Raw genomic sequence first — 43974 nt, forward strand, 5'->3', positions numbered from 1 at the left:
GGAAACGATGCGGCTGACCGTACGCGGCAGGCTGACCGTCAGGGTGGTCCGGCCGGTGACGACGTCCCAGACGCTTAGGCGGCGGTCGGCACAGCTCGTCGCGACCACCAGGCCTGAGTCGAGCATTGCCGGGAGGACCGCCCGCACGGGGCCGGGGTGCACCAGCGCGGGGCCGGAAGGCTCGCCGGTGGTGAGGTCGGTGCAGGTGACAGTATCGGCGGCGGCGCTGATCACCATGGTGGCGGTGATGTGCAGGGCAGTGACGGCGCCACGCCGGGCCGGCCCGCGGCGCTCGGCGAAGCGGCCCGGCGGGGTGAGCTCAGTGAGGTCGGCGCCGTCGAACCAGCGGATGCCGCCGTCGTAGGTGCCGGCCAGCAGGATAACGCGGCCGTGGAGGTCGCCGAGCGCGAGCGCGGCGAGCTCGTCCGGTCCGGCCACTTCGCGCCAGGACGGGCGGCGCCAGCGCGTTCGGGTCCCATACCGCGAGGGTGCCGTCCGCGCCGGCGGCGGCGACCCGATCGCCGGCGGTCGCGGCCAGGACCGGTTCGAGCGCAGGCGGGTGGGTCAGGGCGCGCAGTTCGCCGGTGGTGGGGTCGGCGGACACCGGCCGGCGGTCGAGCACGCAGAGGACGGGGGCCCGACCCGCAGCCGAATAGTCCTGTCCGCCGGCCGCATCGAACATCCGGAACCCGCCCTCGCGGTCGACGGTCGCGATCACCGGGCCGCCGTTGACGTCGACGGCGGCGACGTCGATGAAGTGCAGACGGGGCCGGGCGTCCTCCTCCAGGGTGTCGGCGAGCTCGAAGAGGTTGGTGCGATCGGCGCTGCTGCCGGCCTCCGTGGCGAACGCGAGCGTGCCGCACGCGGCGATGCGGTCGACCTCGAGCTTGAAGTCGGTCTGAATGGTCGCCGGAACCGTGCCGGCGCGCAGGTCGGCAATACGCAGCCAATGAGCCACGCCGACCAGGGCCAGCGTGCCGCCGGCGATGAAGGTCAGGACGTCAGACGGCCGCGGGCGACCCGGGAACTGTGCGAGCGGCTCCGCCGTCGCCGGATCCCAGAGCGTCAGCAGCCCCTTTTCGGCCACGGTCATGGCCCGGCGCCGACCGTCCACGGTGGTCCAGCCGGCACTGCGCAGGACGCCGGGCACGTTGCCCGGCCGGTGCGCCGCAGGCCGTCGAGGTCGTGGAAGCATAGCGTCGAGCTGCTTTCTCCCGCGCCGAAGCTGAGCAGGAGCGGCGGCCCGTCGGTGCTGATCGCGATGCCGGGTACCCGTCATGGGCGGCGGTACTGGCCAAACGGCGGCCGTCGCGCAGGTCCCACTGCAGCGGGTACCCGACCTGCGTGCCGGCTACCGCGACCCCGGCACCGACGGTGACGCGGCGCAGGCCGCCGGCCGGGCGGGGGATGTCGCCGGGGTCGGTGGCCAGCAGGTTGCGGTGCTGATGGTGCGCCACCAGGTGCGGATGGCGTCGGGGCCGCCGCCTTTGGTCAGTGATCCGTCGGTGGCTCGGTTGGGCGCGCCGAGTATTTGCCGCTGGATGTCGGTGAGGCGGGTGTCGGTGAGCAGGCTGGTGTCGGTGTCGTCGACGGGTGCCAGCCAGCGGTAGCCGTATTGGAGCATCAGGGCGATGCGTGGTTGTCCGGAGGTGTTGAGGCTGGTGGGGTGCCAGGTGCGGTTTTCGAACAGTATGACGTCGTGCTGCCAGGTGTCCGGGGGTGATCGCGGCGGGTGGGTCGATGTGTCCGGCTGGGGATGGTGATGGACTCGGGGGCGAGGTGGCTGCCGGGCAGGAGCATGGTGGTGCCGGTTGCGCTCGCAGCGTGACGCGCCTGTAGCCCGCGGGCGCGGCCTGTCTACCTTTAGTAGATGCGCTTCCGCGTGCTCGGCCCGCTCGAGGTCCGCACCGCCGACGGGGATCGGCTGGATGTGGGCAGCGCGAAGCTGCGTACCCTGCTGACCCTGCTGCTCGCCGACGCCGGCCGGGTGGTGCCGATCTACCGGATCCTCGACACGCTTTGGGGGGACGCCCCGCCCACTTCGGCGACCGGCACTGTCCAGTCGTATGTGTCGAACCTGCGCCGCCTGCTCGACCCGGGCCGGGCTGCAGGGGGCGTGTCGTCGATCGTCAACCGGGCCCCGGGGTACCTCATCGCCGCTGACCCGGCAGAGGTCGATCTGCTGCGGCTCCCCGTCCTCGTCGAGGAGGGCGGCCGGCGCCTCGACGAGGACGAGCCGGCCCAGGCGGAGGGGCTGCTGAGTGAGGCCGTAGCCCTGTGGCGCGGCGAGCCGCTGGCGGACCTCCCCGACGATGTCACCGTCACGGCGGAACGGGCCCGCCTCGCCGAGCTGCACTTGCTGGCACGGGAACGGCAGGCCGTGGCCCGGATCAGGCTCGGCCGCGCCGATGAGGCCGTCGCCGATCTGGAGCAGCTCGTCACCGCGTACCCGCTGCGGGAACGGCTGTGGGCCCGGCTTGTGGAGGCGCTGTACCGCAGCGGGCGGCAGGCCGACGCGCTCGACAGCTTCCGGCTCTGCGCCCGCACGCTGCGTGACGAACTCGGCATCGATCCCGGACCGGAGCTGCGCGCTCTCGAACAGGCCGTGCTGCGCCAGGATGTCGCACTCGTCGCGGTACCACCGCATCGGAAGCCCGAAAGGCCCGCGGCGGCGACGCCGGATGAGCCCGACGGGCGTGCCCTGGTCGGGCGGCGCGGCGAACGGGCGCGGCTGCGCGCGGCGCTCGGCGACGTGACCCGCGGCAACGGTGCGGTGGTGGTCCTGGAGGGAGAGGCCGGCATCGGCAAGACGCGGCTCGCCGAGGCGGCGGCGGCACTCGCCGGCGCCCAGGGGTGGCGGACCGTGTGGAGCCGGTGCGCCGACGACGCCGGGGTGCCGGCGCTGTGGCCGTGGAGCCAGGTCCTCGACCGGCTCGGCGGCGGGGTCCTCACCGCACCCGTCGACAGCGACCCGGACCAGTCGGCGTTCGCCCTGTTCCAGGATCTGCGGCGGCGGCTCGCCGAGTCCGCGGCGCAGGCACCACTGCTCGTCGTCCTCGACGACGTGCAGGCCGCGGACGCGACCTCCCTGCACCTGCTCGCCCTGCTCGGCCGGCATCTCGACGACATGCGCGTCCTGGTCGTCGCGACGGTCCGGACCATCGGTGAGGAGCTCGCGCCGGTGGTCGTCGAGTGCCTCACCGCGCTGGCCCGGGCACCGCGGGCGCAACGGCTGCAGCTCGGCGGCCTCGGCGAGGGCGATGTGGCGGACCTCATCGCCGCGCGCTTCGGCGACGGGCCGGACAGCGGCGCCGGCCTGCCGCACGACACGCTGGTCAAGGAGGTCCACGCGCGTACGGACGGCAACCCGTTCTTCGTCGTGGAGCTCGTCGAGTTGTTGCGCAGCGAACGGCAACTCGACGTGGCGGGGGTGCCGCTGCCGCCGTCGGTTCGCGACGTGCTGCAGCGACGGCTGGCCCGGCTGCCGGAGGCGACGGTCGAGCTGCTGCGGCTGGCCGCGGTGGTCGGCCGGGACGTCGACCTGCCGCTGCTGGAGGCGTCCGCCGAGATGGGCGCCGAGCAGGTGATCACCCTTCTGGAGCCGGCGGTGGCGAGCCGGGTACTGCTGGAGGACGACGTGACCTGGCAGTGGCGCTTCAGTCACGCCCTGGTCCGGGAGACGCTGGTCGCCGGGCTCAGCAGGGTCCAGGCCGCCCGGCTGCACGCCGTCGTCGCCGGCGTCCTGGAGAACCGGGCCGGCGGACGGCCGGTCGACGTCGAGCGGCTCGCGCACCACTCGTTCCACGCCGTGCCGGTGCTCGGTACCGCACCCGCCCGGCGGTACACGGCAGCGGCGGCGGCAGCGGCCCGGAGTCGCCTGGCGCACAGCGAGGCGGCGGCCCACACCCGCCGGGCGTTGTCGCTGCTCGGCGCCGGCGCGGCCGGTGACCGCCACGACCTGCTCGTCGCGCTCGCCGAGGACCTGCTGCGCAGCGGCCGGCTGCAGGAGGCTCATGACGTGGTGGCCGAGGCGCTCGCGATCGCCCGGCAGCTCGATGACCACGACCGCCTCGCCGAGGCCGCGAGCGTCTGGGGCGGTGTGACGTTGTGGAACTGGCGGCCGTACGGCTACGTCGATGAAGGGCTGGTCGGGCTGCTCGAGACGCTCGTGGGCCGGGCCGGCGAGGCGGACCCGACGCTGCTGGCCCGGCTGCTCGGCGCGCTGGGGGTCGAGCTGGCCTACAGCGACCGCCGCGGGGAGGGCGTCGAGTACGCAATCCGCGCGGTCGAGCTCTCCCGCCGGATCGGCGACCCCGCGCTGCTCGGCCGGACGCTGAACAACTACGGGCTGGTCGCCTGGGGCCTGCCGGACCGGGTTACCCGGCGGATGGCGGCCGCCGACGAGGCGATCGCGCTCAGCGGCCGGGAACTGCCGCTGCGGACGGAGTTCTTCGCCCGGCTGCACCGCGGGCCGCTGCGGTTGCACCTCGGTGACGCCGCGGGGTTCGCCGCCGACCTGGCCGCCGCCACCCGGCTGGGCGCGCGGCTCACCGGTCCGGAGGTTCGTCCGCACCTGCTGTATCAGGAGACCGGCCGGGCCATGCTCACCGGTGCCTGGGACGAGGCGGAGCAGCTCGCCGCGCAGGCGCACGACCACTACCGGGCCACGAGCATGTGGGGCGCACAGTGCTGCCGGGCACTGCACGAGTTCACGTTCCGCCGCCGGGACGGCCGGCTCGCGGACGTACTGGACCTGCTTGTCGACGGCGGCGACCTCGACGTGCCGCTGCTGCAGGCGGTCGCCGTGCTCGCCGTCGCCGAGGCCGGCGACCGGGACGAGGCCCGCCGGCTGCGTCGCCGGTGGCCGGAGGTGACGCCGCAGGACTGGACCACCGATTCGTTCCTCGCCGTGCGCGGCTGGCTGGCGCTGGCGCTCGACGGCGACCTCGCCGCGGCTTACCGGGAGCTGCTGCCGTACCGGGGCCGGCAGATCGTCGTCGGCACCGCCACGTCCTGCTGGGGTTCCTACGACGCTGTGCTCGCCCGTCTCGCCGCGGCGCAGGGTGATCCCGCCGCCGCGGCCGCACATTGGTCGGACGCTGCTCGCGCTGGCGAGCAGGTCGGCTCCGGATGGCAGGTCGAGCTGGCCCGGCAGGCCGGCGGCACGGGTACGACGGCCGGCGGCGGCCCGCGACCGGTGTGACGGCCGCGGGCGCGCTGGGCATGCCTGCCGGCGGCGTCCAAGCGCGGTCCAACCGGCGCTCAAGTGTCGCACCGGCGGTGCTGGAGCGCCCGCGGTCAGGGTGTGCGTGTCAACACGGCGACCTCCCGAAAGGCACACCATGTCCGCGACAGCCGCCTCATCCGCGTCCGCCCTGACGCCCCGGTTCGACCAGCTACGCCGCCGCCTGACCGGCGCGGTCGCCCTGCCCGGCGACCCGCGCTACGCGCAGCTGAGCACGCCGTGGAACGTCGCCGTCTCCGCTACCCCGGCCGCGGTGGTGGAGGCACGCAATGCGCAGGATGTGATCGAGGCCGTCCGGTTCGCTGCCGAGGCCGGTCTGCCGGTCGCGGTCCAGGCCACCGGCCACGGCATCGCCGACGCCCTCGACGGCGCGTTGCTGGTCCACACGGGTCGGCTCGACGAATGCGTCGTACACCCCGACGGCTGGGCCCGCGTCGGGGCCGGGGTTCGTTGGCAGCAGGTCCTCGACGCCGCGGCGCCGCACGGTCTGGCACCGCTGTGCGGCTCCGCACCGAATGTCGGCGTTGTCGGGTACACCACGGGAGGCGGCATCGGGCCCGTTGTGCGCACCTACGGCGCCGCCTCCGACCGGGTCCGCGCGTTCGAGGTGGTCACCGGCGACGGCACCCTGCACCGCGTCACCGCCGAGCAGGAGCCGGACCTCTTCTGGGGCCTGCGTGGCGGCAAGGGTGCGCTCGGTATCGTCACCGCGCTGGAGTTCGATCTCGTGCCGCTGCGGGAGGTCTACGGCGGGGCGCTGTACTTCGCTGCTGACGACACCGCGGCCGTCCTGCACGCGTGGCGGCAGTGGTGCGTAGGACTGCCGGAACAGGCCACCACGTCGATCGCGCTGCTGCAGCTACCGCCGATGCCGGGCGTGCCGGAGCCGCTCGCCGGCCGGTACACCGTCGCCGTCCGGTTCGTGTGGACCGGCGCCGCCGACGAGGGCGCGGCCCGGCTCGCGCCGATGCGGGCCGTCGCAGAGCCGGTGCTCGACGGGGTCGGCGTCATCCCGTACCCGGCGATCGGCATGGTGCACGCCGATCCGGTGAACCCGATGCCCTCGTACGAGGCGACCGACCTGCTGCGCGAGCTGCCGGCTGAGGCGGTCGACGCGCTGCTCGCCGTGGCCGGGCCGCAGGCCGGCTCCCCGCAGGTGATCGTCGAGCTGCGCCAACTCGGCGGCGCGTTCGCCCGGGAGCCCCACCACCCGAGCGCACTCAGCCACCGCGACGCCGCCTACACGCTGCTCACGATCGGGGTGCCGGCGCCGCCGGTCCGGGACGCGCTCGTGGCGCACGGCGACGCGGTCCGGGCCGCGCTCGCGCCGTGGGCGACCGGCGGTGCCCTGCCGAACCTGTCCGCGGGCACCGGTGCCGAGCGCCTGGCCCGCTCGTACGACCCGGCGACGCTGGCCCGGTTGTCCGAACTGGCCCGCCGGTACGACCCGTTCGGCGTCCTGCGGGCCGGTCAGGTTCCGGTCCGCTGACCGCCCGGAACCGTCCGGCGCGACACCTGCGCCGGACGGTTCCGCACCGCCGGGCATAACGGGTTTCCTGCTCACCTCGCAGGACTCGGCGGCGGTCGTCGACGGCAACTCGACGCAGACGGTCATCTGGAATGTCGCCGCCACGAATGACGGCGACCTGGTCGGCGCGGTGTGGACCGCGGGCTGGGCTGGTGGTGACGCGGTGGTTGCGGGCCGCGCCGCAGCCAGCACATAGCCCAGGCCGCGGGCCTGCAGGTCCCGGCGCAGCTTCAGTCGCCGCCGTAGAGAGGTCAGTCGATCTACCGCGTCCAGTCTTGGTTTAGTTGATCTTGTCTGGGCGGGATTCGGGCAGAGGTCCCGCCACGAGCCATCACGAGGTGGTTACACGCTCGCCGTCTCGGCGGCTTCCGCCCTGCGACTGGTTCGCACCGCCGGAGCGGTGAGGGCGGCGACGATGCAGAAGGCGAGCGGGAGCATGAGGGTGATGTTGAGCGGCGCGATATGTGTGAGGGCGCCGATGATGGCGGGCCCGGCGAGCATGCCCAGGTAGCCGAGGCCGGCGACGCGGGAGACGTTGGTGGCGGCGGCCGCGGGGTCGGTATGCCCGGCGGCGCTGAACAGCTGCGGGATAGTGCCGGCCAATCCGGCGCCGAAGAGGGTCCATCCGGCGAGTGCGACGGGGATCGACGGCGAGCAGACGACCAGGGCCATGGCGAGCGCGGCGAGTGCGGAGCCCCAGCGCAGTACGGCGGCAGGGCCGACGCGGGCGGCGATGCGGTCGATGAGCAGCCGGCCGGCGGTCATGGCGGTGGAGAAGGCGCCGTAGGCGAGGGCGGCGGTGGACGGGTCGGCGTCCAGGACGTCGCGCATCGCCAGGGCGCTCCAGTCGGCGGCCGCGCCCTCGCCGAGCATGAGCATCAGGGCGAGCGCGGCAAGGAGCCAGATCCGCAGCGGGGTCGAGCGGCGGCCGGGCTTGGTGGCGGGCCGTGCAACGGTCGTGGGCGCGGCGCGGGGCAGCAGACCGGTGGCGGAGGTCAGGGACAGGATCGCCCCGGCGGCCGCGACCGCCGTCATGGTCGTGCCGGCGCTCCAGCCCCAGCTGAGCGTGCGGGCTGCGAGCAGGGCGGCGAGGACCCCGCCGATGGAGAACATGGCGTGGAAGGCCGACATGACGGGTCGCCGGTAGGCGGCCTCGACCTGGACGGCGTGGGCGTTCATGCCCACGTCCAGGCAGCCGTGCGCGAGCCCGAGCACGAACAGCGCCACACCCAGTGTCCGGGCGTCGGCCGCCAGCGCGGGCAGGACGAGCGCGGCGCTGAGGAAGACGCCGCCGGCCGGCACCACCCGGCGGGCGCCGAACCGGTCCGCGAGGGGGCCCATCACCTGCATGCCGAGGAAGGCGCCGCCGCCGAGCAGGAGCAACAGCCACCCGAGCGTCGCATGGCTGATCCCGGCCCGATGCTCCACGGTCGGGATGTGCACGACCCAGAGCCCCTGCACGATGCCGCACAGGAGGAAGTAGGCGAAGGTGGCAGCCCGGGCCGCCCGTACAGTAACGAACATGCCTGTAAACGTAGCGAACAGAAATCATGTTCGGAACGTTGCATCCGCCGACCCGGTGGTGTTCAATAGCGGCATGACGATCAGCGACCGCCACCGGCGGATCCTCGATGCCGTCCAGCAGGCCGGCCAGGTCGGCGTCACGCGGCTGGCGGAGCTGACCGGCACGTCCGAGATGACCGTGCGCCGGGACCTGGAGCAGCTGGCCGACCAGGGGATGCTGGAGCGCTACCGCGGCGGTGCCCGCAGCCTCGTCTTGCGTGGCGAGGAGCCGCCGTTCGCCGTGCGCTCCCACGAGGGCCAGGACGCCAAGCGCCGCATCGCCGAGGCGGTCGCCGGCCTGATCGCCGACGGCGAGGCCGTCGTCCTCGACAGCGGCACCACCTGCCTGGAGGTCGCCCGCCTGCTCGCGCCGCGCCGGCTCACGGTCATGCCGCTGTCCATGCACGCGGCCAACGCCCTGGCCGGCGCCCCGCAGCTGCGGCTGCTGCTGCCCGGCGGCGAGCCCCGCCCCGACGAGCTCGCGCTGACCGGCTCCCTCGCCGAGGCGTCCCTGGCCGCGCTGCGCTTCGACACCGCGATCCTCGGCTGCTGCGGGCTGACCGCGGCCGGGATGACCGCCTACGACCTCGCCGACGCCGCGATCAAACGCGCGATCATCGCCGCCGCCCACCGCGTCATCGTGGCCGCGGAACCGGCCAAGTTCTCCCGCACGGCGCTGGCGTTCGTGGCGCCCGTGTCCGCGTTCAGCATGGTGGTCACCACCGACGACGCGGACGACGAGCACACCGACGCCCTCACCGCCGCCGGCACCATCGTCCACAAGGTGTGACCGACATGCCCGACGTCATCCTGTTCGATCTGTTCGGGGTCATCGCCCGACACCAGTCCCCGTCGGCGAAACGCACCGACCTCGTCGCCTTCTCCTGCCGCATCGGCCGGGCGAAACCGGACGCGGAGGCGTACCGCTGGTGCTGCCACGAACTCGGTCTGGCCCCCGACCGTGGGCTGCTCATCGACGACCGCGCCGAGAACGTACACGCCGCTGAACGCCTCGGGTCGCACACCCACCTGTTCACCGGCCCGGCGGAGACGGCCCAGGTGGTCGGCGCCACCTGGCCGCAGCCCGAGTCCGACGGCCGGCGAGCATGAGCCGATCCCGGCCGAGCCTGGGCACCCTGCTCAAGCACGTGCATCGCAGCGGTCCGATGTCCCGGGCTGCTCTGGCCCGCCACATGGGCGTCAACCGCAGCACGATCATGGCGCTGACTAGGGAACTTGCCGCCGCGGGCCTACTCGAGCACCAGCCTGCGGCCGCCCGCTCAGGGGCTGGGCGCCCATCGCTGCTCGTCCGCCCGCGACCGGAGCGTGCCCACGTCCTGGCCTTCGACATCGGAACAGACCGGCCGGTAGCCGCCCGAGTCGGCCTCGGCGGGCAACTCCTGGACCGCCGCGAAGCCGACACGCCCACGCACCCCTCCAGCCGGGACATGCGTGACGTCCTTGCGGAACTCAGCCAGCAGATACAGCAGTCAGCCACACCGGGCTCCGCGTGCGTAGGAGCGGGAGCCGCGCTCGGCGCAGAACCCACGACCATTGGGGCCGACCTGCAACGCCTGCTGGGACGACCGGTCGCTGTCGGTCGCCGGGCCCAGCTGGCCGCCGTCGCCGAGCGAGAACGAGGCGCCGGGGCCGGCTTCCGCGACGTCGTCTACCTGCAGGGCGGCGACCGCGTGGACGGCGGCATCGTTGTTGACGGCGCGAACCTCGGACGCCACGACGGACAGACGCCCGCCATCGGTCATATGCTGGTCGACCCACAGCACGGACGACCATGCTCGTGCGGCTCACTCGGTTGCCTCGACACCAAACTCGGACGAGACGCCCTGCTGGCGGCCGCGGGACGTGACCCCGAGGTCGGCCATCGCGACGCTGTCCTGGCGATGGTGCGCGACGCTGCGGCAGGCGACGAAACGGCGGCGGAAGCTCTCGCCATCGCCGGCGACTGGCTCGGCATCGCCATCGCCAATCTGATCACCCTCGTCCGCCCGCAGGTCGTCATCCTCGACGGCACGCTGCGCTACCTATACGCCGGCGCCGCAGAACAGGTACATGCGAGGATCGCCCATCACAGCACGCCTGACACCCGACGGCAGACAGACCTGCGGCCCGGGATCCTCGGCCAGAACGCGGCCCTGCTGGGAGCCGCAGAGCTCGGCTTCGCCGCCTTCCTCGACGACCCGTTGCACATCACCGCCGCCAGCGCCTGAACTCAACGGCATCGAGGACTACGACTGGCCCGCGGCCGAGGGGGCGTTCGAGGTCGTCGCGCCCACGCTGCCACCCAGCCAGCCGAACATGCGACGGCGAGAGGAGGCCGGCGGCGTGCTCGCCGCCGCCGGCCTCGAGGTGCTCGACGACTTACCGTACGACGCCTTCTGCCACCGCGTGGACCAGCCCATCCAGCGCGACATCCTGGTCGCAAGCAGGCCGGGCCGCACGGCGTGAAGCAGGCGCTACCGGTTGAACTGGAACCAGTTGAGGTTGACGAAGTCGGTGCCTGCCGTGCCGGTGAATGTGAGGTACAGGGTGTGGACGCCGGTGGCTGTGCCGGTCAGGTTGGTGGTGGTGCTGGTCCAGGTCTGCCAGCCGCCGGTGGAGGTGACGGGGACGCTGGCGATGATCGGGCCGGTGGTGGAGTCCAGGCGGTACTGGATGGTGCCGCTGGATGCGCCGGAGGCCAGCCGGGTCGTGACGGTGGCCGGGGAGGCCGTGCCGAAGTCGACGTTGGTGTAGGCGAGCCAGTCGCCGGGTGTGATGTAGCCGACGTTCTGGCCGCCGCCGGTGTCGGTGGTGGTCTCGGTCTGGGTGCCGGACTGGCTGGTGAAGCTCTCCGCCTGCCGGATGCTGTACGCGTTGGGCAGCGTGCCGCCGGCGTTGAACTGTAGCCAGTTGAGGTTGACGAAGTCGGTGCCCGCGGTGCCGGTGAATGTGAGGTACAGGGTGTGGACGCCGGTGGCTGTGCCGGTCAGGTTGGTGGTGGTGCTGGTCCAGGTCTGCCAGCCGCCGGTGGAGGTGACGGGGACGCTGGCGATGATCGGGCCGGTGGTGGAGTCCAGGCGGTACTGGATGGTGCCGCTAGATGCGCCGGAGGCCAGCCGCGTCGTGACCGAGGCCGGCGAGGCCGTGCCGAAGTCGACGTTGGTGTAGGCGAGCCAGTCGCCGGGTGCGATGTAGCCGACGTCCTGGCCGCCGCCGGTGTCAGTGGTGGTCTCGGTCTGGGTGCCGGACTGGCTGGTGAAGCTCTCCGCCTGGATCTGGGTGTACGCGCTGCGCGTCGTCTGCTGCGTGCCCCACGGGACCTGCGGCGAGCTGTAGTAGTTGATCCCCATCATCGTCCACCGTGGACCCTGCGCGCCGAGCCGCACCTTGAACGTGTCCCAGTTGCGTGCCGACTGCGGCGACCACGCCAGCTCGGCGAGCGCCGGCAGCCGCGGGAACGCCATGAACTCGATGTCGGCCAGCTTGGTGAGCGTCTCGGTCCACAGTGGAGCCTCGACGCCGAGGATCGCGCTGGCCGGCACGCCGGAGAGGTAGGCACCCGGGTCCCAGTTGTAGGCGGTCTGCACCTCGATCAGGCCGGCCCACGTCTGGCCGAGCGGGGTCGAGTTGGTGTACTTCATGTCGAGGTACGCCTTGTTCGCCGGCGACAGCAGGATCTTGTCGCCCTTGCTCACCGCTGCGCTCAGGTCCGCGTCCGATGTGGACGTTCCCCAGTACTGCGCGACACGGTTCGTCGTGTGGTCGGCCTTCCCGATCTGGTGCCAGCCGATGACGGTCTTGCCGGCCGCGCCGACGAAGGGCTGCACGCGGTTCATGAACGTGGTGTAGTCCGCCGCGGGCGTGCTCGACGCCTCGTCACCGCCGATGTGCAGATACGGCCCGGGGGTGATGGCGGCGAGCTCGTTGAGCACCTGCTGCACGAACGTGTACGTGACCTCCTTGCTCACGCACAGCGAGCTGAAGCCGACGTTGGTGCCGGTGTAGAGCGGCGGGGCGGTGTTGTTGCAGTTGAGCTGGGCGTAGGAGGCGAGCGCGGCGTTGACGTGGCCGGGCATGTCGATCTCGGGCACGATGGTGATCTGCCGCGACGCCGCGTAGGACACCAGGTCGGAGTACTGTGCCTTGGTGTAGTAGCCGCCCGCGCCGCCGCCCACCTGGGTGCTGCCGCCCACGGCCGCCAGCTGCGGCCAGGCGTCGATCACGATGCGCCAGCCCTGGTCGTCGGAGAGGTGCAGGTGCAAGATATTGACCTTGTACTGCGCGATCTCGTCGATGTACCGCTTCACCACGTCGGGGGCGAAGAAGTGCCGCGACACGTCGAGCATCGCGCCGCGGTACCCGTATCGCGGGTAGTCGACGATCCGGCCGCCGGTGACCGTCCATGGTCCACTCTGGACGGTCTGTGCCTCGACCGTCGCCGGCAGCAGCTGCCGCAGCGTCTGCACCCCGTGGAACAGCCCGGCCGCGGTCTGCGCGCGGAGCGTGACGGCGGCGGCGGTCACGTCGAGCTGGTAGCCCTCGGTGCCCACGCTCGGGTCGGCGCCGGACAGCAGCAGCGCGATGCCGCTCGTCGGCGTGCCGGTCGTGGTGGAGACCGGCAGCGCGTAGCCGGTCGACGGGCGGAGGATGCCGGCGAGGTAGTTGCCGACGTCGACGGCGCCGGCCGCGGCCTGGATCGCGGCGTCCGACGGAAGTGTGTAGGTCACGCCGGCCACGGGCTGCGCCGACACTGGCGCGGGTACGACGTCGGAGAGGCTCACCGCGGCGCTGGCCGGGGAGGCCGCCAGCAGGCAGACGGCGCCGGTGGCAGCGGTCGCGACGGCCACGGCGGAAGCGAGCAGCAGGTTGCGCGGGGAACGGTGCACGGCATCCTCCAGCGAAACTGTTAAGTTTCCTGCTAATTTGACGGCACGCTATGTCCCGCGCAGGAAAGTGTCAAGGGAATCCCTCCCACCGAGTTCCTCCCAGCTGCGCTGGGGACACAACAGGGCGCCTCGCGGCCACCGCTCATGCCGCCGATAGCGCACGACTTGCCAGCCAGGAAAGCGCCCTACCCGTCCTGCAAGCGTTCTTCGCCGACCTCTTCCGGACCTACCAGGCGACCTGACCGCCACCGCATCCAGTGACAACGAGAGTCCCAGCACCGCTGAACGCCGGCGATTGGCACCTGATCGCCGGTGGCGCCGCCCGGGGCCGTGGCGACGGGGTCTCGGGCAGCGCGCAGTTCGACACGATCAGCTCGATCACCTCGGCCGGCGGCGCGCTCTACAGCATCGAAGCGGCTCCACCGGGCATGGCATCTGATGGTGTTCCCCCGGCGACGGCGCAGCCACGGTTCGCACGGGTCATCGAGGCTCGATCGTCGCCGGCGCCGGCTGATGGCCGTACGCGACGACGATCGAGCGCTGCCGCAGCGGCAAGGATTGCCGACCCGCCGGTCAGGTGGTGAGCTCGTCGAAGGAGCGCACCACCTCGCCGAGTAGCGGGGACGGGATCGCCGTGGCCGCCGTCGGGGGCAGCGGGCGGCCGTCGCGGCGGGCCACGTGGAAGACGTGGCGCTCGCCGGGCAGCAGCGTGACGAGCGCGTCGTCGACCACCAGGCCCGCTGGGGCCGTGCCGAGGGCGGCGGCCAGGCGGTCGGCGAAGACACACACGTCGCGCAGGATCGTGGCCGCCGTGACGCCCACGTGCAGGCGGCCGTCCAGCACCGCCAGGTCGACGCGGCGCTGGGGTGGCGGGGGCGTGCGGTCGCGGTCCGGGCGGTACACCCAGGTCGCCCGCGACCGGTCCGCGTCCACGACGAGGAGCTCGGCCGCCGGGTCCTCCGGGCGGCCGACCTGCGGGCCGACCGCGAGGCGGGTCACCGCGCCGGGCGGGCACTCGGGCCGCAGGCGGGCCCGGGCCAGCTCGCGGCCGTCGGGGCCGACCCGGCGGACGAGCACGTCGGGGCGCCACGCGGTGACGCCGTCGTTGACGAGGACGAGCACGAGGCCGTCCGGGCCGGTCGGGTCGTGGGTCGGGCCGGGGGCCGCCGGCTGGATCGTGGCCAGCCGCGGGGCGAACGCGCGGCGCAGGGCGTGCCACAGCGGCTTCTCGATGCCCGCGACATCCACCGCCGACCAGCTGATCGCCGGCCAGCAGTCGTTGAGCTGCCACACGACGACGCCGCCGCAGCGCTCGCGGGAGCGCAGCCACTCGACGCCGGCGGCGACCGCGCGGGCCTGGACGACCTGGGTGGCGAAGTGCCAGTCGGGGCCGTCGGCCGGGGTGGGGACGTGCGGCTGCAGGCCGCGGGTGAGCTTGTGCATGCCGTCGATGGCGCGCAGGTGGTGGCGGGTCAGCGGGGAGGCGGGTCCGGGGGTCTCGCCGTCCAGCACCCGCTGCAGCGTCGTCCACGCGGCCGGGCCGCACCAGCCCATCTCGGCGACGAACGACGGGTCGTGGTCGCGGTAGTGCACGTAGTCGGCCTCGTTCCAGGCGTCCCACAGGTGGCTCGGGCCGTGGGTGTCGGCCACCGGGTCGCGCTCGATGGAGCCCGACCACGGAGAGTTCGGCACGTACGGGCGGGTCGGGTCGAGCCGGGCCAGCACCTTCGGCAGGACGTCGAGATAGAACCCGGCGCCCCAGGCGCGCTCGCCGATCTGGTCGGTCCAGCCCCAGTGCCGGCGGCCCAGCACGGTCTCGTTGCCGCCGCACCACAGCACCAGGCTCGGGTGGGCCGACATGCGGGCCACGGCCTGCTCGGCCTCGGCGGTGACGAGCGCGGTCATCTCCTCGTCCTCGCAGTAGGCGGCGCAGGCGAAGAGGAAGTCGTGCCACACCATGATGCCGCGCTCGTCGCACGCGTCCAGGAAGGCCTCGGTGACGAAGTGGCCGCCGCCCCAGACGCGCAGCAGGTTGGCGTTGCCGGCCAGGGCCTGGTCGATGCGTGCCGCGACCCGCTCAGGCGTCGCGCGGCTGGACAGGGTGTCGTCGGGGATCCAGTTGTACCCCCGCACGCGCACCGGCCGCCCGTTGACCACGATCGCCCAGCGGGTGCCGAGCGCGTCCGGCGACTCGTCGAGCTCGACGCTGCGCAGGCCGATGCTGGCGCTCGCGGCGTCGAGGACCGTGCCGTCATGCTCCAGCTCCACCTGCAGCCCGTACCGCGGCTGCCCGCCCAGCCCGACCGGCCACCACAGCTGCGGCTCGGCGACGAGCAGTGTGATCGCCGCCTCGCCGTCCTCGATCAGGCTCGTGCCGCCGGCCGCTGGCACGCCCGCGGGGTCGAGCAGCTCGGCGCGGACGCGGGCGCCGGGCGGGGCGTCGACGCGCACGTGCGCGGTGACCCGGGCGGTGCCGTGGGTGTCCAGGCGCACGAGGGGCCGGACGTGTTCGATGCGGCCGGTGTACGTCTCGAGGCGGATGTCCCGCCAGATCCCGGCGGTCACGAAGTGCGGGCCCCAGTCCCAGCCGAAGTTCGCGGCGGCCTTGCGCACGTGGGCGTACGGCTCGTCGTAAGGGCTCGGCAGCGGGCCGTGGGCGCGCTCGTGCTCGTGGGCGGCGTCCCAGGCCGAGGCGAAGCGGACCTCGATCACGTTGCCGCCGGGGCGCAGGGCGTCGTCGACCTTCCAGCGGTACACCAGGTGCTGGTCCCGGCCCGTCCCGACCAGCCGCCCGTTGACGTACACCTCGGCGAACGTGTCGAGCCCGTCGCAGACGAGGTCGGTGCGTGCGCCGGGCGCCGGCGACCAGTGGACGTGGCGGCGGTACGTCCAGCGGGAGCGGCCCACCCACAGCTGCCCCTCCTCGCCCCAGCCGGCGTCGGGGTCGGCGATGAGGCCGGCGGCCAGCAGCGCGGTGTGCACCTCGCCGGGCACCTGCGCGGGGACGACCGCGTCGCGCACCGCGTCCGGGACGCCGGCCGGCCCGCCGGACCAGGTGAGCTCCCAGGCGCCGCCGAGGTCGTGGCGGGTAAGCCCGGCCGTGGAGGCCTGCGTGGTCAGTGTCATCCCTTGACCGCCCCTGCGGTGAGTGCCTCCTGCATGCGGCGGCTCGACAGCGAGTACGCGACGTAGACAGGAAGCAGCGTGAGCACGGTTCCGGCGGTGAGCACGCCGAAGTTGGTGGCATCGGAGACGAGCGTCGGGAGGGCGACCTGGACGGTGCGCACGTCCGGCCCGGTACCGGTGATGGTGAGCGAGAACAGGTACTCGTTCCAGAAGGTCAGCAGCTGCAGGATCGTCACGCTCACCAGGCCCGGCATCGCGATCGGGATGAACACGCTGAACAGCAGCCGCCGGTGCCCGGCGCCGTCCAGCGCGGCCGACTCGATGAGCGCCCGCGGTACCGTGCGCATGAACTGGGTCAGCAGCAGCACCGACAGCGGCAGCGCGCTGGCCGGCAGGAACAGCATCTGGAACTCGCGGGTGTAGAACAGGTCCATCCGGATCGCCAGGATCACCGTGGGGATCAGCGCGGCGAACGGCGGGACGAGGAAGCCGGCCGAGAAGGCGCCGGTGATGACCCGGGCGAGCCGGTTGTCGCAGCGGGCCAGGGCGTAGGCCGCCGGCACGGCGAGCACGAGCGTCAGCACGATCGCGACGGCCGAGATGAGCAGCGAGTTCAGCAGCGCCTGGCCGAGACCCGCGGTGCGCCAGGCGGTGGCGAAGTTGCCCCACAGCCAGTGCGCCGGCGGCGCGAACGGCCGCGTGAAGATCTCGACGTTGGTCTTGAGGGAGCTGACGGCGAGGTAGTACAGCGGCAGCGCGAGCAGCAGCGCGTACAGCCACGACAGGACGGTCGCGAGCGACCCTCGCTGTTTGTGTGCGGTCATCGGGTGTTCTCCATTGAGCTGCGCAGCAGCGCTCGGACGAGGAGCATGCCGGCGACGCCGAGGACGAGCAGCACCACGCCGACCACCTGGCTGTAGCCGAGGTCGCGCTGGGCGAACGCCTTGGCGTACACCAGGTAGGACAGGGTCGTCGAGGACGTGCCGGGGCCGCCCTTGGTCAGCAGCAGGATGAGGGCGGCGGAGGTGAACAGCGTCCAGAGGTACTGCAGCATCGTCAGCGTCCGCACGTAGTCCTTGACCATCGGGAACGCGATCTGCCAGATGATGCGCAGGCGCCCGGCGCCGTCGATGCGGGCCGCCTCGACCACGTCGGCGGGCAGGCTGGCCAGCCGGGCGGCGAACAGCACCGCGGTCCAGCCGACGCCGCGCCACAGGTCGATGGCGATGAGGCTGGGCAGGGCGGTGGCCGGGTCGGCGAGCCAGGGCGTGACCAGCGAGTCGAGGCCGATCGCGCGCAGCGCGCCGTTGACGCCGCCGTCCGGGGACAGCACGCCGTAGAAGATCATGCCGGTGACGGAGATCGAGATGAGGCCGGGGGAGAAGTACAGGATCGACAGGATGCGGTATCCGCGCGGCTTGGTGCTGAGGTGGTACCCCAGCATGAACGCGAGGGGGATCATGACCGGGATGACGACGGCGACCTGCACCGCGCTGTTGCGCAGGGCGTCGTAGAACGCCGGGTCGTCCAGCACGCGCCCGATGTTCTCGGTGCCGACGTACGACGGCTCGTACAGCAGTCCCTTCCACCGCAGCGTGGCGATGACGAACATCGCGGCGAGCGGGCCGACGCAGAACACGGCGAACCACACCAGGGACGGGACGGTGAGCCACAGGACGCGTTGGTTCCGCCGTTTCCTGGGCGCGGCGGCGTGCAGCGCGGTGGCGCGCGGCAGGACGCTGGTCGATGACATCGTTGCAGTTCCTTATGCCGTCGGCCGGGGGCCGTTGGTGCGGCCCCCGGCCGTGCCTGGTCAGCCCTTGGTTGCGGTGTCGAGGCCGGCGCAGACCTGCTGCGGCGTCGACTTGCCGTAGGCCCCGGTGAGGACCTGGATGATTCGGTCGGAGGCGGAGCCGATCCACACGTCCGGCAGCACCGCGTAGTCGACGCTGTTGTCGAGCCCGAGCGACTGCGACAGCAGCGGGTTGGTCGCGTAGGAGCCGAAGTCGCCGGTGGTCGGCGGCAGGATGCCCGAGTCCTTGACGAAGTCGCCCACCGCGGTGTCGGCGTAGAACTTCGTGACCAGCTTCTTGACGTTGTCGATGTGGCCCGCCTCGGCGCCCTTCTTGGTGATCATGAAGCCGACGCCGGTGAACCCGCGGTACGCCGTGGGCTTCTTGAACGTCGCGCCGCTGGGCACCGGGAATCCGCCGAGCGTCGTCTTCTTGTCGATGCCGGTGCCGGCGGCCGTCGACTCGGTGTAGGCCCACGAGCCGGCCGGCATGATGGCCGCCTTGCCGCCGTAGTACGCCGCGTACATCCCGTCGGCGATGAGCCCGGCCGCGTTGTCGACGAAGACGCCGCCGTCGCGCAGCTGGGTGAACAGCTTGATGCCGTCCATGACGCTCGGCGTCGAGCAGTAGCCGCCCGACTGCATGACCTTCTTCATGGTCGCGGCGTCGGTGTACGACTGGGCGATCTGGTAGAAGAGCTTCTGCCCGGTCCAGTCGTTGCCGCCGACGGTGAGCGGCCCGATGCCTTTCGCGCGCAGCTTCTGCGCGGCGGCGACGAGCTCGTCGGTGGTCGCCGGGATCTGGTCGACACCGGCCTGCTTGAGCAGGTCGGTGTTGTACCACAGCGGCCAGCTGAAGCCCGAGAACGGCAGGCCCTGCAGCTTGCCGCCGGCCGCCCCGCCGACGCGCCACTCGTCCAACGCGGCGGGCTTGATCTTGCCCTCGAGCCCCCAGTCCTTGACGTACTGGTCGGCGGGCACGGTGACGCCGGCGTCGAGCCACCCGAGCGTCTTGTCGAACAGGTTGACGATGACGACGTCGGGTGACTTGCCTGCGGCGACGGCGTTCTCGACCTGGTCGTCGATGGTCTCCAGCCCTTCGGTGAGGTTCACCTTGATGCCGGTCTCGGCGGTGAACGCGTCGAAGACCCGCTTCTGCGCGGCGTTGGCGGAGTTGCCCGACGACCAGCGGGTGACGACGTCGATGGAGGTCGGGGCGGCGGCGGGGTCGTCAGAGCCGCAGGCGACGAGTGCGGGTCCGAGCCCTAACGCGGCGACGGCGAGCGCCGCCGCCGCGCGCACGGCCCGTGGCCTGGTGCGGTGGTCCATGGGGGAGTCCTTTTCGTCTCGGGCAGGCGAATGCAGACGGCGCGCGTCGGGGTCGACGTCCGGCGCCGGAGGGGTGTTCGCCACACAGCGTCCCCGCCGTTCGGCTCGAAGTCAATAACAAAGATTTTTAATCTATGAAAGATGCGAGTAGGGCGGGAGGCACTCGGCCACACTGGGGTTCATGCAGTACGTCGCCCGGGTGCCGGCCCCGCCGCTCGATCTCTTCATCGACGACGTCTACTGCCTCACCGGGGTGCCGCGGCACCGCCGGATGAACGTCCCGCCGATGCCTTCCGCGCACCTGTTCCTCAACCTGAGCGGGCCCGTCCGGCTGTGGGACTGCGACCCGTCGGCGCCGCCGGCCGTGCTGAGCGACGGGTGGTTCATGGGCGTCTGGACCCGGCGCTTCCTCTTCGAGTACCCGACGCCGGTGCGGCTCGTCGGGGTGCATTTCAAGCCGTGGGGCATCTCGCCGTTCGCCAACCTGCCGGCGACCGAACTGCGCGACCGGTGGGTGCCGGTCGACGACGTCTGGCGACGATCGCTGGACCGGCTGCGCAACCAGGTCGGCGACCTCGCCTCGCCCGCCGAGGCGCTGCGGGTCCTGGAGGGGGAGCTGCGTTCGCGGCTGGCCGGGGCGCCGTCGCCCGGGCTGGGCCTGGTCCAGCACGCGGGGGAGCGCCTGGAGACGTGCCACGGTGCCGTCCCGATCGGTGCGCTGGCCGACGCCGCCGGGGTGAGCGGCAACCACCTGGCCGCGCAGTTCAAGTCCCACGTCGGGGTGACCCCGAAGCTGGTGGCGCGGATCTACCGCTTCGCGCAGCTGATCGTGTCGGTGGACGCGCGGGGCCCGGTCGACTGGTCGGGGCTCGCGCACGCGGCCGGCTACTTCGACCAGGCCCACTTCAGCCGGGAGTTCAAGGACTTCACCGGCCACACCCCGACGCAGTACCTGGCCCTGCGGCGCCGGTTTCCGCCGTCGCCCGGGTTCCCGCCGGACAGCGGCCCGATGCCCGCCGATTGATTTTTTACAAGCCTGTCCGCCCCGCGGCGAGCAGGATCGAGGTCGTGAGCATAGTCATCATGCACAACGTGGTGTCGGTGGACGGCTTCATCGCCGACAGCAACGACGGCGTCGGGCCGCTGCACGACTGGTACTGGAACGGCGACACACCGGTCACGCCGGGCGTCGACCCGCAGTTCGACCATTCCGGCGCCGGCAGCCTCTTCAAGGTCTCGCGGGCATCGGCGCCGTACGTCAAGGCGACCTGGGACCGCCTGGGCACGATCGTCATGGGCCGGCACCTGTTCGACCTGGTGAACGGCTGGGAGGGGCGTCCGCCCGCGGGCGAGCACGTGGTCGTGGTGTCGCACCGGCCCAAGCCCGACGGCTGGCACCCCGAGGCGTCGTACCACTTCGTCGACGACGTGAGGGCGGCGATCGACAGGGCCAGAGAGCTCGCCGGGGAGCGTGACGTCGCGGTGAACGCCGGTGACGTGGGCGGCCAGATCCTCGCCGCCGGGCTCGTGGACGAGGTGGCGATGGACGTGGTGCCGGTGGTGTTCGGGTCCGGCAAACGCTACTTCGGCCGCATCGAGGGGCAGCACCTCCTGGAGGATCCCCACGTGGTCATCCAGGGCGAAGGGGTGCTGCACCTGAGATTCAAGGTGCGCCGGTAGCCGGCCGCCGGTCAGCGGCTGGAGCCGCGCACGATGAGCCTCGCCGGGGCCGCCCGCACGATGCCGGCCGGCGCGCCGGACAGGGCGTCGGCCAGCCGGTAGCCGACCAGCTCGCCCAGCTCCTGCACGTCGTGGCTGACAGCGCTCAGCGGCGGGACCGCGAGCTGGCACAGCGCCGAGTCGTCCCACGCCACCAGCGACAGGTCGGCCGGCACGGCCAGGCCCAGGCGGCCGGCCTCGTGCAGCGCGCCGAGCGCCATCACGTCGTTGTCGAACACCAGGGCGGTCGGGCGCTGCTCGAGGGCGGCCAGGGCGGCCACCGCGCGCACCCCGGCCGCCTCCGAGTAGTCGCCGTCGAACGAGGTGGTGCGCACCCCGTGCTCGGCGGCTGCCCGCTCGAACGTGCGGCGGCGGATGATGGTGTGCGCCATCGGCGCCGGGCCGGCGACGTGGCCCAGGTGCGTGTGCCCGGCCGCGACCAGCTCGCCGACCACGTCGCGCATGGCGACCTCGTCCTGCGTCCAGACCGTGGGCAGGCCGTCGGCGGTCTCCGGGTCGCCGATGACGACGCAGGGCAGGCCCAGCTCCTTCACGAGGGCGACGCGCTCGTCCCCGGGCAGCAGGTCGATGAGGATGACGCCCTGCACCTGGCCGTACTGCGCCCAGGCCCGCATCCGCTCCACCGCCTGCGCCACCGTTGCCACGACCTGCAGCAGCACCGGCACGCCGAGCGGGACCAGCACCCGCTCGATGCCGGCGATGAACTCGTGGAAGAACGGCTCGGCGCCGAGGACCTCCGCGTCGCGCACGAGGGCGAGCCCCACCGGCGTGCCCTGCTGCGGGGTCGCTGCCGCGGCCAATGGGTCCTCCTCGTGGTTTAGCCTTCGTCCCCGTAACGTAGTCGTGCGACAGCGTACGGCGAGACGAAAGGGCGGTGGGCGTGGCGCGACGGGAGTCAGCGGCCGCGGGGCCCGGCAGCCGTGCGCTCATCGTGGACCTCATCCGCTCCTCCGGGCCGATCAGCCGGGTGGAGCTCGTCAACGCGACGGGTCTCACGCAGCCGACGATCTCCAACATCGTGCGCCGGCTCATCGACGACGGCGTGGTGCGCGAGACCGGCGACACGGTGGCCACCCGCGGCAAGCCGCGCTCGATGCTGGTCATCAACTCCCGCGCGGCGTACGGCGTCGGCATCCACGTCGGCGCCGACACCCTTACCTGCGTGGTCACCGACACCCGCGGCGGCACCGTCGGCCGCCAGCTCGTCGCCGGCCCGGCCGACGGGCGCCCGGAGAGCATGGCCGCGCACCTCGCCGCGCTGTACCACGACATCACCCGCGGCCTGGGCCTGCCGCCGCAGAGCGTGGCGGGCATGGCGGTCGTCGGCCCGGGCCCGGTCGACGTGGCCCGGGGCCGCTTCCTGGCGCTGCCGGAGGCGCCTCCCGACCCGCAACGGCGCGCGGCCGGCCTCGACCTGGCCCACGCCCTGACCGGCCGCCTCGGCGTCCCCGTCCTCGTCGACAGCGACGCCGCCGCGGCCGCCGTCGGCGAGTTCTGGGGCCGGCAGGTCTCGCGCGAGCGCACCTTCGGCTGCCTGTACATGAACTCGGGCATCGGCTCCGGCGTCGTCCTCGACGGCGCCCTGCACCGCGGCGCCAGCTCCAACGCCGGCAAGCTCGGCCACATCGCGGTCGTCCGCGACGGCGAGCGCTGCCGCTGCGGCAATCGCGGCTGCCTGGAGCAGTACGCCGCCCCGCGGGTCCTGGTCGCTCGTGCCCGGGCCACCGGCGGCCTCGCCGACCGCCTCGGCATCCGCCCCGACGACCCGGACGCCCGCGCCTTCGACGTGCTGGCCCGCGCCGCCCTCTACGGCGACGAGGCCGCCCGCGCGCTGGTCGACGAGTCCGCGGCCCTGCTGGCCGAGGCCGCCCTGGCCCTGGCCAACCTGTGGGACATCGACACGCTCGTGCTGGCCGGCCCGGGCTTCGCGGTGGCCGGCTCGATCTACGTCACCGAGATCCGCCGCCGCCTGGCCGAGCGCGCCTTCGCCCGCGAGGTCCACGACGTGCGCGTCGACCTGTCGAGCAACCCGCGGGACTCGGCCGCGATCGGCGGCGCCGCCCTGGTCCTGCAGGCCTCGGTCGCCCCCGGCCACGGCCCCGACGTCGCCGCTCGCGTGTAGGTGGTTGGCGTTCACGGTCGATCACGTCTCGTGATCGAAGGAAGTACGGCCGCGCTGGCCGCCGAACGGCGTCCGCCGAAGGTCAAGTCGATCGCCGCGCCGGGCCCGAAAACCTGTTAACAGCAACCACCTGGGGCGCGGCGCGCCGGCCGCCGGGTCGGCGCGGGGCGTGACGCCGCTCCGTCAGACAACCGGCAGAGGCTGACCTGGCCACGCCGGCACCGAGCGCGCGGGCCGGCTGGTCCGGCGTAGGGCGTGCCGCCCGAGCAGACGCAGAAGGCCGCCGCCGACGCCGTTGCCCGGGTCCTTGGCCGACGCGTCGTCTGCAGCGGGCTACGTACCGCCGTGGGACGAGTGCATCGGCGAGATCCAGCGCTGTTGCACCGGTAAGAAGCTCATCGCCGCAGCGGAGGCCGGCCACCGCGGCCGCGGCGCCGGGGATCACCAGGGCTCTGGCGCGATCGGCGGGAGGCGGGTAGCGTGCCGTTGATCGGCCGCCCGCCACGCGGTTGACGACGGTCTCGGATCATCATAGATTAATAATGTAACTTTTCCGGCGCACCCAGGGGCCATTCGGCAGCCCCGGTGTCCCGCCAATTCCGCCGCGGCTGCCCGCCACCCCCGCCTGAGGCCTCGCCAGGCGGCGGGCGCCGCCGTGCCCGCTTCGACCGTGACCGGCGTTCACGGTGAGAATCCGCCCCCCGAAGGAGCCCCATGCCACACAGCAGAACCCGGCGGGCCGCCCGCCTCGCCGCCGGGATCGCCGCGCTCGGCGTCGCTGCCGCGGTCGTCTGGGTCGCCGTGCCCTCGATCGCCGCACAGTCCGCCGCCGCGGCGCCCCGCGTCATCCACGTGGCCAAGAACGGCAACGACGCCAACCTGGGCACGCAGGCCGCCCCCTACCTGACCATCAACAAGGCCGCGCAGGACGCGCAGCCGGGCGACAAGGTCGTCGTGCACGCCGGGCTCTACCGCGAGACGGTCAAGCCGGCCCGTGGCGGCACCGACGAGGCCCACCGCATCACCTACACCAACGCCGGCGACGGCGAGGTCGTCGTCAAGGGCTCCGAGCAGATCAGCAACTGGGTGCGCGGCAGCGGCAACGTCTGGAGCGTCACGCTGCCCAACTCGTACTTCGGCGACTACAACCCGTATGCGACCGGCCAGCCGATGGGCGGCGGGAGCGACACGTTCCCCGGGTACACCGCCGGCGACGTGTACCTCAGTGAGCAGGCGTACCTCGAGAAGCCCGCGCAGGCCGACGTGCAGAACTCGGCCGGCACGTGGTTCACGCAGGTCTCCGGGCCCAACACCACGATCTGGGCCAACTTCGGCGGCGCCGACCCCAACGCCAAGCTCGCCGAGATCAACGTGCGCCGGCAGGTCTTCGCGCCGGACGTGTGGGGGCTGGGGTACATCACCGTCGACGGCTTCACCGTGAAGCACGCCGCCGGCACCTACTCCGACTTCCCGAGCAGCCCGTCGCGGCGGCAGGCCGGCGCGATCAGCGTCAACGGCGGCCTGCGCTGGATCATCCAGAACAACATCGTCGTCAACGCCCGCACGATCGGCATCGACATCGGGCTGGGCTGCGACGAGTGGGCCGGCAACCGGCCCGGCACGACCCGGACGAACTTCCACGACACGAGCAAGTACGGCTCGCACATCGTGCGCAACAACTACATCGCGAAGTCCGGGCAGTCCGGCATCGCCGGGGTCTTCTCGTGGAACTCCCAGATTCTCTACAACATGATCGAGGACACCAACTACCGCAACGAGTTCAGCGGCGCGGAGACGGCCCCGATCAAGGTGCACTACATGAACCAGGGCCTCATCAAGGGCAACTACGTCAAGAACTCCCGCGGCGGCAACTCCGCCGGCATCTGGACCGACTGGGGCAACCAGAACGTCCGCATCACCGGCAACATCGTCATGAACGCGCCGTGGGGCTACTACGCCGAGGCGGTGTTCGGCCCGATCCTGGTCGACAACAACGTCTTCATCGGCAACAGCGACATCCGCACGCTGGACGCCACCGGCATCGTCTTCGCCAACAACCTGTTCATCGACAACGGCCGCATCAACATCGACGGGTCCGGGCGCGACGCCTACTACTTCCAGCCCGGCACGATGAACGAGACGACCTCGAACACGTCGCCGATGAAGGACTTCTGGTACAACAACCTCGTCCAGGGCTCGACGCTGCCCGACACCACGACGAACAAGACGCAGGTGAAGGAGGGCAACGTCACCGGGCAGCTGTCCAACGTGCGCTACACGGCGTCCAACACGGCGATGTCGCTGAGCTTCGACCTCAACACCGCCGGCATCACCGGCCTCACCCCGGTCACCCGGGCCCGGGTCGGCACCATCCCGAAGGCCGGCGAGAGCATCGCCGCCGACGTCACCACCGACTTCTTCGGCAACGCGATCGCGTCCACCAACACGATGGCCGGCCCGTTCGCCTCCGCCCACAGCGGCGCCAACACGTTCGCGCTGTGGCCGCCGGCCGGGCAGACCGTGCCGAAGCCGCCGGCCCCGCCGTCGGACGTGCCGGTGAACCTGGCCCGCGGCGCCGGCGCCCGGGCCGTCGCGTCCTACCAGGACGGCACGCTGACCGCCGCCAACGCCATCGACGGCAACCCGTCCTCACGCTGGTCCAGCGACCACAGCAACGACCCCAACGCGTGGATCTACGTCGACCTCGGCGCCAGCTACGCGGTGTCAACGGTGAACCTCGTCTGGGAGGCCGCGTACGCGAAGGGGTACAAGATCCAGACCTCCGACAATGCGACACAGTGGACGGACGTCTACTCCACAACCACCGGCGCCGGCGGCACGGACACCGTCACCGTCGGGCGAAACGCGCGCTACGTGCGCATGCAGGGCGTCACCCCGGCGACGCAGTGGGGCTACTCGCTGTGGGAGTTCGAGGTGTACGGCACCCCGATCGGCGGCGGGACCGGCCCGTCGGTCTACGGCGACGCCAACTACACCGGCCCGTCGGCGACGTTCGGCGTCGGCAGCTACGACCTGGCCCAGCTCCGGGCGGCCGGCATCGCCAACGACAGCATCTCCTCGATCCGCGTCCCGGCCGGCTACCAGGTGATCGCGTACGCCGACGCCGGCTTCTCCGGCACCGCGTGGACGTTCACCGCCGACACGCCCAACCTGCTCAACACCGGCAACAATGACGCCATCTCCTCGCTGCGGGTGGCGACCCGGTGAAGAAGGGAACCGCCATGCGCAGAGCCATCAAGTGCGCCGTCGGCATCGCGGCGGTGCTGATCGCCGGGGCCGCGGTGCGGCTGCCGTCGGCGGCCGCCGACACGCCGGTCAACCTCGCCCGGGGCGCCGGTGCCCGGGCCGTCGCGTCCTACCAGGACGGCACGCTGACCGCCGCCAACGCCATCGACGGCAGCACCTCCACCCGCTGGTCCAGCGACCACAGCAACGACAACAACGCCTGGATCTACGTCGACCTGGGCGCCGCCTACGCGGTGTCGACGGTGGACCTCGTCTGGGAGGCCGCGTACGCGAAGGGGTACAAGATCCAGGTCTCCGACAATGCAACACAGTGGACGGACGTCTACTCGACCACCACCGGCGACGGCGGTTCCGACACCGTCACCGTCGGGCGCAGCACCCGCTATGTGCGGATGCAGGGCGTCACCCCGAACACGCAGTGGGGTTACTCGCTGTGGGAGTTCGAGGTGTACGGCACGGGCTCGACCGGCGGCGGCAGCGGCTCGCCGACGGTGGCGCCGTCGAGCACCTACCCGCAGACGTACGCGGACTGGGCCAACGGCCTGCTGGCCGGCAACGGCAAGCAGGGCATCATCGTCTTCGGCAACCCGCGCAACGAGACCGTGGTCTTCAACGACAAGCGGTTCTTCATGGCGCGCACGGAGGCGCGCCCGCACCGCACCTTCAACACCGTCAGCGCCGACAACATCAACAAGATCCGCGACCAGCTGATCGCCGGGCAGTATCAGCAGGCCAACCAGCTCGCCGCGGACGTTCAGGGGTACCAGGGCGGCGGCGAGGGCAGCAAGCACCCGGGCTTCAAGATGACCATGCAGATGCCCGACGCCGGCACCGTGCGCAACTACTCCCGTTCCACGGACTATGCCTCGGGCGTGGTGTCGGTGAACTGGACGGACGACAAGGGCAGCTGGCAGCGCGACTCGTTCGTGTCCCGCACGGACGGGGTCACGGTGCAGAACATGGCGGCCCCGAGTGGCCAGCGGCTGAACGTCACGCTGGGCCTGTCGATCGATACGGGCATGAACCTGACGAACAAGGGCGTGACGTACACCAACAACACCACCACCGACTACCTCAACCTGCGGGCGAAGTACCCCAGCGGCTCCTACAACGCCGGCTACGAGGGCGTCACCCGCATCGTCACAGACGGCACGAAGACGCTGTCCGGCGGCAACGTCACCGTCGCCAACGCGACCTACGTGACGCTGCTGTCGCTCACCCAGCGGTACAACGGGACGTACAACGGCGGCGTCACCGCGGAGACGGAGTGGAACCGGCAGCTGCTGCAGCAGCGGCTGTCCGGCATCAACGACAGCTACCAGACGCTGCTGAACCGCCACACGAGCAAGCACCGGGAGATCTTCGGCCGGATGTCCATCGACCTCGGGGCGAGCGCGGCCGACCGGGCCAAGCCCACCGAGCAGCTGCTGGCGGAGCAGAAGAACTCCTCGACGCCGATCCCGGCGCTGTACGAGCGGATGTTCTACGCCGGCCGCTACCACCTGCTGGCCTCGTCCAACGAGACCGCGGCACCGGACCTGCTGGGCAACTGGACCGGCGACAGCAACGTCGGGTGGGACGGCTACTACCACCTCGACGCCAACCTCAACCTGCAGATCTCCAGCGGCAACGTCGGCAACATGCCGGAGGCCATGGCCGGGTACTTCTACCTCAACCAGCAGTGGCAGAACGACTTCCGGACCAACGCGCGCAAACTGCTCGGCACGCGGGGCATGCTCACCGGCGGCAACACGCCGAACGAGGAAGGGCTCATCTCGAACATCAACTTCGACTACCCGTACCAGTACGTCACGGGCGGCGAGTCGTGGCTGCTGTACCCGTTCTGGGAGTACTACGAGGTGACCGGCGACAAGACGTTCCTCGCCGACAAGTACTACCCGCTCATCCGCGACATGGGCGACTTCTACGAGGACTTCCTCGTCAAGAAGGACGCCAACGGCAAGTACATCCTGGCCGGCTCCATCTCGCCGGAGAACCGGCCGCCGAACGGGGTGCCGCTGGCGGTCAACTCGGTGTACGACATCTCCGGCGCCCGCTTCGCCCTCTCGACGCTCATCCAGACCAGCAAGGCGCTCGGCCGCGACGCCGACAAGATCCCGGTCTGGCAGGAGAAGCTCAACAATCTGCCGCCGTACATCATCAACAACGACGGCGCGCTGGCCGAGTGGGCGACGCCGGGTCTGGCCAACCAGAACCAGTACCAGCACCGGCACTCCAGCGGGCTGATGCCGATCTGGCCGTACCGCGAGCTCACGCCGGAGACCAACCGGGCGCAGTGGAACGCGGCCCACGTCTTCCTGCAGAAGAAGGACCAGGGCAGCTACGAGAACGCCGGCCACGGACTGCTGCACGGGGCACTGATCGCCGCCGACACCAACGACGCCGCCTCAGTCAACGCCAAGCTGCTGCGCTTCGCCAAGGAGGACTACTACTACAGCAGCATGGCGACGTCGCACTACAACAACCACAGCGTCTTCGCCACCGACGTGGTCAACTCCGTTCCCACGATCATGATGGAGATGGCGGCCGCCACCCAGCCCGGGACGATCGAGCTGCTCCCGGCGATGCCCGCGGGCCTGTCGAAGGGCACCATCAACGGCATGCTGGGCAAGGGCCAGTTCGCCATCAACAACCTGACCTGGGACAACAACGCCCACACCATGACGGTGACGCTGACGTCGAAGATCGACCAGAACCTGACCCTGATCCAGCGCAACGGTATCGCCTCGATCACCACCGACGGCAGCGCCGTGCAGAGCTCGCCGCTGGGCACCATCGCCCGCGTCGTGCCGCTGCAGGCCGGCCGGGCGACCACGCTCAACCTCACCACGACCGCGGGCCGGACCAACCTGGCCCTCAACAAGGCCGCCACGGCGTCGTCGCAGTCCAACGCCGATCAGGGCCCGGCGAAGGCGGTCGACGGTGACACGGCGTCGCGCTGGGCGGCGAGCCAGGACCCGAACAACTGGATCCAGGTGGACCTCGGCGGCACGTTCAACCTCAGCGAGGTCGACCTGCTGTGGGAGGCGTCGTACGCGAAGGGGTACAAGCTGCAGGCCTCCACCGACGGCTCCTCGTGGCGAGACATGTACACCACGACGTCCGGCGCCGGCGGCACCGAGCGGATAACGGTCAGCGGCCAGGCCAGATACGTCCGGATGCAAGGCACACAACTGTCGGGGCAGTGGGGCTACTCGCTGTACGAGCTGCAGGTCTACTGAACGAATTGCCGGGCGGGCGCCGTGTGGCGTCCGCCCGGCACCGTGCGCGGGGACGAACTACGAAGGACGACCACGGTCAGATCGAACCATCGACGCATCGCGAGGACGCTGGTCGCTGAAGCCGAACGCGAAGGTGCCCGACTCGATGCGGTCGATGAGTTCGCCAACATTGTCGGCCAGCCGGACGGCGCTGTCCCATCCGCTGCTGGTGATGTCGACCAGCACCGGTGCGGGGTCGCTGGGCACGTCGAGCACGAGCTGTTCACGAGATCCGTCACCGCCGATGATCGCGGTGCCGGGGTGCACGCCGGCGCTCTGGTCGCATGCATGGTGCAGCTCGAGCATTTCGCGTGGCGTGTCGGCCACCGAGGCCGCCGGCCGCGCCCGGACACCCGATCACCACCGACGGCAGGGGTCAGGCTTGCGCCGCCAGCGTGAGCGAACCGAGCAGCGCGGCGTCCTGGGCGAACGTCGACAGCACAACCTCGGGTGGGTACGGCAGCGCGTGCGAGAGCCGGTCGCGTAGCAGATCGCGGACGAGGTCGTCGCGGGCGACGCTACCGACGAGCACGAGCCGCTGCGGGTCGAGGAGCAGGCAGCAGGTGACGACGTGGCGGGCCAGCTCGTCGACACGGGCGACCAGCGCGTCGCGCACCGGCCCGGACGGCACTGCGGCCGCGCAGAGCCCGGCCGCACCATCCGCCGGCGCCAGCTGATCGGCCAGGTTGTCGAGGGCCCTCCCCGAGAACTGCGCTTCGAGCAGCGGCTCAGGCGACGCCGGCCAGTCGGCGCCGCTGACGGCGTAGGCGATCTCACCGGCCCCGCCGCGATGCCCGGGCACGACGGCGCCGTTGACCGTGACGGCTGCGGCGACCCCCGTGCCCAGCCCGATGACCAGTCCGGGATCGGCGTCCCGCAGCGCTCCCCGGTGCAGCTCGGCAACGGCGGCGGCGTTGAGGTCGTTGGTGACCCGCACGCGGGAGACGCCCAGGTGATCGCGGACGGCCTCGGCCAGGCGCAAGGTCTCCCAGCCCGGTACCGGCCGGGTGCGGGACGAGCAGCCTCTCGTCCCGCACCCGGCCCGGTTCACAGCCCGAACGCGCGGCCCTCGATCAGGATGAGCAGGCCGATCCCGATCAGCACGACCGGCAGCAGGATGTGCCCCCACCGGGCCAGGGCCCGGGCGATGACCGGACGTGTGGCAAAGAACCGGCCCGGCCGCGATCCACCCGCCGAGCCACAGCACCGTGCTGTCCGCGGCCGGATAGCCAATGCCGGGGTAGGCCTGCGCGATGGTCGGCAACTCGGCGGCATCGACGGCAGGACGACGTCGCCGTTGGCCGGCCAGCAGGTCGTCGAGCATCGACTCGGCGACGCCCGGGAACGGCTGCGGATCTCGCACGGTGAGCAGGGCCCGCAGCAACCCCCGACGCTGCTGCACGTTGCTGCGGGCACCGCTCGCCATTGCGCTCACGTCATCGGATGTGATGCCGAGCCGCAGCGTGGCCGAGTCGTCAGCGAGCAGGCTGAGGATGCCTCGGACCAGGTCGTCGGGGACGCTCGCGGTGCCGGGAGCACTCCGGCACGGGCAGTCGAGGTCGACGAGGTCGCGGTATTCGCTCAGCTCGAGCAGGCGACCAGTGGCCATCATGTACTGCGCCGGTCAGAACAGGCCGTTGCCGTGCGGCAGGTCCGCCGGGATCGGGGCGATGACGTCCCAGTGCTCGACGATCCTGCCGTCGGCGACCCGGAACAGGTCATAGTAGGCAACCGGACCGCCGAACTCGCCTTCGGACTGCAGCAGCACGAACTCACCCTCGGCGATGACACGGTGCACGGTCCTGTACACGAGGTTCTTGCCCTGCTGCGCCCACGTCGCCGCGGCAGCACCGAAGCCGTCCAGGCCGTCGGCGGCCTCTGGGTTGTGCTGGTGATACGTCTCGGTGGAAATGTAGTTGGTCAACACGCTGTAGTCGGCGCCCACGAGGACCTTCTGAGCGAACTCGGTGACCAGTGCCCGATTCGCCTCCGTCCGGTCGGCTTCGGTCACCTCGGTGGGGCCGTCGGTCTGCGACCGGCCGGAGGCGGTTGGTTCCACGACGGGGGTGAGCGCATCCCAGTGTTCGGCGAGTTTGCCGTCCTGTACCCGGAAGATGTCGAAGGCCACCAGCGGCATCGGGCCGAAGCCGTGGTAAACGCCGTGCAAGGCGACGAGATCGCCGTCGCTGATGCTCCGCGCGGGCTCGTAGCGGAAGCCGGCGGGGAGAGCTGCGACGAGGTCGCGCAGCCCCTCAGGTCCATCAACGGCGAGGCTGCTGTGCTGCGTGTACGTGGGTGCGACCCAACGGTCCACGGCCGACGGGTCCTTGTCGCGGAACAACTGGCCGGCGGCGGTCGCAACCACGTCTCGAGTGCTCATACCCGGGTACTCCTTCTGACGACGATCCTGGTGTTCTGTTAGCTCCAGGGTAGGGCCGGAAATCCGGCATAGCCGGGTACACTGGCGACTCGCGATGGTCAAAAACCGACACCATGATATTCCCGAGCTCGGGTTCGCCTCCCCGGTCGGCACTCCGGCCGGGATCGAGGTGATGACGTTCACCGAGCTGCGTTCTCGTGTGGGCGGTCGCGCCCTCGGGGCGCCCCGGCGCCCCGCATTTCACCAACTGCTCAACCTGAGCCGGGGCGCGCTGCACCACACCGTGGACTTCACCGACTACACGGTCGAGCCTGGTTCATGGCTTTGGATCCGTCCCGGCCAGGTGCAGCAGTGGGGCGATCTGCAACTCACCGAGGGCACGCTGATCCTGTTCGAGCAGGACTTCCTCGACCCGGCCACCGCCACGACCGCGCGGCTCGACGACCCCTATGCACCACTCGTCTACGAGCCCGGCCACGACCAGCTGCAGTCGCTGCGTGATGCCGCGGACCACCTCGGCCGCGCGTTCGGCGCCGTGGGCCAATTGCCGCTCGACGTCCAGCAGACGGTGCTGCGTCACCTCCTCGCCGTCCTGGTCCTGCGCCTGGCACACCTCGCCGCCCCGGCCGGTGCCGTAGTCCCGGAGCCTGGCGATACGTTCGTGCGTTTCCGCACCGCGGTCGAGGTCGAGTTCACCCGCACCCGGCGGCTGAAGGACTACGCCGACGCCCTCAGGTACGACCCGCGCACCCTCTCACGCGCCACCCAGGCGGCCACCGGCGTCAACGCCAAGGAGTTCATCGACCGCCGCGTGGTCCTGGAGGCCAAGCGGCTGCTCGCCCACAGTGACCACACCGCCGCCCAAATCGCAGCACATCTGGGCTTCAGCAGCGCCACCAACTTCAGCAAGTACTTCCACCAGCGCACCGGCACCACCCCGATCGCCTTCCGCGCCAACGTGCGCGGCGGATGACGCCCAGGGCATCGGTTGCGGGGTTACGCATGCGCAGGATGGGTTTGATGACTTCCCCGGTGTGCGACTTGTCGAGTGCGGCACCAGGCGGTCGAACGGGAACCTGCCCTGTGGGCGTACAGGCTCATGACGGTGGTGATCAGTTCGTGGCTGCGGCCACCGCCGCCGAGTACACCGATGATGCGCTTGTTGCGGGGCGGCCATCACGGCGGCCAGCCCGACGGTGCCGACCCCGAAGACGGCGATCTGCGCGCCGGGCTCCGGCGAGGCATCGCTCCGGCAAGCGCCGCTTGACTCGCCATAGTTCCGCCACCCGTGCGATGCGCGGAACGCCGTGCGCCGCGGGGTCGGCTTCGAGGTGGAAGAAGACCCCGATCCGGGGAACCCGGTCCGGCGGGTGCCAGTGCGTCATCGCGACGACCCGCAGCAGGTGCGGCGGCAGCCGCAGTCCCGTCTCCTCCCACGCCTCCCGCGCCATGCGGTCCTCGAGACGCTCACCCAGCTGGAGCTTCCCGCTTGACGTGTCCCACTTGGATGGTGCGTAGCCGCCTCGGCGGAGCCCGACGAGCAGTTCGACGCCGTGCTGGCCAGGGCGCGTGTAGAGCAGCAGCACGTCCACCGTCAGCGTGTACGACGCGGCCGCGGCGGCGTCGTCATGGCGGCGTGGTCTACCCGTCATGCGCGGACCCGCCAGAGGTCGCGGTCCGTAGCAGGCCGAGTTTGGTCAGAAACCGAGCCAGGTGCGGGTCGGTGCGCTCGGCACGCCACGCCATGACCTCAGCGCACGTATACCAGCCCCAGCCGGCGAACTCACCCGCATCAGGAGTGATCGACTGTCCGGGGTCCAACGCGATCGGGAACCACAACGTGACGTCCGTATGGACGTGGGAACCGACGGTCTGGGTGACGGTCACGAACAACGTCCGTCCGCCCGGCCAGAGCGGATGCGGGACCGCGACCGCTTGGAGCTCTTCGTCGGCTTCACGGGCCACAGTGGCCCACGGCAGTTCGCCGGGCTCGACATGACCACCCGGCGGCAGGAGCCGTCGGGCTTTGCGGTGTTCGACGAGGAACACCCGGCCGGTCCACGCGTCGTAGGGCAGAAAGTAGGTGACGAGGTGTTTCGATGGCACGTCCGGCGGCACCTGCCGGTACAGCTCGGCGCCGGCGTCGATCCAGGCGAGCACGTCGTCGCGGTCGGCGGCTTCGCGTTCGTCGATCGGGACCAGCCCGGCGACGAGATCGCGCAGTGCCTGGCGATCGTCCCTGACGGTCGTCACGTGTGGGCTCCTTCTGCTACCGGTCCGGTGGCGGGCAGGTCGAGCTCGAAGACGGGACGGTCCCGGCCCGGACCCTTGCAGTCCGCGATCACCTGGATCCCGTCGACCGTGTAGTTCCTGGGGAGGTTGCGGAGGCCAAGCCGCCGCCGGGTCGCGATGGCTGGGGTGTTGCCAGGGGCGCAGGTGAACCACAGCCGGTGACAGCCCCACAGGCGCGCCTGCGTGGCCACCGAGCTGACGAGTGCGCCGGCCACGCTGCGGCGGCGGCGGTGGGCTGGATGGACGGCGACGTCCTGCACGTACACGTCGTCCGGCCCATCCTCATCGTGGCGCCCGGTTGTGGCCGGCATGGCGTTGCGGTCCTCGGTCCGTTTCTGCGCGCAGCGGGCGCACCGGGTCGGGCACGGCGTTGCCGGCGCCATGCCGGCCAGGCCGCTGGTGTCGAGGATCGTGGCCACGGTCTGTTCAAACGTCGAAGTCTCCGGGATGACGTGCTCCGCGGGCACACCCAGCGTATCGAGCGCCACATACCTGCCGCGCATCTCTTCGGCGCTGACCGGGATCGGCTCGGCCCGATTGTGGTGGCGGCGGATGGCCTCCTCGAAGCTGACGTCGAGGTAGTAGACGTGGCTCGGGCCAGGATGTTCGGCGATCGGCTGCCGCAACACGGTGCCGTAGCTGCGGGTACGCAGAATGCCCTCGACGATGGCGTGATAGCCGGTGCTGAGCAGGTACCGCGCGGACATGCCGATGAACCCGGGCGCGACCGCGTCGAGACCGCCATGCTCTCGGAGGACTACCCTTCTGAACTGGTCAAGCTCAATCAGGGCACAGCCGCGGCCGTAACGGCGGCGGACCTCCCGCGCGGTCGTGGTCTTGCCGCTGCCGGAGTCCCCGCGAATGTTCACCAACGTAGTCATCGGCTGCCACCAGGCCAGGTGATCACGATCTGGGTGTGGCGGCGGGCCAGGACCAGCCGGAGCTGCTCGGTGGCGGGCAGCGCGGCGCCAACAGGGTACACGGTGACAGCCGGCCGGGCCCCGGCGCGGTGCAGTCGGTCCCATGCGGCGATCAGGTCGATCAGGTCGCGGGTCAGTGTGGTGGCGTCGGGGCCGAAGCCGTGCGCGCCGCATTGCCAGGTCGCGTCGTCGTGGCGGCGGATGGTCAGGTAGGCGAGGCTGCTGTGGGTGAGCAGGGTGGGGCAGAAGAACCGGTCCTGTGGATCGAGGAGCCCGGCGGTGTGTTCCCGGTCGACGTTGAGTACGCCGTATGGGCGGGGCTGGCTGGCCAGCCACAGGTGCAGGGCCTCGAACGAGGCGTCCATCGGCAGGGTGACCGGTGACCATACCTCGTGGCGTGGCCCGTCGAGGGCCGGCGCGCGACGACGCCGAGACCGGTTACCCCCGGATGAGGTCGTATTCGGCGTAGTGCGGCTGCTCGTGGCGGTCGATGCGGCGGTGCGCGGCGTCGAGGCGGCGCCGCGTGACCGTGGCGGTGCCCTCAGCGGCGACCGCCCGTCCGTGCAGGAATTCCGGGCGATTGATGGCGGCGAGGACGAACGCGAGCGCTGGGGCACCGTAGAAGAGACTGGCGCCCCCACCGATCGTGACGCCGTCGGCGGTCGCAGCGCGCAGCGCCGCGAACGCGGCCGGACAGTTGCCGGCTTCCAGGTGCAGCAGGGCGACGCCCGTAGCGCCGCCTTCCATGGACTGGCCGGCTGTCACCGTGGATGCCGGGCGGGGATCGCGCGGGCGAGGCGGAGGCAGTGCCGTTCGGAGGCGGTGTCGACGCCGATCATGCGGGCGTGGTGCAGGTGTAGCAGATCGGCCAGGACCTGGTCGGGGTCGAGCCCGTCCTGGTCGGCCAGGAGCCGGTAGGTGGTGAGCGCTTCGGTGAGTTGTGTGTCGTGGAGCGGGGTGCGGGCGCGGTCGAGTTGTGCGGGGTCGAGGCGGGGGCCGGTGTGGTGGGGGGCGTGGGTGGCGAGCCAGTGCACGTGCGGGCTCACCTGCGGCGGGTCGGCTGCGTCAGGTGACGCTGGTTGCGTGCGGTAGGGCGGCTCGCGGTCGGGTTGACGTCCGAGGGCGCCGGCCTGGGTCAGCAGCCGCGGGGCCAGGGACCCGCCGATCCACAGCTGCGTGGTCACCGCCTCGTCGGTCGCGGGCGCGGGATGCCAGCGCTGGTCGACGCGGCAGCGACGGCAACCGTCGCCGTCAAGATGCAGGGGCTCCTGCCGGCACCGCGGACACCGGCCGACGGTGGGATAGGTCTTCCGCCAGATCCGGCACGGGGTGCACGTGGCCTCGAACCCCAGGAGTGGCAGTCCGTGCAGCTGCACGGGGCCGGCGATCGCCGCTTCGGCAGCGGCCCGGACGGCCGGGTATGCGCTCAGCGACCCGGCCTCGCGCAGCATTGCCGCGACCCGGTGGCGGTACTTCGGCAGCCACGGTCGGCTGGCCCAGCACCGCGGGCCGTCGTTCGTTGCGCTGGACGAACAGGTTCGATCTCTGATCGCATGGGCGTATGACCCAGGACTTCGAGCGCGTCGCGGTCGTCACCGGTTCCAACCGGGGCCTCGGCCGGGCCATCGCCGGAAAACTCGCCGACCGCGGCTTGACCGTTGTCGTGACCGCCCGGGACGACGTGTCCGCTCAGCGCGCCGCGGCGGAACTGTGCGTCGGTGACCGGTCGGTCGTCGGGCATCAGCTCGACATCACTGACCCGGCCAGTGTTGCCCGGCTGATGGCCGATGTCGCCTACGAACACGGACGCCTTGACGTCCTGGTCAACAACGCGGGGATTGCGATCGACCGTGGTCAGGCGGCAGCCTCCGCCGACATGGAGAAGGTCGCCGCCACACTGAATGCGAACCTGATGGGCACCTGGCGCTGTTGCACGGCCGCCATCCCGGAAATGCGCAAGCACCAGTACGGGAGGATCGTCAACGTCACCACCCACATGGCGACCTCCGCACAACTCGGCACCGGCAGCGTCTCGTATCGAGTCTCGAAGGTAGGCGTCAACGCGTTGACCAAGATCCTCGCCGAGGAACTCCGCGCCGACAACATCCTCGTGAACGCGGCCTCACCCGGCAAGGTCGACACCCGCCTCGCGTACGGCAAAGCTGAGCATTCACCGGATGAGGCGGCCGATACGTTCGTCTGGCTCGCCACCATCCCGGACGACGGACCGACAGGAGCGCTGTTCTACCAACGCCAGCTGTTGGACTGGTGACATAGCCACACGGTCGGCGAGCTGGACCTGAACAGACCTACCGAGTCGTGAGCGGCAGCACCATCGACCGGAACGTCGGAGAGTCCGGAAAGGGCTGCTGCCGGCCGGCCTCCCGCCAGCCGAGCTTCTCGTACAGCTCAGCCGCCGGATTGTCCGGGCGGACAAGTAACGTCGCTCGCTCCTCTGGTCTGCCGTCGAGCAAGGCATCGTGCAGCATCCGGCCGTATCCGCGGCGGCGGCGCTCCGGCGCGACGACCAGTTCGTTCAACGCGAACGTCCGGGTGCCGTCTTCGACGAAGAACGCCGCCGGCTGGTCCGTCTGCAGACCGGTCCACCAGCGAGTGTTGCTGGATAGACCGTAGCCGAGGGCGTAACCGACCAGTTCGCTGTCAAGGTATGCGGCGACCATGGCGAACGTGCGTGCCGCCAGTCAACAAGATGTCGATGAGCGGGCGCACTCGCCGCGATGGGCGTGACTGTCGCTAAGCTGGGCGATCAGTGGTTGCGGGGGATCCAGCCAGGTTCGGGGACCGGCCTTCGTCCCGCGCCCGATCCACACAAATCTTGCCCTAACGCGGCAGACGGCAACGACGTGCGCCAGGCAGGGCCTGCCGGGGGTGGAAGGCTGACCCCGTTCATCCGTACCTACGTGGTCACGAATAGTCATGAGCCTGGCGCTTACAGCCAAGACGAGTGGGGGCTGGGTGCCGATTCTCGTGATGTCACGGGCCGCACGGGCTTCGTGGCCTACACCGCAGGTCCCCACAGCGGTGGCGACCCTCCGGCCACGCGCTCATTCCCGCATTGACGCTGGCTGACGGCGCCGCGACGCCGAAAAGACCGCCGCCGCCAGCGTGGCGAGCAACGCGATGTTGCTCGCCAGGGGCAGGCGTTCGGTGATGCCGCTGTACTGCCGTGCCCCGACCAGCCAGACGGGCTGACCGATGGGGACGAAGGTGCTGACGAACGCGGCGATGCCCAGCAGGCTCGCGGTGGAGCACGCTCGGATGGCGGTCGCCGTCCGGCACCACCGCGCATGCGTCTGGAAGCGGCTGGCCAGCCGGATTCCGGCCAGCGGGAGGCAGACGAAGCCGACCAGCGCGGCGTAGCGGTGCAGTGTGTCGTACCAGACTGGCGGCGTCCCCACCGGCGTCGGCGGGAAGATCGCGGCCACCACCAGCGCGACGCTCCAGACGCCGATCAGCATCCGCCCGGGCCGGCCGGTCGGTGCCTGGCAGTCGATCAGCGCGAAGATGATGCAGATCGATGCGAAGGAGAGCATGACCATGCTGATGCCGACCAGACGCGCGCCCAGCGTCGTGAAAATGAGTTCGCTGAAGGTCGGGTGGATCAGGTCGATGCCACTCGGGCGGCCGAGTTCGCTGGCGAGCGCGGTGGCGACGGCGCACGCGATCCACAACGAACCGGCACCGGCGAGCGGCCGGGCGAGCCGGCTCGGGGATGTCGGGTCTGCATTTCCCATGCGCGAAAGCCTGGACATCGTGAGCCGTCATCTGCCTCAGCGCGCCGAGCGATTGCCCGCCTCGTCCTTGCGGCCGATCGTCGGTAGGTCTGCGGAGCGATGGCCGAGAGCCCCTGCTGTCCCTTAAGGTCTGGCACTCAAGTTATCCGGGGAACTTCACGATGCGCACTGGATCTTTGCCGGGCTAGCCTGCCCGGCATGGACAGTACGGCCAGCGAACGCGGCATCGGCAGACTCCCGGGTCGGGTCTGGTCCGCGCTGCGCCACGTGCTGATCACGGGCCGGGACCGGGAGCTCCCGCCGTCCGGCTGGGGGACCGATGGGCGGCGCTACGCCCAGCGGACGCTGCTCGCGGTGGCCGTGGCGGCGCTGTTCGTGGGCGAGGTCGGTAACGGATACCTGCACGACCACGCGGGCCCGGTAGTCGCGGTCGTCGTCCTGCTGCACATGACTCCGGTGTTCCTCATGCGGCGCCGGCCGTTCACGGCCTGGCGGCTCGCCGTCGCGGGCACCCTGCTGACGCTGGTCGTCGCTGCGATACTCACCGACGGAAGCCAGGAATACCAGCTCGGCACGCCCTGGACGCCCGGGATGCTGCTGTACCTCCCGGTCGTCATGATGACGGTCGCGCGCTGTCCCCCGCCCGGCGCGACGGCCGTCGCCGGGGTCAGCCTCCTGCTCGTACTCCCGGCCGGGCTGGTGGTCGGTGCGGGGCCGCTGTCCGGGGCCGTGGTGTCGGGGATCCTGGCGGTGGGCGCCGCTGCACTGGCCGGCCTGGGCCTCGGCCGGCAGGACCGGATGGAGCAGCAACTCGACATGGTGAACCGGTCCGTGGCCGAGGAGCAGACCCGCCGGGCCGTGCTGGAGGAGCGGGCCCGCATCGTCGGCGAGCTACACGACATCGTCGCCCACCACCTGTCCCTTATCGCGGTACGGACCGAGACCGCGCCGTACCGGCTCGCGGCGCTCCGGTCCGCGCCGGAGGATGATCCGGTACGGGCTGAGCTCGCCGCGATGGGCGACGCGACCCGGCAGGCCCTCGACGAAACCCGGCAGCTCCTCGGTGTGCTGCGGCGTGACGAGGCCGAGTCCGAGGACTTGGCCCCGCAGCCGGGCCTGAACGACGTCGAGGCCCTGGTGGCCGACGTACGCGCCGTCGGCGTGCCCGCGACACTCACGGTGCACGGGCACCCCCGCCCGGTGCCGCCCACCGTCGGCCTGGTCCTGTACCGGGTGGCGCAGGAGGCCCTGAGCAACGCACGGCGGCACTCGCCGGGCGCGCCGGTGCGGGTCGAACTGTGGTATGCGGTGGACCGGGTGCGGATAAGGATCGAGAACTCGCCGCCGCCCCGGCCCGCCCGGTCGGCGGCAGGGCCTGGGCTCGGCATTGCGGGGATGCGGGAACGGATGGCCGTCGTGCGTGGCGAGCTGGCCGTCGAGCCGCGACCCGACGGAGGTTTCGCCGTCGACGCCGCGGTGCCGGTCACCACCGCCCGCGCCGGAGCGCCGGCACTATGGTGACGCGGGTGTTCGTCGCTGATGATCAGGCCATGGTGCGGGAGGGATTCACCTACCTGCTCGACGCCCAGCCGGACCTGTCGGTCGTCGGGACCGCCGGCGACGGCCTGGACGCATTGGCGACGATCGCGGAGCTACGCGAGCGGGGCGAGGGGCCGGACGTGGTGATCATGGACATCCGGATGCCGAAGCTGGATGGGCTCGAGGCGACCCGGCGACTGCTCGAGGAACCGCATCCGGCCGACGGAGCCGAACAGCCACCGCGAGTGCTCGTGCTGACGACCTTCCACCTCGACAGATACGTCTACCAGGCGCTCCGGGTCGGCGCGAGTGGGTTCCTCCTCAAGGACGCCACGGCGACCGAACTCGTCGCGGCTGTCCGGGTCGTCGCCGCGGGCGACTGTCTGTTGGCCCCGGCAGTTACCCGGCGGCTCATCGCCGACTTCGTCCGGGCCGACCGGTCGGCGCCGCCCGTCAGGCCGCAGCGGCTGGCCGACCTCACCACACGGGAGACGGAGGTCCTCGCCCTCGTCGCCCGGGGCCTCACCAACGCCGACATCGCGGTGGACCTGTTCGTTTCGGAGCACACGGTCAAGACCCATGTCGCGCACATCCTGGGCAAGCTGAGCCTGCGGGACAGAGTCCAGGCCGTCGTCCTGGCGTACGAGACCGGCCTCGTCACGCCTGTCCGGACGCCGGTCGCGCCGCCCTGACCGCCCGCGGCGGCAGGCGGGCTAGGGCGCGTTTCATAAAGGGTCGTGGTTGGGTGAGGTCCCGGCGTGGCGTGATCGATAACTGAAGAGGTCTCCGGTAGATGGTTCAGCGACCAAGCAGAACTTCATACCGGAGACCTCGTGGCCACCTTATCGGTGACGAGGCGGCACGACCTGACCGACGCGCAGTTTGCGCCGTGAGGCGCTGTTGATTCGAGCGGAGGTGGAAGACCTTCGTCGCTGACCCTGTCGCAGCGGGGCGGTGGAGCTGGGGGCAGCCTGATCCGGGTGGTGCCGGGAAAGGGTGGGAGCGGCCCTGACAACGTCGGGACGTGCCAGTACTGCCAGATGGTGCGGGTTCGGCAAGCGTGGCGGAGAGGAGTACGAGAGGAACCGGCGTTGTTACGTCCTAACTCGGTCACCGACTCAAATCTGGTGGATATGGGTCGGGTGCGGTGCGCACCGCCGTCTGCTGGCGGCGGGAACTCCTGGGGCGTGTTATTGCGCTCGTCCTGGAGGCCATGAGGAAGGTCTGCGGCGTACTCATGGCGATGCCGCTGGGACACAGTCGGGCTCCTACTCCGTCGAGCGAATCACAGTGAACACGGGAACCGCCTGTCTTCGGTTCCCGGTGGGCGAGCGACCAGCTCGCACATCGGGATAGGCACACCGACTGCCGAACGGGACGGGTGGGGCGGAGCCGTCGTAGTACTCCGAGCCGGGGAGAGCCCGGTGCATGGGGAAGGACGGCAGCGGTTTTGCGAGGGGCGGAGGCTGTAATGCCGAAAGATGCACCGGTGAATACCGGGGCCGCGCCGGAACCGGCCTCGATGGGGCCGCGTCGGCGGGTATCGGAGATGCAGGCCAAGCTTCACCGTTGGGCGGTGGCCGATCCGGGCCGCCGGTTCGACGACTTGTTCAACCTCGTGCACGACCCGGCGACGCTGATCGTGGCGTTCGACCGGGTCGCCGGCAATCAGGGGGCACGAACTGCCGGCGTGGACGGCCTTTCGGTCGCCGACGTCGAGGAGCGGATCGGTGTTCCTGGGTTCCTGGACGACCTGCGTGGCCAGCTCAAAGCGGGCACGTTCCGGCCACTGCCGGTGCGGGAGAAGAAGATTCCCAAGCCGGGCGGATCCGGGAAGGTTCGGCGACTGGGGATACCCGTCGTCGCCGATCGGGTTGTCCAGGCCGCGTTGAAGCTGGTGCTGGAGCCGTTGTTCGAGGCCGACTTCAAGCCGGTCTCCTACGGGTTCCGGCCCAACCGGCGGGCTCAGGATGCCGTTGCTGAGATCCATTTCTTCGGGACCTGCGGTTACCGCTGGGTCCTGGACGCGGACATCCAAGCGTGCTTCGACGAGATCGAGCACGCCGCGTTGATGGACCGCGTCCGGGAGCGGATCAAGGACAAACGGGTCCTGGCGCTGGTGAAGGCGTTTCTGAGGGCCGGTGTGCTCACTGAGCTCGGCGAGCTTCAGGACAGTCACACCGGGACACCTCAGGGCGGCGTCATCTCACCGCTTCTGGCCAACATCGCCCTGGCGGTGCTCGACGAGCATCTGCAACGGGGGTGGGAGCCGGGTGGGGTGATGTCGACCCAAGGACGCCGGAGACGACGACGTGACCGGGGGCTGCCGAACTGGCGGGTCGTCCGTTACGCGGATGACTTCGTGGTTCTGGTCCACGGGACCGAGCAGGACACCGAGGTGTTGCGCGAGGAGGTCGCTCAAGTGCTGCGGCCGATCGGTCTTCGGCTGTCACCGGCCAAGACCCGAGTCGTGCATATGAGTGAGGGTTTCGACTTCTTGGGGTTTCACATCCAGTGGCGCCGCAAGCGAGGAACGAGCAAATGGCACGTCTACACCTTCGTCGCCCAGCGGCCTCTGCGGTCGCTGAAGACGAAGATTCGTGCCTTGACCCACAAGACGTCGCAACAGGATCTGGGCTATGTGCTGACCCGTCTGAACATGTTCATGCACGGCTGGGCCAACTACTTCCGGCACGCCGTCGCGAAGAACACCTTCGGCATGTTGGACAACTTCACCTGGTGGAGGCTGATCCGTATGCTGCGCGAGCGGCATCACTGGACGTGGTCGGACGTCCGCCGCCGGTTCGTCACCGCCTCTGGGCAGTGGCGGCCGATCACAGCGGGCGAGATCGAACTGCGGAAGATCAGCGCGATCCCGGTGACCCGGTATCGCTACCGCAGCACAGCGATCCCCAACCCCTGGAACCTGCAACAAGCCTGACGGCAAAGGCCGTGGAGAGCCCGTTGCGTCGAGAGGCGCACGGCGGGTTCGGCGAGAGGTCCGGGGAAACGGGCCGGGAGCAATCCCGACACCGCGCCCCGGGCCTACTCAGCGGGCGGCGCTCGCGCCGCTACTGCCTGCGCAGCCGTCGCTGGGTCGTCCGCCGAAGTGGGACAGACGGCAGCTCATCAACGGGATCCGCCGGCGCATCCGGGTCGGGGCGCCGTGGCGTGACGTTCCGGCCGAGTACGCACCCTGGCAGACCATC

Annotated in this window: 36 protein-coding genes and 2 pseudogenes; 17 read left to right on the forward strand and 21 right to left on the reverse strand. The window is 71.1% G+C overall.

All coding sequences use genetic code 11. The features are described 5' to 3' along the window. From ABD352_RS24315 to ABD352_RS24325, 3 genes are all read right to left on the reverse strand, one after another. Positions 1–237: hypothetical protein (locus ABD352_RS24315; protein ID WP_344614776.1), on the reverse strand; the 237-nt coding region annotated here is incomplete at its 3' end. 82 nt (positions 238–319) lie between these two features. Further along, positions 320–1093, reverse strand: coding sequence for a WD40 repeat domain-containing protein (locus ABD352_RS24320; protein ID WP_344614777.1), 774 nt, complete (start codon positions 1091–1093; stop codon positions 320–322). A gap of 258 nt (positions 1094–1351) precedes the next feature. Next, entirely contained in the window at positions 1352–1624 is a 273-nt protein-coding gene (locus ABD352_RS24325) for a hypothetical protein (protein ID WP_344614778.1), read from the reverse strand. Between the two features lie 246 nt (positions 1625–1870). Here ABD352_RS24325 and ABD352_RS24330 point away from each other — a divergent pair, with 246 nt between their 5' ends. Together ABD352_RS24330 and ABD352_RS24335 are read left to right on the forward strand one after the other, a co-directional pair. After that, complete coding sequence (locus ABD352_RS24330) at positions 1871–5203, forward strand: ATP-binding protein (protein ID WP_344614779.1); 3333 nt, start codon at positions 1871–1873, stop codon at positions 5201–5203. 139 nt (positions 5204–5342) lie between these two features. Beyond that, a complete protein-coding gene (locus ABD352_RS24335) occupies positions 5343–6734 on the forward strand; it encodes an FAD-binding oxidoreductase (RefSeq protein ID WP_344614780.1) in 1392 nt (463 codons plus the stop codon). A 381-nt stretch (positions 6735–7115) separates the two neighbouring features. On the opposite strand, the gene ABD352_RS24340 is transcribed toward ABD352_RS24335, so the two are convergent. Next, entirely contained in the window at positions 7116–8297 is a 1182-nt protein-coding gene (locus ABD352_RS24340) for an MFS transporter (protein WP_344614781.1), read from the reverse strand. Between the two features lie 73 nt (positions 8298–8370). Between ABD352_RS24340 and ABD352_RS24345 the strand changes: the two genes are divergently transcribed. The 4 genes from ABD352_RS24345 to ABD352_RS24360 all read left to right on the forward strand — a co-directional run bounded on the left by ABD352_RS24345 (position 8371) and on the right by ABD352_RS24360 (position 10802). Next, on the forward strand, positions 8371–9126 hold the full coding sequence (locus tag ABD352_RS24345; RefSeq protein ID WP_344614782.1) for a DeoR/GlpR family DNA-binding transcription regulator: 756 nt from the start codon (positions 8371–8373) through the stop codon (positions 9124–9126). Between the two features lie 5 nt (positions 9127–9131). Continuing rightward, positions 9132–9446, forward strand: a complete 315-nt coding sequence (locus ABD352_RS24350) for an HAD-IA family hydrolase (protein ID WP_344614783.1) — start codon at positions 9132–9134, stop codon at positions 9444–9446. Next, the gene (locus ABD352_RS24355) at positions 9443–10564 is read left to right on the forward strand and encodes an ROK family transcriptional regulator (RefSeq protein WP_344614784.1); all 1122 of its coding nucleotides are present in this window, start codon (positions 9443–9445) and stop codon (positions 10562–10564) included. Before ABD352_RS24350 ends, ABD352_RS24355 begins: the two co-directional genes overlap by 4 nt. Before the next feature lie 88 nt (positions 10565–10652). After that, a complete protein-coding gene (locus ABD352_RS24360; protein ID WP_344614785.1) occupies positions 10653–10802 on the forward strand; it encodes a hypothetical protein in 150 nt (49 codons plus the stop codon). An 8-nt stretch (positions 10803–10810) separates the two neighbouring features. Here the strand turns inward: ABD352_RS24360 and ABD352_RS24365 are convergent, their stop codons facing one another. From ABD352_RS24365 to ABD352_RS24385, 5 genes are all read right to left on the reverse strand, one after another. Then, positions 10811–13222: a family 20 glycosylhydrolase gene (locus ABD352_RS24365; protein WP_344614786.1), complete on the reverse strand. Its 2412-nt coding sequence runs from the start codon at positions 13220–13222 to the stop codon at positions 10811–10813. Positions 13223–13795: 573 nt separating this feature from the next. Further along, on the reverse strand, positions 13796–16348 hold the full coding sequence (locus ABD352_RS24370; RefSeq protein ID WP_344614787.1) for a glycosyl hydrolase 2 galactose-binding domain-containing protein: 2553 nt from the start codon (positions 16346–16348) through the stop codon (positions 13796–13798). Next, positions 16345–17172: a carbohydrate ABC transporter permease gene (locus tag ABD352_RS24375; protein ID WP_344614788.1), complete on the reverse strand. Its 828-nt coding sequence runs from the start codon at positions 17170–17172 to the stop codon at positions 16345–16347. The genes ABD352_RS24370 and ABD352_RS24375 overlap by 4 nt, the downstream gene beginning before the upstream one ends. Then, complete coding sequence (locus tag ABD352_RS24380) at positions 17169–18101, reverse strand: carbohydrate ABC transporter permease (RefSeq protein ID WP_344614789.1); 933 nt, start codon at positions 18099–18101, stop codon at positions 17169–17171. Before ABD352_RS24380 ends, ABD352_RS24375 begins: the two co-directional genes overlap by 4 nt. A gap of 60 nt (positions 18102–18161) precedes the next feature. Then, entirely contained in the window at positions 18162–19469 is a 1308-nt protein-coding gene (locus tag ABD352_RS24385) for an ABC transporter substrate-binding protein (protein WP_344614790.1), read from the reverse strand. A 181-nt stretch (positions 19470–19650) separates the two neighbouring features. Here ABD352_RS24385 and ABD352_RS24390 point away from each other — a divergent pair, with 181 nt between their 5' ends. Further along, entirely contained in the window at positions 19651–20493 is an 843-nt protein-coding gene (locus ABD352_RS24390) for a helix-turn-helix domain-containing protein (RefSeq protein ID WP_344614791.1), read from the forward strand. Between the two features lie 44 nt (positions 20494–20537). After that, positions 20538–21149, forward strand: coding sequence for a dihydrofolate reductase family protein (locus ABD352_RS24395; protein ID WP_344614792.1), 612 nt, complete (start codon positions 20538–20540; stop codon positions 21147–21149). Positions 21150–21160: 11 nt separating this feature from the next. Here the strand turns inward: ABD352_RS24395 and ABD352_RS24400 are convergent, their stop codons facing one another. Next, positions 21161–22009 carry a LacI family DNA-binding transcriptional regulator gene (locus ABD352_RS24400; protein ID WP_344614793.1) on the reverse strand — a complete coding sequence of 283 codons (849 nt, stop codon included), beginning with the start codon at positions 22007–22009 and terminating at the stop codon, positions 21161–21163. 80 nt (positions 22010–22089) lie between these two features. On the opposite strand from ABD352_RS24400, the gene ABD352_RS24405 reads away from it, so the two are divergent. The 3 genes from ABD352_RS24405 to ABD352_RS24415 all read left to right on the forward strand — a co-directional run bounded on the left by ABD352_RS24405 (position 22090) and on the right by ABD352_RS24415 (position 29840). After that, positions 22090–23331, forward strand: coding sequence for an ROK family transcriptional regulator (locus tag ABD352_RS24405; protein ID WP_344614794.1), 1242 nt, complete (start codon positions 22090–22092; stop codon positions 23329–23331). 714 nt (positions 23332–24045) lie between these two features. Beyond that, on the forward strand, positions 24046–26559 hold the full coding sequence (locus tag ABD352_RS24410; RefSeq protein WP_344614795.1) for a galactose-binding domain-containing protein: 2514 nt from the start codon (positions 24046–24048) through the stop codon (positions 26557–26559). Positions 26560–26573: 14 nt separating this feature from the next. Further along, the gene (locus tag ABD352_RS24415; protein ID WP_344614796.1) at positions 26574–29840 is read left to right on the forward strand and encodes a glycosyl hydrolase family 95 catalytic domain-containing protein; all 3267 of its coding nucleotides are present in this window, start codon (positions 26574–26576) and stop codon (positions 29838–29840) included. A gap of 57 nt (positions 29841–29897) precedes the next feature. Here the strand turns inward: ABD352_RS24415 and ABD352_RS24420 are convergent, their stop codons facing one another. The 3 genes from ABD352_RS24420 to ABD352_RS24430 all read right to left on the reverse strand — a co-directional run bounded on the left by ABD352_RS24420 (position 29898) and on the right by ABD352_RS24430 (position 32244). Further along, positions 29898–30185: a hypothetical protein gene (locus ABD352_RS24420; RefSeq protein ID WP_344614797.1), complete on the reverse strand. Its 288-nt coding sequence runs from the start codon at positions 30183–30185 to the stop codon at positions 29898–29900. A gap of 70 nt (positions 30186–30255) precedes the next feature. Beyond that, positions 30256–31488 carry an ROK family protein gene (locus ABD352_RS24425; RefSeq protein WP_344614798.1) on the reverse strand — a complete coding sequence of 411 codons (1233 nt, stop codon included), beginning with the start codon at positions 31486–31488 and terminating at the stop codon, positions 30256–30258. A 15-nt stretch (positions 31489–31503) separates the two neighbouring features. Further along, on the reverse strand, positions 31504–32244 hold the full coding sequence (locus tag ABD352_RS24430; RefSeq protein WP_344614799.1) for a nuclear transport factor 2 family protein: 741 nt from the start codon (positions 32242–32244) through the stop codon (positions 31504–31506). Positions 32245–32353: 109 nt separating this feature from the next. Between ABD352_RS24430 and ABD352_RS24435 the strand changes: the two genes are divergently transcribed. After that, the gene (locus tag ABD352_RS24435; protein WP_344614800.1) at positions 32354–33232 is read left to right on the forward strand and encodes a helix-turn-helix domain-containing protein; all 879 of its coding nucleotides are present in this window, start codon (positions 32354–32356) and stop codon (positions 33230–33232) included. Positions 33233–33371: 139 nt separating this feature from the next. Here the strand turns inward: ABD352_RS24435 and ABD352_RS24440 are convergent, their stop codons facing one another. From ABD352_RS24440 to ABD352_RS24465, 6 genes and pseudogenes are all read right to left on the reverse strand, one after another. After that, positions 33372–33851, reverse strand: coding sequence for an NUDIX domain-containing protein (locus ABD352_RS24440; RefSeq protein WP_344614801.1), 480 nt, complete (start codon positions 33849–33851; stop codon positions 33372–33374). A gap of 49 nt (positions 33852–33900) precedes the next feature. After that, positions 33901–34512, reverse strand: a complete 612-nt coding sequence (locus tag ABD352_RS24445) for an NUDIX domain-containing protein (RefSeq protein WP_344614802.1) — start codon at positions 34510–34512, stop codon at positions 33901–33903. Next, positions 34509–35432 carry a GNAT family N-acetyltransferase gene (locus tag ABD352_RS24450; RefSeq protein WP_344614803.1) on the reverse strand — a complete coding sequence of 308 codons (924 nt, stop codon included), beginning with the start codon at positions 35430–35432 and terminating at the stop codon, positions 34509–34511. The genes ABD352_RS24445 and ABD352_RS24450 overlap by 4 nt, the downstream gene beginning before the upstream one ends. Continuing rightward, entirely contained in the window at positions 35429–35836 is a 408-nt protein-coding gene (locus ABD352_RS24455; RefSeq protein ID WP_344614811.1) for a class I SAM-dependent methyltransferase, read from the reverse strand. The genes ABD352_RS24450 and ABD352_RS24455 overlap by 4 nt, the downstream gene beginning before the upstream one ends. Before the next feature lie 47 nt (positions 35837–35883). Continuing rightward, positions 35884–36236, reverse strand: a pseudogene (locus ABD352_RS24460) (lanthionine synthetase C family protein); the annotation flags it as partial. Then, positions 36233–36499: pseudogene (locus tag ABD352_RS24465) on the reverse strand (hypothetical protein); the annotation flags it as partial. The pseudogenes ABD352_RS24465 and ABD352_RS24460, both read right to left, overlap by 4 nt. Before the next feature lie 533 nt (positions 36500–37032). Between ABD352_RS24465 and ABD352_RS24470 the strand changes: the two are divergent. Continuing rightward, entirely contained in the window at positions 37033–37743 is a 711-nt protein-coding gene (locus ABD352_RS24470; RefSeq protein WP_344614804.1) for an SDR family NAD(P)-dependent oxidoreductase, read from the forward strand. A 37-nt stretch (positions 37744–37780) separates the two neighbouring features. Here the strand turns inward: ABD352_RS24470 and ABD352_RS24475 are convergent, their stop codons facing one another. Then, entirely contained in the window at positions 37781–38152 is a 372-nt protein-coding gene (locus ABD352_RS24475; RefSeq protein ID WP_344614805.1) for a GNAT family N-acetyltransferase, read from the reverse strand. A 384-nt stretch (positions 38153–38536) separates the two neighbouring features. Continuing rightward, entirely contained in the window at positions 38537–39226 is a 690-nt protein-coding gene (locus tag ABD352_RS24480) for a DUF998 domain-containing protein (RefSeq protein ID WP_344614806.1), read from the reverse strand. Between the two features lie 198 nt (positions 39227–39424). On the opposite strand from ABD352_RS24480, the gene ABD352_RS24485 reads away from it, so the two are divergent. The 4 genes from ABD352_RS24485 to ABD352_RS24500 all read left to right on the forward strand — a co-directional run. Beyond that, on the forward strand, positions 39425–40747 hold the full coding sequence (locus ABD352_RS24485) for a sensor histidine kinase (protein WP_344614807.1): 1323 nt from the start codon (positions 39425–39427) through the stop codon (positions 40745–40747). Next, positions 40741–41457 (forward strand): response regulator transcription factor, encoded by a 717-nt coding sequence (locus ABD352_RS24490; protein ID WP_344614808.1) that lies wholly within the window; start codon positions 40741–40743, stop codon positions 41455–41457. The genes ABD352_RS24485 and ABD352_RS24490 overlap by 7 nt, the downstream gene beginning before the upstream one ends. 779 nt (positions 41458–42236) lie before the next feature. Then, positions 42237–43706 carry a group II intron reverse transcriptase/maturase gene (ltrA, locus tag ABD352_RS24495; RefSeq protein ID WP_344614809.1) on the forward strand — a complete coding sequence of 490 codons (1470 nt, stop codon included), beginning with the start codon at positions 42237–42239 and terminating at the stop codon, positions 43704–43706. Between the two features lie 82 nt (positions 43707–43788). Beyond that, a partial coding sequence (locus ABD352_RS24500; protein ID WP_344614810.1) for a transposase occupies positions 43789–43974 on the forward strand: 186 nt, incomplete at its 3' end.

Source organism: Dactylosporangium salmoneum, assembly GCF_039532525.1.
GTDB classification, from domain to species: Bacteria; Actinomycetota; Actinomycetes; order Mycobacteriales; family Micromonosporaceae; genus Dactylosporangium; species Dactylosporangium salmoneum.

Bases quoted from the DNA above. Each gene is read 5' to 3' on its own strand.
- ABD352_RS24370 (WP_344614787.1), bottom strand. From the start codon at position 16,348: ATGACACTGACCACGCAGGCCTCCACGGCCGGGCTTACCCGCCACGAC.
- ABD352_RS24345 (WP_344614782.1), top strand. From the start codon at position 8,371: ATGACGATCAGCGACCGCCACCGGCGGATCCTCGATGCCGTCCAGCAG.
- ABD352_RS24320 (WP_344614777.1), bottom strand. From the start codon at position 1,093: ATGACCGTGGCCGAAAAGGGGCTGCTGACGCTCTGGGATCCGGCGACG.
- ABD352_RS24355 (WP_344614784.1), top strand. From the start codon at position 9,443: ATGAGCCGATCCCGGCCGAGCCTGGGCACCCTGCTCAAGCACGTGCAT.
- ABD352_RS24490 (WP_344614808.1), top strand. From the start codon at position 40,741: ATGGTGACGCGGGTGTTCGTCGCTGATGATCAGGCCATGGTGCGGGAG.
- ABD352_RS24360 (WP_344614785.1), top strand. From the start codon at position 10,653: ATGCGACGGCGAGAGGAGGCCGGCGGCGTGCTCGCCGCCGCCGGCCTC.
- ABD352_RS24415 (WP_344614796.1), top strand. From the start codon at position 26,574: ATGCGCAGAGCCATCAAGTGCGCCGTCGGCATCGCGGCGGTGCTGATC.
- ABD352_RS24335 (WP_344614780.1), top strand. From the start codon at position 5,343: ATGTCCGCGACAGCCGCCTCATCCGCGTCCGCCCTGACGCCCCGGTTC.
- ABD352_RS24390 (WP_344614791.1), top strand. From the start codon at position 19,651: ATGCAGTACGTCGCCCGGGTGCCGGCCCCGCCGCTCGATCTCTTCATC.
- ABD352_RS24380 (WP_344614789.1), bottom strand. From the start codon at position 18,101: ATGTCATCGACCAGCGTCCTGCCGCGCGCCACCGCGCTGCACGCCGCC.
- ltrA (WP_344614809.1), top strand. From the start codon at position 42,237: ATGCCGAAAGATGCACCGGTGAATACCGGGGCCGCGCCGGAACCGGCC.
- ABD352_RS24325 (WP_344614778.1), bottom strand. From the start codon at position 1,624: ATGCTCCAATACGGCTACCGCTGGCTGGCACCCGTCGACGACACCGAC.
- ABD352_RS24450 (WP_344614803.1), bottom strand. From the start codon at position 35,432: ATGACTACGTTGGTGAACATTCGCGGGGACTCCGGCAGCGGCAAGACC.
- ABD352_RS24455 (WP_344614811.1), bottom strand. From the start codon at position 35,836: ATGGACGCCTCGTTCGAGGCCCTGCACCTGTGGCTGGCCAGCCAGCCC.
- ABD352_RS24375 (WP_344614788.1), bottom strand. From the start codon at position 17,172: ATGACCGCACACAAACAGCGAGGGTCGCTCGCGACCGTCCTGTCGTGG.
- ABD352_RS24410 (WP_344614795.1), top strand. From the start codon at position 24,046: ATGCCACACAGCAGAACCCGGCGGGCCGCCCGCCTCGCCGCCGGGATC.
- ABD352_RS24485 (WP_344614807.1), top strand. From the start codon at position 39,425: ATGGACAGTACGGCCAGCGAACGCGGCATCGGCAGACTCCCGGGTCGG.
- ABD352_RS24475 (WP_344614805.1), bottom strand. From the start codon at position 38,152: ATGGTCGCCGCATACCTTGACAGCGAACTGGTCGGTTACGCCCTCGGC.
- ABD352_RS24435 (WP_344614800.1), top strand. From the start codon at position 32,354: ATGGTCAAAAACCGACACCATGATATTCCCGAGCTCGGGTTCGCCTCC.
- ABD352_RS24425 (WP_344614798.1), bottom strand. From the start codon at position 31,488: ATGGCCACTGGTCGCCTGCTCGAGCTGAGCGAATACCGCGACCTCGTC.
- ABD352_RS24385 (WP_344614790.1), bottom strand. From the start codon at position 19,469: ATGGACCACCGCACCAGGCCACGGGCCGTGCGCGCGGCGGCGGCGCTC.
- ABD352_RS24480 (WP_344614806.1), bottom strand. From the start codon at position 39,226: ATGGGAAATGCAGACCCGACATCCCCGAGCCGGCTCGCCCGGCCGCTC.
- ABD352_RS24420 (WP_344614797.1), bottom strand. From the start codon at position 30,185: ATGCTCGAGCTGCACCATGCATGCGACCAGAGCGCCGGCGTGCACCCC.
- ABD352_RS24470 (WP_344614804.1), top strand. From the start codon at position 37,033: ATGACCCAGGACTTCGAGCGCGTCGCGGTCGTCACCGGTTCCAACCGG.
- ABD352_RS24350 (WP_344614783.1), top strand. From the start codon at position 9,132: ATGCCCGACGTCATCCTGTTCGATCTGTTCGGGGTCATCGCCCGACAC.
- ABD352_RS24340 (WP_344614781.1), bottom strand. From the start codon at position 8,297: ATGTTCGTTACTGTACGGGCGGCCCGGGCTGCCACCTTCGCCTACTTC.
- ABD352_RS24330 (WP_344614779.1), top strand. From the start codon at position 1,871: ATGCGCTTCCGCGTGCTCGGCCCGCTCGAGGTCCGCACCGCCGACGGG.